Origin of the sequence: Mesorhizobium sp. L103C119B0 (genome assembly GCF_000502235.1) — a bacterium.
Taxonomy (GTDB): Bacteria; Pseudomonadota; Alphaproteobacteria; order Rhizobiales; family Rhizobiaceae; genus Mesorhizobium.
The window spans coordinates 1-54,632 of the sequence record NZ_AYXE01000013.1 but is presented as its reverse complement, the minus strand read 5'-3'; the positions used below and the strand labels follow the sequence as shown (position 1 = coordinate 54,632).

57 protein-coding genes and 3 pseudogenes (1 of these 60 running past the window's edge) are annotated in these 54,632 nt (G+C 63.7%); 27 read left to right on the top strand and 33 right to left on the bottom strand.

All coding sequences use genetic code 11. The annotated features are described in order from the left end of the window. From X728_RS145975 to X728_RS145985, 3 genes are all read right to left on the bottom strand, one after another. Positions 1-458, bottom strand: partial view of a hypothetical protein gene (locus X728_RS145975; protein WP_023832240.1) — the start only. It extends 1,348 nt beyond the left edge of the window; the window shows 458 of its 1,806 coding nt (coding positions 1-458); its start codon is at positions 456-458; its stop codon lies off the left edge, out of view. A gap of 160 nt (positions 459-618) precedes the next feature. After that, the gene (locus X728_RS145980) at positions 619-1,008 is read right to left on the bottom strand and encodes a GtrA family protein (RefSeq protein WP_023832239.1); all 390 of its coding nucleotides are present in this window, start codon (positions 1,006-1,008) and stop codon (positions 619-621) included. Between the two features lie 3 nt (positions 1,009-1,011). Beyond that, positions 1,012-2,247 carry a glycosyltransferase family 2 protein gene (locus X728_RS145985; protein ID WP_023832238.1) on the bottom strand — a complete coding sequence of 412 codons (1,236 nt, stop codon included), beginning with the start codon at positions 2,245-2,247 and terminating at the stop codon, positions 1,012-1,014. A gap of 234 nt (positions 2,248-2,481) precedes the next feature. On the opposite strand from X728_RS145985, the gene gshB reads away from it, so the two are divergent. Together gshB and X728_RS145995 are read left to right on the top strand one after the other, a co-directional pair. Next, positions 2,482-3,435 carry a glutathione synthase gene (gshB, locus tag X728_RS145990; protein WP_023832237.1) on the top strand — a complete coding sequence of 318 codons (954 nt, stop codon included), beginning with the start codon at positions 2,482-2,484 and terminating at the stop codon, positions 3,433-3,435. A 133-nt stretch (positions 3,436-3,568) separates the two neighbouring features. Continuing rightward, positions 3,569-5,101 carry a YifB family Mg chelatase-like AAA ATPase gene (locus tag X728_RS145995; RefSeq protein ID WP_023832236.1) on the top strand — a complete coding sequence of 511 codons (1,533 nt, stop codon included), beginning with the start codon at positions 3,569-3,571 and terminating at the stop codon, positions 5,099-5,101. A 208-nt stretch (positions 5,102-5,309) separates the two neighbouring features. Here X728_RS145995 and X728_RS146000 read toward each other — a convergent pair whose 3' ends face one another. Together X728_RS146000 and X728_RS146005 are read right to left on the bottom strand one after the other, a co-directional pair. Then, on the bottom strand, positions 5,310-7,481 hold the full coding sequence (locus tag X728_RS146000; protein ID WP_023832235.1) for a malate synthase G: 2,172 nt from the start codon (positions 7,479-7,481) through the stop codon (positions 5,310-5,312). Between the two features lie 123 nt (positions 7,482-7,604). Continuing rightward, the gene (locus X728_RS146005) at positions 7,605-9,626 is read right to left on the bottom strand and encodes a hydantoinase/oxoprolinase family protein (protein ID WP_023832234.1); all 2,022 of its coding nucleotides are present in this window, start codon (positions 9,624-9,626) and stop codon (positions 7,605-7,607) included. Positions 9,627-9,821: 195 nt separating this feature from the next. Between X728_RS146005 and X728_RS146010 the strand changes: the two genes are divergently transcribed. The 3 genes from X728_RS146010 to X728_RS146020 are packed head-to-tail and all read left to right on the top strand — an operon-like array spanning position 9,822 to position 11,805. After that, positions 9,822-10,799, top strand: coding sequence for a threonine/serine dehydratase (locus X728_RS146010; protein ID WP_023832233.1), 978 nt, complete (start codon positions 9,822-9,824; stop codon positions 10,797-10,799). 8 nt (positions 10,800-10,807) lie between these two features. After that, positions 10,808-11,188, top strand: a complete 381-nt coding sequence (locus tag X728_RS146015; RefSeq protein ID WP_023741341.1) for a nuclear transport factor 2 family protein — start codon at positions 10,808-10,810, stop codon at positions 11,186-11,188. A 17-nt stretch (positions 11,189-11,205) separates the two neighbouring features. Continuing rightward, the gene (locus X728_RS146020; protein WP_023832232.1) at positions 11,206-11,805 is read left to right on the top strand and encodes a DNA-3-methyladenine glycosylase; all 600 of its coding nucleotides are present in this window, start codon (positions 11,206-11,208) and stop codon (positions 11,803-11,805) included. Positions 11,806-11,809: 4 nt separating this feature from the next. On the opposite strand, the gene X728_RS146025 is transcribed toward X728_RS146020, so the two are convergent. Genes X728_RS146025 through X728_RS146040 form a run of 4 tightly spaced genes read right to left on the bottom strand, consistent with a single transcriptional unit; the run spans position 11,810 to position 15,514 of the window. After that, positions 11,810-12,946 carry an ABC transporter permease gene (locus X728_RS146025; RefSeq protein WP_023832231.1) on the bottom strand — a complete coding sequence of 379 codons (1,137 nt, stop codon included), beginning with the start codon at positions 12,944-12,946 and terminating at the stop codon, positions 11,810-11,812. Beyond that, positions 12,943-13,863 (bottom strand): ABC transporter ATP-binding protein, encoded by a 921-nt coding sequence (locus X728_RS146030; RefSeq protein ID WP_023832230.1) that lies wholly within the window; start codon positions 13,861-13,863, stop codon positions 12,943-12,945. The genes X728_RS146025 and X728_RS146030 overlap by 4 nt, the downstream gene beginning before the upstream one ends. Continuing rightward, positions 13,860-14,813, bottom strand: a complete 954-nt coding sequence (locus X728_RS146035) for an HlyD family efflux transporter periplasmic adaptor subunit (protein ID WP_023726776.1) — start codon at positions 14,811-14,813, stop codon at positions 13,860-13,862. Before X728_RS146035 ends, X728_RS146030 begins: the two co-directional genes overlap by 4 nt. Next, positions 14,810-15,514 (bottom strand): CerR family C-terminal domain-containing protein, encoded by a 705-nt coding sequence (locus X728_RS146040; RefSeq protein WP_023726775.1) that lies wholly within the window; start codon positions 15,512-15,514, stop codon positions 14,810-14,812. The genes X728_RS146035 and X728_RS146040 overlap by 4 nt, the downstream gene beginning before the upstream one ends. Before the next feature lie 92 nt (positions 15,515-15,606). Between X728_RS146040 and X728_RS146045 the strand changes: the two genes are divergently transcribed. From X728_RS146045 to X728_RS146055, 3 genes are all read left to right on the top strand, one after another. Next, a complete protein-coding gene (locus X728_RS146045) occupies positions 15,607-16,104 on the top strand; it encodes a CYTH domain-containing protein (RefSeq protein WP_023726774.1) in 498 nt (165 codons plus the stop codon). 86 nt (positions 16,105-16,190) lie between these two features. Next, positions 16,191-17,129 (top strand): CHAD domain-containing protein, encoded by a 939-nt coding sequence (locus X728_RS146050; RefSeq protein ID WP_023726773.1) that lies wholly within the window; start codon positions 16,191-16,193, stop codon positions 17,127-17,129. 41 nt (positions 17,130-17,170) lie between these two features. After that, positions 17,171-17,998, top strand: coding sequence for a hypothetical protein (locus X728_RS146055; protein WP_023687509.1), 828 nt, complete (start codon positions 17,171-17,173; stop codon positions 17,996-17,998). 50 nt (positions 17,999-18,048) lie between these two features. Here X728_RS146055 and X728_RS146060 read toward each other — a convergent pair whose 3' ends face one another. Then, positions 18,049-19,425 (bottom strand): adenylate/guanylate cyclase domain-containing protein, encoded by a 1,377-nt coding sequence (locus X728_RS146060; RefSeq protein ID WP_023739822.1) that lies wholly within the window; start codon positions 19,423-19,425, stop codon positions 18,049-18,051. Between the two features lie 116 nt (positions 19,426-19,541). Then, positions 19,542-20,342 (bottom strand): helix-turn-helix transcriptional regulator, encoded by an 801-nt coding sequence (locus X728_RS146065; RefSeq protein WP_023832229.1) that lies wholly within the window; start codon positions 20,340-20,342, stop codon positions 19,542-19,544. 116 nt (positions 20,343-20,458) lie between these two features. Here X728_RS146065 and X728_RS146070 point away from each other — a divergent pair, with 116 nt between their 5' ends. Continuing rightward, positions 20,459-21,316, top strand: a complete 858-nt coding sequence (locus X728_RS146070) for an SMP-30/gluconolactonase/LRE family protein (protein WP_023832228.1) — start codon at positions 20,459-20,461, stop codon at positions 21,314-21,316. An 18-nt stretch (positions 21,317-21,334) separates the two neighbouring features. On the opposite strand, the gene X728_RS146075 is transcribed toward X728_RS146070, so the two are convergent. Beyond that, positions 21,335-23,056, bottom strand: coding sequence for a SulP family inorganic anion transporter (locus X728_RS146075; RefSeq protein WP_023832227.1), 1,722 nt, complete (start codon positions 23,054-23,056; stop codon positions 21,335-21,337). A 79-nt stretch (positions 23,057-23,135) separates the two neighbouring features. Further along, complete coding sequence (locus X728_RS146080) at positions 23,136-23,405, bottom strand: helix-turn-helix transcriptional regulator (RefSeq protein ID WP_023673276.1); 270 nt, start codon at positions 23,403-23,405, stop codon at positions 23,136-23,138. Between the two features lie 79 nt (positions 23,406-23,484). Here X728_RS146080 and X728_RS1000000170425 point away from each other — a divergent pair, with 79 nt between their 5' ends. Beyond that, positions 23,485-23,676 (top strand): hypothetical protein, encoded by a 192-nt coding sequence (locus tag X728_RS1000000170425; protein WP_155924000.1) that lies wholly within the window; start codon positions 23,485-23,487, stop codon positions 23,674-23,676. Between the two features lie 16 nt (positions 23,677-23,692). Here the strand turns inward: X728_RS1000000170425 and X728_RS146085 are convergent, their stop codons facing one another. Further along, positions 23,693-24,403 carry a phosphatase PAP2 family protein gene (locus tag X728_RS146085; RefSeq protein WP_023687516.1) on the bottom strand — a complete coding sequence of 237 codons (711 nt, stop codon included), beginning with the start codon at positions 24,401-24,403 and terminating at the stop codon, positions 23,693-23,695. A gap of 4 nt (positions 24,404-24,407) precedes the next feature. Beyond that, positions 24,408-24,749: a hypothetical protein gene (locus X728_RS146090; protein WP_023681268.1), complete on the bottom strand. Its 342-nt coding sequence runs from the start codon at positions 24,747-24,749 to the stop codon at positions 24,408-24,410. 240 nt (positions 24,750-24,989) lie between these two features. On the opposite strand from X728_RS146090, the gene X728_RS146095 reads away from it, so the two are divergent. Next, on the top strand, positions 24,990-25,214 hold the full coding sequence (locus X728_RS146095; protein WP_023687518.1) for a hypothetical protein: 225 nt from the start codon (positions 24,990-24,992) through the stop codon (positions 25,212-25,214). Positions 25,215-25,293: 79 nt separating this feature from the next. On the opposite strand, the gene X728_RS146100 is transcribed toward X728_RS146095, so the two are convergent. The 3 genes from X728_RS146100 to X728_RS146115 form a co-directional block, all read right to left on the bottom strand. Continuing rightward, a complete protein-coding gene (locus tag X728_RS146100) occupies positions 25,294-25,902 on the bottom strand; it encodes a GNAT family N-acetyltransferase (RefSeq protein ID WP_023832226.1) in 609 nt (202 codons plus the stop codon). Continuing rightward, a complete protein-coding gene (locus tag X728_RS146105) occupies positions 25,899-26,384 on the bottom strand; it encodes a MarR family transcriptional regulator (protein ID WP_023687520.1) in 486 nt (161 codons plus the stop codon). Before X728_RS146105 ends, X728_RS146100 begins: the two co-directional genes overlap by 4 nt. Before the next feature lie 395 nt (positions 26,385-26,779). Further along, positions 26,780-27,982 (bottom strand): NAD(P)/FAD-dependent oxidoreductase, encoded by a 1,203-nt coding sequence (locus tag X728_RS146115; protein ID WP_155923999.1) that lies wholly within the window; start codon positions 27,980-27,982, stop codon positions 26,780-26,782. 133 nt (positions 27,983-28,115) lie between these two features. Here X728_RS146115 and X728_RS146120 point away from each other — a divergent pair, with 133 nt between their 5' ends. After that, a complete protein-coding gene (locus tag X728_RS146120) occupies positions 28,116-29,147 on the top strand; it encodes a phosphatidylglycerol lysyltransferase domain-containing protein (RefSeq protein ID WP_023673268.1) in 1,032 nt (343 codons plus the stop codon). A 94-nt stretch (positions 29,148-29,241) separates the two neighbouring features. Here X728_RS146120 and X728_RS0135585 read toward each other — a convergent pair. Then, positions 29,242-30,065, bottom strand: a pseudogene (locus X728_RS0135585) (ABC transporter permease). Continuing rightward, the gene (locus X728_RS146125; protein WP_023687524.1) at positions 30,062-30,988 is read right to left on the bottom strand and encodes an ABC transporter ATP-binding protein; all 927 of its coding nucleotides are present in this window, start codon (positions 30,986-30,988) and stop codon (positions 30,062-30,064) included. The pseudogene X728_RS0135585 and the gene X728_RS146125 overlap by 4 nt, the downstream one beginning before the upstream one ends. Positions 30,989-31,258: 270 nt before the next feature. On the opposite strand from X728_RS146125, the gene X728_RS146130 reads away from it, so the two are divergent. Then, positions 31,259-32,620 carry a cytochrome ubiquinol oxidase subunit I gene (locus X728_RS146130; protein ID WP_023687525.1) on the top strand — a complete coding sequence of 454 codons (1,362 nt, stop codon included), beginning with the start codon at positions 31,259-31,261 and terminating at the stop codon, positions 32,618-32,620. A gap of 108 nt (positions 32,621-32,728) precedes the next feature. Next, on the top strand, positions 32,729-33,733 hold the full coding sequence (locus tag X728_RS146135) for a cytochrome d ubiquinol oxidase subunit II (RefSeq protein ID WP_023687526.1): 1,005 nt from the start codon (positions 32,729-32,731) through the stop codon (positions 33,731-33,733). Positions 33,734-33,899: 166 nt separating this feature from the next. Here the strand turns inward: X728_RS146135 and msrA are convergent, their stop codons facing one another. From msrA to X728_RS146150, 3 genes are all read right to left on the bottom strand, one after another. After that, positions 33,900-34,625: a peptide-methionine (S)-S-oxide reductase MsrA gene (gene msrA / locus X728_RS146140; RefSeq protein ID WP_023703867.1), complete on the bottom strand. Its 726-nt coding sequence runs from the start codon at positions 34,623-34,625 to the stop codon at positions 33,900-33,902. Positions 34,626-34,736: 111 nt separating this feature from the next. After that, positions 34,737-35,021, bottom strand: coding sequence for a hypothetical protein (locus X728_RS146145; RefSeq protein WP_023832223.1), 285 nt, complete (start codon positions 35,019-35,021; stop codon positions 34,737-34,739). Positions 35,022-35,100: 79 nt separating this feature from the next. Next, complete coding sequence (locus tag X728_RS146150; RefSeq protein ID WP_155924011.1) at positions 35,101-35,772, bottom strand: DUF1223 domain-containing protein; 672 nt, start codon at positions 35,770-35,772, stop codon at positions 35,101-35,103. A 224-nt stretch (positions 35,773-35,996) separates the two neighbouring features. Here X728_RS146150 and X728_RS146155 point away from each other — a divergent pair, with 224 nt between their 5' ends. Both X728_RS146155 and lepA read left to right on the top strand, forming a co-directional pair. Further along, positions 35,997-36,368, top strand: coding sequence for an endonuclease domain-containing protein (locus tag X728_RS146155; protein ID WP_023681256.1), 372 nt, complete (start codon positions 35,997-35,999; stop codon positions 36,366-36,368). A 139-nt stretch (positions 36,369-36,507) separates the two neighbouring features. Next, entirely contained in the window at positions 36,508-38,313 is a 1,806-nt protein-coding gene (gene lepA, locus X728_RS146160) for a translation elongation factor 4 (RefSeq protein WP_023687530.1), read from the top strand. A gap of 189 nt (positions 38,314-38,502) precedes the next feature. Here the strand turns inward: lepA and X728_RS146165 are convergent, their stop codons facing one another. Then, entirely contained in the window at positions 38,503-39,612 is a 1,110-nt protein-coding gene (locus X728_RS146165; RefSeq protein ID WP_155923998.1) for a hypothetical protein, read from the bottom strand. Further along, positions 39,582-40,460, bottom strand: a complete 879-nt coding sequence (locus X728_RS146170; RefSeq protein ID WP_023832220.1) for an ATP-binding protein — start codon at positions 40,458-40,460, stop codon at positions 39,582-39,584. Before X728_RS146170 ends, X728_RS146165 begins: the two co-directional genes overlap by 31 nt. Positions 40,461-40,642: 182 nt before the next feature. Between X728_RS146170 and X728_RS1000000171075 the strand changes: the two genes are divergently transcribed. The 5 genes and pseudogenes from X728_RS1000000171075 to X728_RS146185 all read left to right on the top strand — a co-directional run bounded on the left by X728_RS1000000171075 (position 40,643) and on the right by X728_RS146185 (position 43,008). Further along, positions 40,643-41,020: a hypothetical protein gene (locus tag X728_RS1000000171075; RefSeq protein WP_245266175.1), complete on the top strand. Its 378-nt coding sequence runs from the start codon at positions 40,643-40,645 to the stop codon at positions 41,018-41,020. A 419-nt stretch (positions 41,021-41,439) separates the two neighbouring features. Further along, positions 41,440-41,787: a hypothetical protein gene (locus X728_RS146175; RefSeq protein ID WP_023832219.1), complete on the top strand. Its 348-nt coding sequence runs from the start codon at positions 41,440-41,442 to the stop codon at positions 41,785-41,787. A gap of 398 nt (positions 41,788-42,185) precedes the next feature. After that, a complete protein-coding gene (locus tag X728_RS146180) occupies positions 42,186-42,557 on the top strand; it encodes a hypothetical protein (protein WP_023832218.1) in 372 nt (123 codons plus the stop codon). Positions 42,558-42,628: 71 nt separating this feature from the next. Continuing rightward, positions 42,629-42,745: pseudogene (locus X728_RS1000000171700) on the top strand (DUF559 domain-containing protein); the annotation flags it as partial. A 77-nt stretch (positions 42,746-42,822) separates the two neighbouring features. Further along, positions 42,823-43,008, top strand: coding sequence for a hypothetical protein (locus tag X728_RS146185; protein WP_023687558.1), 186 nt, complete (start codon positions 42,823-42,825; stop codon positions 43,006-43,008). Between the two features lie 79 nt (positions 43,009-43,087). Here the strand turns inward: X728_RS146185 and X728_RS1000000171695 are convergent. The 6 genes and pseudogenes from X728_RS1000000171695 to rph form a co-directional block, all read right to left on the bottom strand. After that, a pseudogene (locus tag X728_RS1000000171695) lies at positions 43,088-43,222 on the bottom strand (transporter); the annotation flags it as partial. Positions 43,223-43,410: 188 nt separating this feature from the next. Further along, a complete protein-coding gene (locus X728_RS146195) occupies positions 43,411-43,734 on the bottom strand; it encodes a low molecular weight protein tyrosine phosphatase family protein (RefSeq protein ID WP_023702417.1) in 324 nt (107 codons plus the stop codon). A 6-nt stretch (positions 43,735-43,740) separates the two neighbouring features. Further along, positions 43,741-44,898 (bottom strand): radical SAM family heme chaperone HemW, encoded by a 1,158-nt coding sequence (gene hemW, locus X728_RS146200; RefSeq protein WP_023702416.1) that lies wholly within the window; start codon positions 44,896-44,898, stop codon positions 43,741-43,743. Next, positions 44,898-45,545, bottom strand: coding sequence for an RdgB/HAM1 family non-canonical purine NTP pyrophosphatase (gene rdgB, locus X728_RS146205; protein WP_023726744.1), 648 nt, complete (start codon positions 45,543-45,545; stop codon positions 44,898-44,900). Before rdgB ends, hemW begins: the two co-directional genes overlap by 1 nt. Beyond that, a complete protein-coding gene (locus tag X728_RS146210) occupies positions 45,545-45,955 on the bottom strand; it encodes a VOC family protein (protein WP_023824065.1) in 411 nt (136 codons plus the stop codon). The genes rdgB and X728_RS146210 overlap by 1 nt, the downstream gene beginning before the upstream one ends. A gap of 190 nt (positions 45,956-46,145) precedes the next feature. Beyond that, positions 46,146-46,862, bottom strand: a complete 717-nt coding sequence (rph, locus tag X728_RS146215) for a ribonuclease PH (RefSeq protein ID WP_023702412.1) — start codon at positions 46,860-46,862, stop codon at positions 46,146-46,148. Between the two features lie 156 nt (positions 46,863-47,018). Here rph and hrcA point away from each other — a divergent pair, with 156 nt between their 5' ends. The 3 genes from hrcA (at position 47,019) to X728_RS146230 (ending at position 49,796) form a co-directional block, all read left to right on the top strand. After that, positions 47,019-48,104 (top strand): heat-inducible transcriptional repressor HrcA, encoded by a 1,086-nt coding sequence (hrcA, locus tag X728_RS146220; protein ID WP_023681233.1) that lies wholly within the window; start codon positions 47,019-47,021, stop codon positions 48,102-48,104. A 35-nt stretch (positions 48,105-48,139) separates the two neighbouring features. Further along, the gene (locus X728_RS146225) at positions 48,140-48,340 is read left to right on the top strand and encodes a hypothetical protein (RefSeq protein WP_023672050.1); all 201 of its coding nucleotides are present in this window, start codon (positions 48,140-48,142) and stop codon (positions 48,338-48,340) included. Positions 48,341-48,446: 106 nt separating this feature from the next. Continuing rightward, positions 48,447-49,796 carry a sorbosone dehydrogenase family protein gene (locus X728_RS146230; protein ID WP_023822356.1) on the top strand — a complete coding sequence of 450 codons (1,350 nt, stop codon included), beginning with the start codon at positions 48,447-48,449 and terminating at the stop codon, positions 49,794-49,796. A 24-nt stretch (positions 49,797-49,820) separates the two neighbouring features. Here X728_RS146230 and X728_RS146235 read toward each other — a convergent pair whose 3' ends face one another. Beyond that, positions 49,821-50,726 (bottom strand): hypothetical protein, encoded by a 906-nt coding sequence (locus tag X728_RS146235; RefSeq protein ID WP_023832217.1) that lies wholly within the window; start codon positions 50,724-50,726, stop codon positions 49,821-49,823. A 178-nt stretch (positions 50,727-50,904) separates the two neighbouring features. Here X728_RS146235 and X728_RS146240 point away from each other — a divergent pair, with 178 nt between their 5' ends. The 3 genes from X728_RS146240 to X728_RS146250 all read left to right on the top strand — a co-directional run bounded on the left by X728_RS146240 (position 50,905) and on the right by X728_RS146250 (position 53,503). After that, on the top strand, positions 50,905-51,522 hold the full coding sequence (locus tag X728_RS146240) for a LysE family translocator (protein ID WP_023822358.1): 618 nt from the start codon (positions 50,905-50,907) through the stop codon (positions 51,520-51,522). Positions 51,523-51,701: 179 nt separating this feature from the next. Further along, positions 51,702-52,676: a cysteine synthase A gene (gene cysK / locus X728_RS146245; RefSeq protein ID WP_023672045.1), complete on the top strand. Its 975-nt coding sequence runs from the start codon at positions 51,702-51,704 to the stop codon at positions 52,674-52,676. Between the two features lie 200 nt (positions 52,677-52,876). After that, positions 52,877-53,503, top strand: a complete 627-nt coding sequence (locus X728_RS146250) for a glutathione S-transferase family protein (RefSeq protein WP_023822359.1) — start codon at positions 52,877-52,879, stop codon at positions 53,501-53,503. A 9-nt stretch (positions 53,504-53,512) separates the two neighbouring features. Here X728_RS146250 and X728_RS146255 read toward each other — a convergent pair. After that, a partial coding sequence (locus X728_RS146255; RefSeq protein ID WP_023832216.1) for a DUF6596 domain-containing protein occupies positions 53,513-54,632 on the bottom strand: 1,120 nt, incomplete at its 5' end.

Below are 54,632 nucleotides of genomic sequence, written 5' to 3'. Positions count from 1 at the left end.
AGCGCCGCCGCGCCGATGACGATAGCGGGCAGCACGGCGCCGACGCCGGCGAAGCTGCGTGCCGCACGGGCTGTAAAAAACACCGCCAGGCAAAACAGCAGCGACGGCCACAGCACCTGTGCGATCACTTCGGCCATGGCCATGCTGCCGGTCAGCGCCGAGGCGGCGAGGATGATGGCGGCGAGCGGTGCGTCGACCAGCCGCGACCAGTGCATGACGAAACCGCCTTCCGGCCCCATCCTGTACTGATGCAGGTCGAACCAGCCCTGGCCGGCCAGCATGTCGCGAACCTCGACCAGCCGCAGCAGGCTGTCATTGTCGCCGCCGGCATTGCTCAATTCGCGAAAACCGGAGAAGGCGTTGATCGCAAGGGCAAGCAGCGTCGCCACCAGTGCCAGCAACAGGTCCGCTCGCCAGGAGGTGCGCGCCTCGGCAGGCATGGTATCGGCAGCGATCATGGACGGGGCTTTCGGCCTGTGGTTCGACGGCGCAGCATAGCGCCGTCACTTCAACAAAGCGTAAAGCCGAAGGCAAATACGCTGGCTCCCGGTTGAACCGGCATCATGCGATGTTGCATGGTGTTCACTCAATATCGGGACCACTTTTGAGCGACATGCATTAGTCCCGCGCGGGAAACACCCACAGCGACGACACGATGTAACTCACCGTGCTGGTCGCAATCGTCATCACCACCGACATGGCGAAGGGCGAAAGGCCGAACTGCGCCACCGCCACATGCGACACCAGGCCCGAAAACGCCGCGCATCCGGCTTGCAGCGCGAGATAGCGCGGCATGGCGTGCGCATGATCGTGCTGGCCGCCAAACGTCCAGCCGCGCTGCGCCGAATAGGCGACGCTGACGGCACCCGCATAGGCGATGACGCTGCCGGTGAAGGGCGAGAGGCCCGACGACACCAGCAGCCACGACAGCACCAGCAAAAGCAAAGCGGCGCCGACGCCGACCGTCAGGAAGCGGAACAGGCGCGTCTGGACGAACGCAGGCGCCATCACTCAGGCCTGGTTGCGCGCAACCGGCGCGTCGGAGCGGCCGGATTTCATCCGCTTGACCGGTATTTCGAGCACGCCGAGCAGGAACGCCGAAAAGAAGGCCTGGAAGGAAATGACGATCAGGCTGAGCCCAAGCACGACGATGCGCGGTATTTCGGAATCGTCGAGCGGACCGAAGCCAAGATGCGCCCAGCGCGCCACGGCATAGAAGAAGAACAGCGCGCCGCCGGCAAAGCAGATGCCGGCATTGGCGGCGAGACGATCGGTGCTGATCGTTCTGGCCAGCCAGCCGGAACGGCGGCTTGGCGGCAGGATGCCGGTTATCTCGGCATAGTAACGCGAAATGGCACCGAAGGTCAGGAGCTGGACACCGGTGACGATCATGAAACAGGCGGCTACGAAGGTGTTGAGGTCGAGCGACAGATTGTTGATCACGCGCAACGGCCCGAACACCAGCAGCGCCGCAAACAGCGCGCCGATACCGCACAGCACCGTGCCGGGGATGAAGAACATCCAGCGCGGATTGTAGACGAGCAGGAACTTCAGATGCCGCCAACCGTCGCGCCAAGTCCTGAGATGCGGCGGGCGGCTGCGGCCGTCGGGCTTGAGCGTGGTCGGCACTTCCTCAATGCGCAGGCCGGCTAGCGCGCCGCGCACCACCATCTCCGAGGCGAACTCCATGCCGGTCGTCTGCAGGTCGAGCTGGCGGATGCTTTCGGCATTGAAGCCGCGCAGGCCGCAGTGGAAATCGCCTGTCTTGATGCGGAAGAACAGCCGGCCGACGAAGCTCAGCACCGGATTCCCGAGATAGCGGTGCAGCGGCGGCATGGCGCCGGGTTCTATGCCGCCCTGGAAGCGGTTGCCCATGACCAAGTCGGCGCCGTCGCGCAGCCGCGCGACAAAGGCTTCCAGCGCGCTGAAATCGTAACTGTCGTCGGCATCGCCCATGATGATGAAGTGGCCCTTGGCGGCCGCGATGCCGCCAAGCAGCGCCGCGCCATACCCTTTCTGCGGCACCGGCACGACACGGGCTCCGATCGCGGTGACAATGTCCTGCGACCCGTCGGTGCTGCCATTGTCGGCGATCAGCACCTCGCCGGAGATGCCAGCCTTGTCTAGAAAGGCCCTCGCCTTGCCGATGCAGACGGCCAGCGTCTCGGCCTCGTTGAGGCATGGCATCAGGATGGTGAGTTCGAGCTCTTTGACCGAAGCGGCGCGGATGGCTGTGACGGCGTTCATGGTCGTTGTTCCATCGAGGACGTTTTTGGCGGCGTCCAATCCGGGTTGAATTCGGCGACTACCCTTGCACGGCAAGGCTTAAGAAAACGATGACGCGCAGCCTCGCCTTGTCTCCAACAGGGTCGGCGCTGTCACGGCTTTGCTTCTGCCGATCCCGGAATCTCGCGATTGGCAGAAGCGCGGCGAGGCTGTACAGGCAATGGCTGTTGCCGATCGACCCGCGGAGACCAGAAGATGCCCCTGAAGATCGCCGTCCAGATGGACCATGTCTCCACCGTCTCGATTGCCGGCGACACGTCCTTTGCGCTGTCGCTGGAGGCGCAGCGGCGCGGCCATCAATTGTTCCACTACACGCCCGACCGGCTGTCGATGCTGGGCGGCAAGGTGTTTGCCCGCATCGAAGAGATGAAGCTCCGCGACGAGAAGGGCAATCATTATACGCTGGGCGACAAGGTGCGCACCGACCTGTCGGAGATGGATGTGATCCTGCTGCGCCAGGATCCGCCCTTCGACATGAATTACATCACCACCACGCACATTCTGGAGCGCATTCACCCGAAGACACTGGTCGTCAACGACCCGGCCTGGGTGCGCAACAGCCCGGAAAAGATCTTCGTCACCGAATTCCCCGACCTGATGCCCGAAACGCTGATCACCAAGGATCCCCAGGAGGTCGCGGCCTTCCGCAAGGAATTCGGCGACATCATCGTCAAGCCGCTCTACGGCAATGGCGGCGCCGGCATTTTCCATCTCAAGGAGGGCGACCGCAACCTCGCCTCGCTGCTCGAAATGTTCGCCCAGCTGTCACGCGAGCCCTATATCGTCCAGCGCTATCTCAAGGATGTGCGCAAGGGCGACAAGCGCATCATCCTGATCGACGGCGAGGCGGTCGGCGCCATCAACCGGGTACCGGCCGACCACGATTCGCGCTCCAACATGCATGTCGGCGGCCGCGCCGAAAAAACCGAACTGACGGAACGCGAACGCGAAATCTGCGCCCGCATCGGCCCATCGCTGAAAGAGCGCGGCTTCATCCTGGTCGGCATCGACGTGATCGGCGACTACATGACCGAGATCAACGTTACCTCGCCGACCGGCGTGCGCGAAGTGCAACGCTTCGGCGGCGCCGATATTGCAAGCCTGTTCTGGGACGCGGTAGAGGAAAAGCGGGGGGTAGGCTCGGCATAGGGAGCATCGCGATTGTGTGTGTGTTCCTGTAATGTTCTTGCCTTGGCCTAAAATCTATGGTTGTCTTGTCCTGACGTCGCTCGCGGTCTGAACCACGAGGCCGAGGCGAGCCGATATCCGGGGGCAGAGCAAGATGGTGGCGCGCGTTCGCACGGTTGCTTTCCAGGGCATCGAGGCCGTACCGGTCGATGTCCAGGTGATGATCGCGCCGGGCAAGGTCGGCATGCAGATCGTCGGGCTGGCCGACAAGGCGGTGGCCGAAAGCCGCGAGCGCGTGCAGGCGGCGCTGCACGCTTCGGGCCTGTCGATCCCGTCGAAGAAGGTGACGGTCAACCTGGCGCCTGCCGACCTGCCCAAGGAAGGGAGCCATTACGATCTGCCAATCGCGCTCGGCCTGATGGCAGCACTCGGCGCCATTCCGGGCGATATGCTGGCGTCCTATGTCGTGCTGGGCGAATTGTCGCTCGACGGCACCATTGCCACGGTCGCCGGTGCGCTGCCGGCGGCGATCGGCGCCAATGCCGAGGGAAAAGGCCTGATCTGCCCGTTCGGCTGCGGGCCGGAAGCGGCCTGGGCGGGCAAGGATTTCGACATATTGGCGCCGCGCAGCCTGATTGCCATCGCCAATCATTTTCGCGGCACGCAGGTGCTGTCGCGGCCCGAGCCCGGCATCCATGTCTCGGCCCGCGACCTGCCCGACCTTTCCGACATCAAGGGCCAGGAAAGCGCCAAGCGGGCGCTGGAAGTGGCGGCGGCCGGTGGCCACAATCTGTTGATGGTCGGGCCTCCCGGCTCGGGAAAATCGATGCTGGCGCAGAGGCTGCCTTCAATTCTGCCACCACTGGCGCCCAAGGAACTTCTTGAAGTCTCGATGATCGCCTCGGTGGCCGGCGAGCTCGGCGAAGGCAAGCTCACCGACCGGCGGCCGTTCCGCGCCCCGCACCATTCGGCTTCGATGGCGGCAATGGTCGGCGGCGGCATCAGGGCGCGGCCGGGCGAAGTATCGCTTGCCCACACCGGCGTGCTGTTCCTCGACGAGTTTCCCGAATTCACGCCGCAGACCTTGGATGCGCTGCGCCAGCCGCTGGAGACCGGCGACTGCATGATAGCGCGCGCCAACCACCGCGTCACCTATCCAGCGCGCATCCAGCTGGTAGCGGCGATGAACCCGTGCCGTTGCGGCATGGCCGGCGAGCCCGGCTATCGCTGCCTGCGCGGTGAACGCTGCCGCACCGACTACCAGGCGCGCATCTCAGGCCCGCTGCTCGACCGCATCGACCTCAGGATCGAGGTACCGGCTGTCTCGGCCGCCGACCTGATCCGGCCCGACCGGGCGGAGAAGAGCGCGGCGGTCGCCCAGCGCGTGGCGCGCGCCCGCACCATCCAGCGCGAGCGGTTCGAGCGGCTGGGCGTCACCAGCGCCACCACCAACGCCCATTGCTCGCCTTCTGTTATCGAGGACATCGCCGCGCCGGACGCAGCCGGCCTGTCGCTGCTTAAAGATGCCAGCGAGAAACTCGGCTTTTCTGCGCGCGCCTATCACCGCGTGCTTAAAGTGGCGCGCACACTGGCCGACCTCGACGCCAGCGAAACCGTCGGCCGCATTCACCTGGCCGAGGCGATTTCCTACCGCATGATGTCGGAGCGGGTGGCGCAGGCGGCTTAACCCTCCCCCCTTGAGGGGAAGGTGACCGCGAAGCGGCCGGGTGGGGTCGCCGAAGAATGCTCGATCTTTTTTTTGAAGCCGAGCCGAGAAAGGGCCTCTGCGATGACATTGCTTGTAGTGTCGTCCGAAGGGAGTCGCCGCACTTCACGCAGGACCCCACCCGGCCCTTCGGGCCACCCTCCCCTCAAGGGGGAGGGAAACGCAGGCGCTAATTCGCCCGCGCTTTCGCCTTCAGCTCCAGCCGCCGCCTGTGCAGCACCGGCTCCGTGTAGCCGTTCGGCTGCTCGCGGCCCTTGAACACCAGATCGCAGGCGGCCTGGAAGGCGATTGAAGCGTCGAAGTCGGCGGCCATCGGGCGGTAGAGCGGGTCGCCGACATTTTGGAGGTCGACGATCGCTGCCATGCGCCGCAGCGAATCCATCACCTGAATTTCGGAGCAGACCTTGTGGTGCAGCCAGTTGGCGATGTGCTGCGAGGAGATGCGCAGCGTGGCGCGGTCTTCCATCAGGCCGACATCGTTGATGTCGGGCACTTTCGAGCAGCCGACGCCCTGGTCGATCCAGCGCACGACATAGCCGAGAATGCCTTGCGCATTGTTGTCGAGCTCGCGCTGGATCTCGTCGGGGGTCCAGTTCGGCCGCACCGCCACCGGCACCGACAATATATCATCGAGCTTCGCCTTCGGCCGGCTCTTGAGCGCCGCCTGGACGGCATGGACATCGACCTTGTGATAGTGCGTGGCGTGCAACGTCGCCGCCGTCGGCGACGGCACCCAGGCGGTGTTGGCGCCGGCCTTGGGATGCTCGATCTTCTGTTCCAGCATCGCCGCCATCAAATCGGGCATCGCCCACATGCCCTTGCCGATCTGGGCATGGCCGGCCAGCCCGCATTCGAGCCCGGCGTCGACATTCCACGCCTCGTAGGCGGAAATCCAGGCGGCCTGCTTCATGTCGCCCTTGCGGATCATCGGGCCGGCTTCCATCGAGGTGTGGATCTCGTCCCCGGTGCGGTCGAGGAAGCCGGTGTTGATGAACACGACGCGTTCCTTGGCGGCGCGGATCGCCTCCTTGAGGTTGACGGTGGTGCGCCGCTCCTCGTCCATGATGCCCATCTTGATGGTGTTTGCCGCCATACCGAGCAGCGCTTCGACGCGGTCGAAAATCTCGACTGCGAAGGCGACTTCCTCCGGCCCATGCATCTTCGGCTTCACCACATACATCGAGCCCGCGCGGGAATTCATCCGACGCCCGTTGGCGCCGACATCGTGCAGCGCGATCAGCGCCGTCATCGCCGCATCCAAGATGCCTTCCGGCACCTCGTTGCCATCGCGGTCGAGGATGGCCGGATTGGTCATGAGGTGACCGACGTTTCGCACCAGCATCAGCGAGCGGCCAGGCAAGCTCAGCGCGCCACCACTGGGCGCGGTCCAGGCGCGGTCCGGATTGAGCTTGCGCGTGAAGGTTTTGCCGCCCTTGCTGATTTCCTCCGCCAGATCGCCCTTCATCAGGCCGAGCCAGTTGCGGTAGACGATGACCTTGTCCTCGGCATCCACCGCCGCGACCGAATCCTCGCAGTCCTGGATGGTGGTCAGCGCCGATTCCAGGATCACGTCGGCAATGCCGGCCGGGTCGGTGCGGCCGATCTGGTTGGTGCGGTCGATGAGGATCTCGATGTGCAGGCCGTTCTGGACCAGCAGGATGGCTTCCGGGTTGGCGCCGTCGCCGCGGTAGCCGGCAAATTGTTTCGGGTTGGCCAGTGTGGTGCCGCCGGCGCCGGCGCCGAGCCGCAAGGTGCCACCCGAAACCGTCAGCCCGTTCACGCCGGCCCATTTGCCCGAGGTGAGCGGCACGGACTCGTCCAGAAAACTCTTCGCCCAGGCAACCACCTTGGCGCCGCGCACGGGGTTGAAGCTTTTACCCTTCTCGGCGCCACCGGTCTCGGCAATGGCGTCGGTGCCGTAGAGCGCATCGTAGAGCGAGCCCCAGCGGGCATTGGCGGCGTTGATCGCATAACGCGCATTCATCACCGGCACCACCAGCTGCGGCCCGGCAACGGTGGCGATCTCGGGGTCGACATTGTCGGTCGACACGGAAAAGGCCGGCCCTTCGGGCACGAGATAGCCGATCTCACGCAAGAAGCTTTTGTAGGTCTCCATATCGATGGGCGCGCCATTGGCGCGGTACCAGGCGTCGATCTCTTCCTGCATAGCGTCGCGTTTGGCCAACAGCGCCCGGTTCTTCGGCGCGAGATCATGGACGATGGACGAAAAGCCGTTCCAGAAGGCGTCGGCGGCAATACCGGTACCCGGCAGCGCTTCGCCGACAAAGTCATGCAGTTCGCGGGCAATCCGCAATCCGGCGATCTCGACGCGATCGGTCATCAGGGCTTCTCCAGATGAAAGGCTTTGCGGCCTTTGGCATGTCAGGGGTGAAGGGTCAATTCAGCTTAGGGTGAAGCCGGGGATTTTGAAGCTGCTGATCTCCCCCCTCGTGGGGAGATTACCCTAAACCGCGATCCTCGGCCGACCCGATGCAACCGCCACCACATGCGCTTCGATAAACATCCGTTGGGCCTCAACCGTAGACACCTTGAACTCGGTCGAAACGTCGATCTCGGCATTATCCGTGCCGGCATCCTTCGCGCGCGCGGCTACGATCGCCCGCACATCAGCCTCCGCTGCCGCGATCGCCTTGGCCTCGTCGGTGAAGTCGCGCACCGTTTGCCCCGACGCGACCCGGAACAAACCTTCCTTGGGCTGGCTGACGCGGGCTTCGGCCGAGACGCGGACCTGGCCGACGACGGCGCCGAGCGCGTTGGCGACGTCGGTATCCTCCGGCACCACGCACTCATTACCGACCAGCTCGGCCAAGCCGGCATAGTGCAGCGGCGCCGAGGCGCCGAGGCCAATGACCGGACGATCGAGCGCGACGCTGAGCCTTGCGATGCCGGGATGGGAATCGACGGCGCGCTGCACCAGCGCGTGCGCGACGGTGGCGGCGCCATCCAGCCCATCCTCGGCAAAGGCTGTCTCCAGAATGTATTCGGCCGACCAGCGCGTGAGCGTCAGCAGCACCCGTTCGGAAATCACCTCTGGAGACGGCGCGATGTTCTGGCCTCGCCCATCACGCTTGCGGGCAAACAGTTCGGCGCCGAGCCGGGCCGCAAGCGGGTCCCAGTTGGCCTGCTTGCCGAGCACATGGGCGGCGTCCGAGGGGGTGAAGCCCGAGATATGCACAAGACCGCGCGAGACCAGCCGGTTCAGCGTGGCGTTCTGGGCGTTCGAGGTGAGCAGCCTGTCGATGGCGAGCGGCACGGCACCAATCAGTTCATACAGTTTCGCCTCGGGCGCGGTCAGGCCGGCGGCGAGCCTGTCCGGCACGCCGGTGCGCAACGCAAAGCGGCTGTCCATGCGGCCGGGGTTGGGCGCCCTGAGCTGGCGCTCGAGCTCCGATGTCACTGAAGCACCATGCATCATGCCGGCCAGCGCCAGCGGCACCAGGCGGCGCGGCCCGAGCAGGATTTTCGGGTTGAGCGCGCCATCTTCCAGCGCCACTTCGGAATCGCCGCCGAGGCCGAAGGTGCGCATGGCGACCGCCTCGACCATGGTGCGGAAGCCGCCGACAGTGGCGCCTTCGGGATCGAGCCGAGGACGGCCGCCGTCGAGCACGGCGACATCGGTGGTGGTGCCGCCAATGTCGGACACCATGGCGTTGTCCAGGCCCGTCATGTGGCGGGCGCCGACCAGGCTGGCGGCCGGGCCGGAGAGGATGGTCTCGATCGGCCGCTGGCGGGCAAACGCCGCCGAAACCAGCGCGCCATCGCCGCGCACCACCATCAGGGGCGCTGCGATGTTGCGGGCTTCCAAAAATCCTTCGGTTGCCGCCACCAGCCGGTCGATCATCGAGATCAGCCTGGCGTTGAGCAAGGTGGTGAGCGCGCGACGCGGACCGCCGAGCTTGGCCGACAATTCATGGCTGGCGGTCACCGGCAGGCCGGTCTTTTCGCGGATGAGGTCGCGCGCGGCGAGTTCATGCGCCGGGTTGCGGGTGGCGAAATAGGCGCACACGGCAAAGCCCGACACCGAGGCGCCGAGTTCAGGGAGTGCTGCTTCCAGCCCCGACAGATCGAGCTTGGCCGCATTGCCGTGCACGTCATGGCCGCCCGGACAAAACACCACCGGATCGGTGCCGAGCGCCGTCTTCAGCCCGTCGCGCGCAAGGTCGGCCCCGGTAAAGCCGATCATGATGAGCGCCACACGCCCACCCTGGCCCTCGACCAGCGCATTGGTGGCGAGCGTCGTCGACATCGACACGAGTTTGATCGCGGCCGGATCGGTGGCCGATTTTCCCAGCACCGCATCGACCGCGCCGGAAATGCCGACGGCAAGATCGTGCCGCGTGGTCAGCGCCTTGGCCTTGGCCAGCACCTTGCCTTTTGGCCCGCCTTGTTCCGACCACAGCACGGCATCGGTATAGGTGCCACCGGTGTCGATACCGAGAAACAGGGGTTTTGGCTTGGCGGTCATGTCTGGCGGTCCGGGATTCTGCTCCCCCGCCCTTAGCCGATACGGCCCGGCTGATAAAGGCGGGAGAGGTGGGCCAGTTTGACCCTCGTCGCCGCTCATGCCCGCCAAACTTTGTAACGGTCACATTTTTTCATTGGTGCGTGGCCTGCCTTTGCGTGCACCATGCGCCGATCTCATCCCTTTCAGGACTTCGCCATGACCACGCTTCCCGGCATCGCCGACATCCATGCCGCCGCCGCGCGGCTCTCCGGCCTGATCGCCGAAACGACCTTGATCGAATCGCTGGAACTCAACAAACGCTTCGGCGGCCGCATCCTGTTCAAGCCGGAGACGCTGCAGCGCACCGGCTCGTTCAAGTTCCGCGGCGCCTACAACAAACTGTCTTCGCTGAGCGAAGAAGAGCGCAGCCGCGGCGTCGTCGCCTTCTCCTCCGGCAACCATGCTCAGGGCGTCGCCGCGGCGGCTGCCATGTTCGGCGTCAAGGCGGTCATTGCCATGCCGGCCGACGCGCCGGCGATGAAGATCGCCAATGTCCGCAAGATGGGCGCCGAAGTGGTGCCGTTCGACCGCTTTCGCGACGACCGCATGACGGTGGTGCGACCCTACATGGACAAGGGCATGGTGCTGGTGCCTCCTTTCGACGATCCGACCATCATCGCCGGCCAGGGCACGATCGGTCTCGAACTGATGCGCCAGGCAAAAGCGCTCGGCGTCAGCCTCGATGCGGTCGTCATTCCCTGTGGAGGCGGCGGCCTGACGAGCGGCATTTCGATCGCCGTCAAGGATGCCTCGCCGGCCACAGCAGTCTGGGCCGTTGAGCCCGAGCATTTCGACGACACCCGCCGCTCGCTGATCGAGGGAAAAAGGGTCTCCAACGAGCCTGGCCACAGCTCGATCTGCGATGCCATCCTCACCGCAGAGCCCGGTGCCATCACCTTCGAGATCAACCGCAAGAACCTCGCCGGCGCCATCGCCGTCTCCGACAAGGCGGCCGCACAGGCGGTGCGCGACGCCATGGCCCATCTCAAGCTGGTGGTCGAACCCGGCGGCTGCGTGGCGCTGGCGGCGCTCTCGTCAGGCGAGATCGAACTGTCGGGCAAATGCGTCGCCGTCGTGCTGTCAGGCGGCAATGTCGATTTCACCACCTATGCCGAGATCATGGCTGCGGCCTGAGAACCGATATGGCAGACGCTGAGATAAGGGCGGCTCTCGATCGCCATTGGGCTGCCTCCGATGCCAATGATTTCGAGACGGAGCATCAGATTTATCGCGACGACGCGGTGCTTGACTATCCGCAGTCAGGCGAGCGCATCAGCGGACGGCACAACATCCAGCCGTCGCGCGCCGCCCAGCCCAACCGGAAGCGCTTTGCCGTGCGGCGGATCACCGGGTCAGGCGACCTCTGGATCACCGAGTATGTCCTGACCTATGACGGGATTCCGTCCTATACGGTGAGCATCATGGAGTTCGTCGATGGCAAGGTGGTTCGCGAGACCCAGTATTTCGGCGATCCGTTCGAGCCGGGGCAGTCGCGCGCGCAATGGGTCGAACGGATACCTTGAAACACGGCGGCGGTAGCATGACCAGCCACCATCCGCTCGATCGTGCCGAACTGCCTGATGATACGGCCGATCTCGCCCGCTATCTCATCGGCAAGCTCGTGGTGCGGGAATTGCCGGAAGGCATCGTCGGCGGCCGTATCGTCGAGACCGAGGCCTATGTCACCGGCGACGCCGCCGGTCACGGCTATCGCGGGATGACGCCGCGCAACCGTTCGATGTTTCTTGACGCCGGGCACGCCTATGTCTATCTCGCCTATGGCGTCTCCTGGATGCTCAATGTTTCGAGCGAGGGGCCAGGGACCGGCACCGGTGTGCTGATCCGGGCGCTCGAACCGCTCGAAGGCATCGCCATCATGCGGCAGAACCGGGGCGTGGAGCGCCTGCGCGACGTGGCGCGCGGGCCGGGACGGCTCGCACAGGCATTGCGGATCGACCGTTCGCTGGACGGCCTCGATCTGTGCCGCCAAGGCTCGCTATGGCTGGCAGCCGACGGGCATCAGGCCGGCGACATCGGCCAAGGCATCCGCATCGGCATCACGAAGGATGCGGACCGCCCGCTGCGGTTCTATGTCAGGGGCAGTCCGTTCGTCAGCGGTCCGCGGTCGCTCAATTCCTGAACGCTCAGTCGAGCGTGCGCCTGAACCGCACCAATGCGACGCCGGCAAACAAGGCCACGAACCCGACCAGCCAGGCGATCTCGCTCGCAACCGCCGGCAGTTCAGCGCCCTTCAGCATCACCGCGCGGGTAATGCGCAAAAAATGCGTCAGCGGGAAAATCTCGCCGAAGGTCTGCGCCCAGCCCGGCATGCCGCGATAGGGGAACATGAAGCCGGACAGCAGGATCGACGGCAGGAAGAAGAAGAAGGTCAGCTGCAGCGCCTGCATCTGCGTGCGGGCGATGGTCGAGATGGTGTAGCCAAGCAGCACCAGCGCCAGCACGAACACCAGCACGGCGGTAAGCAGCAGCGACATCGAGCCGGTGAAAGGGATGGCGAACAGAAGCTTGGACGCCGCCAGCACCACCACCACCTGGACGCCACCGACCACCAGATAGGGCAGCACCTTGCCCAGCATGATCTCGAACGGGCTGGAGGGCATGGCGAGCAGGTTTTCCATCGTGCCGCGCTCGGTCTCGCGGGTCAGCGCGATCGAGGTCATCATCACCAGGGTCATCTGCAGGATGACGCCGAGCAGGCCGGGCACGATGTTGTATTGCGAGATGCCTTCCGGATTGTAGCGCTGGTGCACCACCACATCGAGCTGGCCCCTGGCGGCCTCACTCGCCGCCTCCTGCATGCCTTGCGCCCGAAGCAGCGCCTGGCTGGCCACTTTGCTTAGCGTCGAGATGGCGCCGCTGGCGGCGGCCGGGTCGGTGGCGTCGGCCTCGATGAGTATCTGCGGATTGTCGCCGCGCTCGACCCGGCGGCCGAAATCGGCCGGGATGGTGACGACGAAGGCGACATCGCCGCGCGCCATCAGGAATTCGGCAGCCTCGGCACTTTGCGCAACATGGTCGAAGCGGTAGTAGCCGGTCGTCTGCAGGGCCGCGACAATGGCGCGGGTGTAGGGGTCGTTGCTGGTCGCCACCAGTGCGGCAGGCAGGCTTTTGGGATCGTTGTTGATGGCGTAGCCGAACAGCACCAGCTGCAAAAGCGGCACGCCCAGCATCATGGCGAAGGTGATGCGGTCGCGCCGCATCTGGATGAATTCCTTGATCAGCAGCGCACCTAGCCTGGCGAAGGAGAAGACGCTGTTCATGCCATATTGTCCTTCGAGCCGGACATGAACTGGATGAAGACGTCCTCAAGGCTGGTCTCGCCGGGTTTTACGCTGACACCCTTGTGCTCCTTCTCGACATCGGCGAGCGCCTTTTCGAGCTTTGCCTTGTCGGAGCCGACGACATGCAGCGTCGCGCCGAACGGCGCCACCTGGTCGACGCCGGGCCGGTCCCTGAGTGCATCGGCGACCTGGTCGAGGCGCGGTCCCTGCAGCACGAAGGTGGTCAGACCGGCATTCGTCACCACCTCGTCCACCGTGCCGGTGGCCAGCATCTTGCCGTAGGAGATGTAGCTGATGCGGTGGCAGCGCTCGGCCTCGTCCATGTAATGGGTGGAGACCAGCACGGTCAGACCGCCGCTCGCCAGCCGGTGGATCTCGTCCCAGAATTCGCGCCGCGCCTTCGGATCGACGCCGGCGGTCGGCTCGTCGAGCAGCAGCAGCTTCGGCTTGTGCATGATGCAGGCGGCCAGTGCCAGCCGCTGCTTCCAGCCGCCCGACAGCGTGCCGGCGAGCTGGTTGCGGCGGCTCGTGAGGCCAAGCTCTTCCAGCGTTTTCGACACATGCTCCTCGACCGGCTTCAGTCGGTAGAGCCGCGCCACGAATTCGAGATTCTCGCCGATCGTCAAATCCTCGTAGAACGAGAATTTCTGCGTCATGTAGCCGACTTCGCGCTTGATGAGGAGCGACTCGGTGCGGATGTTGAAACCCAGCACCGTACCTTCGCCCTCGTCGGGCGTCAGCAGGCCGCACATGATGCGGATGGTCGTCGTCTTGCCGGACCCGTTGGGCCCGAGAAAGCCGACGATCTCGCCCTCGGCCACCGTCATCGTCACATGGTCGACGACAGTCTTGTCGCCGAAACGCTTGACCAGGCCATGAACGTCGATGGCGTTCATTTTGCGGAGGCCGCCAGCTCGACATCGACGATCTGTCCCGGCTGCAGCGCTTGCGCCTTGCCCTGAGGCCGCGCCTCGACGAGGTAGACCAGCTTCTGCCGGTTCTCGAGCGAGTAGATCACCGGCGGGGTGAATTCCGGGTCGGGCGAGACATAGCTGACGCGCGCCTTCACCTCCGGCCCGCAGCCGTCGCAATGGACGACAAGCAGCGTGCCGACCTTGATCGACGAGAACGCACTTTCCGGGACATAGACGCTGAGCTTTACCGCACCGTCCGGCAACATCGAAATGACAGGCGCGGTCGGACCGGCGGTGTCGCCGGGATTGCGGATGACGTCATTGATGCGGCCGGGCGAGGGTGCCGCCAGCACGCGCTTCGATAGCCGCCACTCAGCCTGTTCCAACGCCGACTGCGCCTGTTTGACCTGATTGTCTGCCGCCTTGATCGTTTCGGGACGCGCAGGCAGACCGCCGACGGCGAGGTTGGCCTGCGCCTGGCCGACCTGCGCATTGGCGGTCTCCAGCGTCGCGGCGGCGGTGTCGTAGTCGGCCTGCGTGCCGGCACCGCGCTTGAACAGGTCGGCGGCGCGGTCGTATTTGCGCTTGGCATCCGTGGCCTGGGCCTTGGCCATGTCGACCTCGGCCTTCAGCACCGCGATCTCCTCCGGCCGCTTGCCGATCTGCAGGTCGGCCAGCTGCGCCTGCGCCTGGGCGAGCGCGGCCTCTGCCTGGGCGACGGCGATTTTTGCGTCGGCGCTTTCGAGAGTCACCACCGGCGTGCCTGATACAACACGGTCGCCGCGCTTGACCGCGACGGTCTCGACCTGCGCCACTTCGATTGGCGCCAGCAAGACATAGTCGCCCTCGACATAGCCGACGGCAAGCGGCGCTGCCGGCGCGCAGGCGCCGAACAGCTGGGCTGCGAGCGGCAGGGAACAGAGAAAACTCATCGCTTGCCCTCCTTGCGGGCGACCGGATTTCGGGCCGCCAGTATGGCGCCAAGATTGCTTGTGACCGCCGCCGCCACCTTGGCGGCTTCGGTGTTACCGATCTCGCGCCAGCCCATACGACGCATCACTGCTTCGCGGCCGATGCGGAAATAGATGACCTGGCCGATCAGCGTGAAGACCACGAGCTTGGTGGCCTCGCTTTCGGCCGGCTCGCCCGTCGCCTGTTCCCAGATCTGGCAGAGGCGGCGATGCGTCGGTTCGAACACCCCGTCATAGATGCGGTCGAGGGCGGCCGTCGGATGCGACAACTCTCTAAGTACGAATTGTACGATCTCGCCCGCCTCCGGCCTGGCGACGACAAATCCTACCATCCGCTCCAATGCGGTCGAGAGTTGCGCCCGCGCCGTCTCTGAACTGGCTTGACCTTGCAGCTGCATGCCGCCGAGCGCCTGGCCGGCAACCGCCTGGATGGTCTCAACGATGTGGTCGGCGGCGGCCCCGCGCAGCCCTTCCTTGCCGCCGAAATGATAGGCGATGGAGCCGATGTTGGCCTTCGCCTCCGCCGCGATCTCGCGCGTCGAGGTGCCGTCGAAGCCCTGCCGCCCGAACAGTTTGAGCGCGGCCAGCACCAGTGCGGCGCGCGTCTGCTCGGCGGGCGATGTCTCCTGGCGGGGCATTTTGTCGGGCGCGGATTTGATCATGTCGGCGTGTTTAATCAATCGATTGATTAAAGTCAAATTGATTATCTACGGCCGCTTGCCATGTCGGGCCGCAGACGCTTTAGTGCGCGGCCATGGGCAAGGAAGTCGAACGCAAGTTCCTGGTCTCCACCGCCGAATGGCTAGAAATGGCCGAGGCAAATATACGCATTCGCCAGTTCTACCTTGCCGCAGCACCTGGCCGCACCGTGCGCGTGCGCATCAGCGACGGCAGTTCGGCGAAGCTGACGCTCAAATTCGGCAGCAAGATCCGCGAGCGTGACGAATACGAATATGAAATTCCACTGGCGGACGCAGAGGAGATGCTGGCCTTCGCCGTCGGACATGTCATCGAGAAGACACGCCACCATGTTAGGCATCGCGGCTATCTCTACGAAGTCGATGTTTTCGGCGGGATTCTAGCCGGCCTTGTGGTGGCCGAACTGGAGACGCCGGAGGATGTACCTGACGAAATGCTGCCTGATTGGCTCGGCCGCGAAGTGACCGGCGAGCAGAGATTTTACAACGCGTCGCTCGCCCTAGAGCCGGATGATTTTAGGTCGGGTCGACCTAAAATCGGAATCCGGCTCTAAATCAAAAGAGATGGACCATGATGTCGTCCGAAAACCGCTTCACACTTTTCGGCATCATGCTCTAAGGGGATTCCGGAGATCGCCGCATGAGCTTTCGCATCGATCCGCGCCTGCCGCTGACCGGCGAGGTCAGGCGTATCCTTGGCGAGGACATCGGCAAGGCGCTTGCCCATCTGGCCGTCGCGCGCGACCAGCCGGAGCAGGCATTGCACAAATGCCGCAAGCGGCTGAAGAGCGCGCGCGCCTTGCTGCGGCTGGTCCGTTCCGGAAATGAAACATTCTGTCGGACTGAGAACCAATGCTACCGTCAGGTGGCGGCGCTGCTTGCCGGGCCGCGCGAGGCGACCGCGCTGGTCGAGACCGTCGACCGGCTGGCAGCCGCCTTTCCCGAGCAGGTTGCCGGCGGCGGCCTCGACAGCGTGCGCGACCGGCTGATTGCCCGCCAGCATGAAACGCATGCCGGCGCCGGCCTCGACGCCGCCATAGGCGCGGCCACCGCCGCCTGCGAGGAAGGCCTCATCAGGATAGAGCGGCTGCTGCTCCCCGATCTGCCTGAGCATGCAGCCGATGTGCTTGCGGAAGGCGCTCGCAAGACCTTGCGCCGTGCCAGGAAGGCGCTGGACCGGGCGGGATCGCGCGGCGAAGCAGAGGATTTCCACGATCTGCGCAAGGCTGCCAAGACCCACTCGATGCATTTGTCGCTGCTCGGCCGGCTGTGGCCGACGCCGATCAAGGTGCGGCGCAAGGCGGTCGACGAACTGGGCGAAAGGCTCGGCGAACTGCACGACGTCTTCGTCATGCGCGTGTTGCTCGAGGCCGACGGTGAGCCGCTCGGCGATGCGCAGGATACAAGGCTTCTTGGCAAGCTTTTGAAGCGCTCGGAAAAAAGCCTGAAGAAGAGCTGCCTCGCCGGAGCGGCCGAGCTGTTCGGCGACAGCCCCAAGCGCTCGACAAAGAAACTCGCGCGCAATGCGCGCGACGACCTCGCCGGCCCGGTATTGTCGAAAGAGGTCCCGGTCGGTTGATCATGGCCGAGGACGTCACCTCGTGCTAGTCACACTTTACCATGACCGCGCCGCGCGACACGCTTCTCGACCGACTTGGCCGCTGGCTTGCCGGCCGGCTGCAGGACGAATCCTCGGGCTATGAGCCCTACACGCCGTCCGACGCCGAGACGTTGCGGCGCACGCTCGAACCCGGCGACATCCTGCTCATCGAAGGCAACCAGAAGATCTCCGCGGCCATCAAATACCTGACACAGTCGACTTGGTCGCATGCCGCCTTCTATATCGGCGATGCGTTGTCCGAACCGGAGGACGGATCGGAACGGCGTCGGCTGATCGAAGTCACGCTCGGCGAAGGCTGTGTCGCCGTGCCGCTGTCGCGCTACCGCACCTACAACACCCGTATCTGCCGGGCGAGCGGGCTGGCGCCGGAAGACCGCGACCATGTCGTCGCCTTCATGATCGGCAAGCTCGGCCTGAAATACGATCTCAAGAACATTTTCGACATGCTGCGCTTTTTCCTGCCGACGCCGCCGGTGCCGGTGCGCTGGCGCCGCCGCATGCTGGCTTTCGGCTCCGGCGACCCGACGCGCGCCATCTGCTCGACCCTGATCGCCGAAGCCTATGGCGAGATCCGCTATCCGATCCTGCCCGAGATCACCCGCGCGCCCGGCCGCGCCTCGGCGCAGTCGAACTATTCGCGCCGCGAAATCCTGCACATCCGCCACCACTCGCTCTACACGCCGCGCGACTTCGACCTGTCGCCCTTCTTCCGCATCGTGAAACCGACGCTGGAATTTGGGTTCGACTACCGGGCGGTGACCTGGGAGGACAAGGCAGGCACCGACGCCGCAGCCGCGAAGGCTGGCGCAATCGCCTCAGACACGTGATGGCTTCGGCCTGAGTCATGAGGTTCAGGCGTCTCACATGGCGGCCTGCATCACGCCGAAACCGCAATAGCGCCCTGGTTTTCGGCCCTGTGTTCGACCCAGACATGGACCGGTTCGTCCCGGCCGCGGATGCTAACCGGTCCATGATCGCGCGCATTCAACCGTGTCGTTGGCGATTCCGCCTTCGCGGCCTCAATCAGTCGTGACCCAAAGCAAATATTCGCCTGAAGTTCCCGGCAGAGCGCCTGCAAACGGCTGGCGACGTTGACGGTGTCGCCCACCACCGCGAAGGACAGGTTGCGCTCGCTGCCGACCGCGCCGAGGACGACGGCGCCATATTGTGCACCGATCCGAACGTCCAGCGGCGGATATCCCCTGGACACACGCTGGACATTCCAGTCTTCGATAGCGGCGATCATCGCTTCAGCGCACCGGATGGCCCGGGTTGCGTCGTCATGGCTGGCTTGCGGAACCCCGAAGGTCGCCATGATGCAATCGCCGATATAGTTGTCGACGGTGCCATGGTGGTCGAAAACGACCTGCTCCATGCGACGGTGGAACTGACGCAGTAGTTCGAACACTGCTTCGGCCGGATGATCCTCGGAATAGTGTGTGAAGCCGACGATGTCGGCGAACAGCACCGCGATATCCTGCCGGCGGACCGGACCGAAGGGCTCGTCATCCGAGGCGAGCTGGTCGACGACATTGGGCGAAAAATGCCGGGCGAGATTGGCGCGGGCGCGCTCCGCCTTGACATAGTCTTCCGACAGATGCCGGGAACGGGAGACGACCAGCGCCATGATCGCGCCGATAATCAGGACAACCAACACATTGGTCGCCTGCGCGAACGTATCGACGAAATTGGGGTTGAGATAGAGATTCAGTCGCTCTGTCATCGGCAGCGAATAGAGGTTCGTTGCCGGAATGACGGTTCCCGCATGAAAAACCACCCATCCCACCCCGATCGTCCACGTCAAGGCCGCGAGCGCGCCGAGATAGAGCGCCAATCGCGTCGAAAGGGTCAGCGCGCCAAGGCATACGAAAATCAGCAGGAATTTGAAGCTGCCCTCGCGCAGTTGCATCGCAGCCGGCGCGACCTCGCGGGAAAACGGGTTGGGCGTTACCAGCAGAACGGTCAACAGAATGATGTCCAGCGTACCGACGAGGTAACCGATCCACCATGGCGCGTTGCGACGGCGCGCAAAGCGAAACTGGATCAGGCCGACCAGCTGGAACAGCGCTAGGCCCGCCAGCACGAAGAGCAGCGAGGCATCCCAGCGGCTGATCAAGGAAAAGAAGCAGGAGATCACGGCGAGCGATGCCGTGCGCGCCCAGAACTGCAATGCAGCACCCTGGCGTTCTGCGCGCTCCCGCAAATTTTTCAGGCGCGAATAGCGGCGAAGTTCAAGTGTTGGCGCGGTCGGCATAGGATCACTTCGATTTTGCGGGGACGGTCACGCATTCGGCAAACCCGCCCCGTACAGTCAGGCAAATCAGCGCGCGAACTCTATCATGGTTTCGTTTTTGAAACGCGGCTGGCGCGTCAAGCCGGCAACGGACGGCGTCCCTTTGCCGGAGCGGTGGGCCGGTCGGACGCACCGGCATCCCTGGGGTGCGGGCCGATCGGCATGATCGCCGGAAACGGGGTTGCGCCAAAAGCAAACGTCCATTTGTAGCCGGTCAGCCCGTCTTCCGGCGTCGTGTGCTGGTCGTGATGGGCGAGCAGTTTGGCGCGCTCGGCCAGTTCCTCCGCCTCGCGCTTCACCATCTCCGCCGTCTCCGGCCGCATCCGCCTGGAGAAAGAGACGAAGGTCGCTTCCCGCTCCAGATGGGTGATCGCCCAGCCGATGAAATTCTTGTTTGTCATCTCGAACAGCGGCCTGAGCGGCCCTTCGAAATTCCACTGGATCGGTGTGTCGACCAGCAGCCGTGCCGACAGCCCGCTGCCCAGCGCAATGAGGCCGAGCCCTTCGAGATCGCGCAGATAGAGGAACATCGAGGCTTCGCTCAAGCCCTGCGAGCGCATGACGCCCTCGGGCGTGAATTTCTCCGATAGCATGACGAAGATGAACAGCAACGCCGGCCGTCCGGCAAGCTTGCGCTCGACCTCTGGCGCGATGCGGTTGACCGGTCCCGGCCCCCGGTTCATCGACCCCAGCACGTTTTCCAGCTCGACGCCGGCGGCAGCGCAGATCCCGACGAGACGGTCGAGCTTGCAGTTGCGCTCGTGGAAGATGCGCTTCACCGTCGGCTCGGAAACGCCCATCCGCCCGGCAAGCTCACGATAGGTGACGCCTTTGGCCTTCAGCGTCCGCTTCAGCGCCTCGAAGATCAGGCCGTTCATGGAATGCACCTCTTTTCTCGCGATTTGGTATCGCGTTTCGATACTAGCGGCAATCGCCCTTCCGGAAAAGTATCGACATCTCTAGCTCTCCGCCATCCACCACAGGAGACCTAGCCGTGAAAACCCTCATCACCTCGATTTGCGTCGCCGCCTTCGGTATCGCGCTCGCACCTGCGGCCGAGGCCGCCGAACTCTGGCGCGCCTCGGGCTTCGAGCAACCCGAATCGGCGCTGTTCGATGCCGCCAACAATCGCATCATCGTCTCCAACATCGTCGGCAATCCCGGGGAGGCCGACGGCAACGGCTATCTCTCGGTGCTGTCGCTGGACGGCAAGGTCGTTAGCCGGCACTGGACCGCCGGCATGGATGCACCGAAGGGCTCGGCGATCTCTGGCGGCAAGCTCTACGTCGCCGACATCACCAAGGTGCGCATCGTCGATCTCGCCAGCGGCAAGCTCATCTCGACGATCGATGTGCCCGGCGCCGTTTTCCTCAATGACGTGACATCGGACAGTTCGGGCAAGGTTTATGTCACCGACATGCTGGCCGATGCGATCTACCGCATTGACGGCGACAAGCCGGAACTGTTCGTGAAGGATGCGAAGCTCGCCGCACCCAACGGCATCTTTGCCGATCGCGATCGGCTGATCGTGGCGTCCTGGGGCAAGGGCATCAAGCCGGACTTCAGCACTGCCGCGCCCGGGGGCCTGCTGTCGGTCGATCTCGCGACGAAAGCCGTGACGCCGCTGCCTGGCGCACAAAACTTTGCCGACCTCGACGGCGTCGTCGCCATCGGCGACAGCATCTACGCCACCGCCTTCATGACCGGCACGCTCTATCGGTACAAAGTCGGCGAGGCGCCGGAGGCCGTAGAGCAGTTCAAGCCGGGCAGCGCCGATATCGGCACAGACGGCACGCGGATTTTCGTGCCGCTGATGAACGAGGGCGAGATCGCGGTGCTGAGCCTGGACTGACGGCGCACACTTGCCGGCTCAGCCAGCGGGCGCGGCTTTGAGTTGCGCCCGCGAATCCTTGATCGAGGCGGCAAAGGTCACCAGCGGCCGCTTGACGCCGTGGTTGATCAGCATGCGCCGTGTCTGCGGCGAGGCACCGGCGATGATGAAACGCACCCCTGCGCGCTTCGCCTTGTGCGCCGCGCCCTCGATGACATTGGCCGCGGTGGAATCGAAGAACGGCACCGCCGAGCAATCGAGGATGAAGTTCTTGCGCTGGTCGGCGATGCGGTCGAGCACCGTGCCGACAGTCGAGGCGGCGCCGAAGAAGAAGGCGCCGGAGATGCGATAGACGACGGTGTCGGCGTCGCTTGCCTCGCTTGCATCGTAGGCGCGGCCGCTGCTGTCGGCGACATCGTCCTGCACCAGCGGCAAATCCGCCTCCACGGCGATCGACTTGGCCATGCGGTCGATGAACAGGATCGAGCCTAGCGCGAAGCCGACGACGATGCCTTCGGTGAGATCGCGGAAGACGACGATCAGGAAGGTTGCCATCAGCACCAGGGCGTCGCCGCGCGAAGCGCGCAGCAACGTGGCGAAGGCCTGCTTCTCGAACATGTTCCAGCAGACAACCGCCAGCACCCCGGCAAGGGCGGCAAGCGGGATGTAGCTCGCCATTGGTGCGGCCACCAGCATGAAGACCAGCAGAAAAAGCGAATGCAGCATGCCGGAAACCGGCCCATGCGCGCCGGCCCGCACATTGGTGGCGGTGCGGGCGATGGTGCCGGTGGTGCAGATGCCACCGAACAGGGCAGACGCGATGTTGGCAAAGCCTTGCGCGACAAGCTCGCAATTGGAACGGTGCCGCCGCCCGGTCATGCCGTCGGCGACCACGGCCGACAGCAGCGATTCGATGGCGCCGAGCAGCGCGAAGGCCACCGCATCCGGCAGCACCGCAAGCGCCTTGTCGAGGCTGAGCGCCGGCAGCGCCGGAAATTGCAGGCTGCGCGGAATGCCGCCATAGCGGGTGCCGATCGTTTCCGCCGGCAGCGAAAGCAGCGCCACGACAAGGGAGGCCAGTCCGACGGCGATCAGCATGCCCGGCCAGCCGGGCCGCCAGCGCTTCACCCCGACGATGGTGGCGATGGTCAGCGCCGCCACCAGCGTTGCCGAGATATTGAGCGTGCCGGCCGCGTGGCCGATCGCCATCAGCTTCGGCAGCAGCGGCCCGGGCTCCGGCCCGGCAAGCCTCAGCCCGAACAGTTCCACGATCTGGCCGGAGAAGATGATGATCGAGATGCCGGCGGTGAAGCCGACCGTCACCGGGTAAGGGATGAATTTGATATAGGTTCCGAGCCGGAGATAGCCGATGGCGAGCAGGAAGATGCCGGCCATCATCGTCGCCAGCAGCAGTCCGTCGACGCCTTCGCGCTGCACCGTCGCCGCCACCAGCACGATGAAGGCGCCGGCCGGGCCGCCGATCTGGAAGCGGCTGCCGCCGAGCGCCGAGACGATGAAGCCGCCGACAATGGCGGTGAACAGGCCGCGCTCCGGCGTCACGCCCGAAGCAATCGCAATCGCCATCGACAGCGGCAACGCGACAATAGCGACGGTCAGCCCGGCCATGAGGTCGGCCTTGAACTGCGGCAGGCGGTAACCTTCGCGCCAGACCGTCACCAGCTTGGGCGTGAACAGCTCTGAAAATGTCGGCTTTGCCGACTTCTGGGCCGGTTGATGCACTGCCCGCCGGATCTGATCCATGGACTGCCTTCCGCTTGCGTGAAGGCGGCGGGATCGTCGGCAGGACTGTCGGCGGTCGCCGTCGCGACTATATGCCGGCTCAGCCTTGCGGGTTCGGCGGCGCGACCGGCTTGAGGCGCACGCCCCGGCCGCCGCGCTCGCTGGTCTGGTTCTCGCCGATGAGCTCCACCCCGGCCTCGTCGAGAGCCTGGATAACCTTCATCAGCGTATCGACCACGCCCCTGACCACGCCGTCACTCGCTTCCATGCGCTGGATTGTCGGAAGCGAAACGCCGGCACGCTCGGCGAGCGTCTTCTGATCGATGCCGGCCAGCGCCCTCGCGGCGCGCATCTGCGCGGCAGTGATCATCGGTCGGAACCCCCGTCTGAGTCTGCAGAGACGACGTGTAATACAATCATAGTGATGTTTCAACCATCATAAAGCATACATGAAGCATGATCTCTCCACAAAGCCGGATGGCGGGATACGGGATGAGCATGCTACGTTACCGCCTTGGCTCTTACTGGCGGGGAAATATCCGTTGAAGATTTTCAGGACCTTGACGACGTCGGCAGCCTTGCTGTCGGCGGTTTTTCTGCTGGCAGGCTGCGGACACGGGCTGATCAACCGGCTGATTTGAATGTCGCTCCGGATCGTCAGTCTTCGGGCTCGTTGCCATCGGCCACCGCCTTGTTCCGCTGCAGCATTCGCGCCGCCAGCCAGCACAGCGTCGCCCAGGTGAAGCCGGCGCACCATCCCGCCAGCACGTCGGAAGGCCAGTGGACGCCGAGATAGACGCGGCTGACGCCGACCAGCAGCGTTACCAGCACCGCCAGGCTGAGGACATAGATTTTCGTCGTTCGTCCCGGCAGGAAGCGCGCTGCCAGCGAGCCCAGCGTGAGATAGGTCACCGCCGACAGCATGGCGTGGCCGCTGGGAAACGACAGCGACGTCTCGTTGGCCAGGTGCGAGACAAGATCGGGGCGCGGCCGGTCGATGCCGGCCTTGAGCAAGGTCGACAGCAGCTGCCCGCCGGCCACCGCGACAAAGATCAGCAGCGCCGTCCTCGGCCTGCGGATCAGCAGGAGGTAGACGATCACCGCCGTTACGATCAGCACCAGCACGCTGGAGCTGCCGAGGCTGGTGATGTCGCGCATCGCGCCTTCCAGCCATGCCGGGCCGACGGGAACATCCGGCTGACCCACTTTTCGGAAAGCGAGCAGGATCTCAGTATCGAAAGCGTGCGGCGTGGTGGCCCGCGCCACCTCCATCAGTTCCTCGAAGCCCCACAGCCCGGCGGCTATCACCAGCCCGGCCAGCAGCACCGGAAATTCAAGCCAGTTGGTGAACGCACGCGGGGTCTTCATCGGATTACAGTCGCCCCTGCAGGTAAGGCCCGAGCGAGATCAGCACCACCGCCGCGATGGCCAGCACGATGCCGGTCGCCTGCAAGGCATTGACGCGTTCGCCGAAGAACACCAGCGCCACCACATTGACCGCCACCAGTTGGATCACCGCCGACAGGCTGAACGAGACCGACATGCCGAACTCACGAACCAGCCGCAGCATCATCAGATTGCCCGCCGTATAGAGCGCCAGTGTCAGCACGATCTTGCCAAGGCTTGGCGCCAGCCCCCATTGCTTGGCCGCGATGGCCGCCAGCAGGAAGATCACCGTCGAAATGACGAGCTGCGCCAGTCCCCAGAAACTCACTTTTGTGCCTCGCTGTCCTTTGTGGCAGCTCTTGTTTCGCAAGCGTGGCGGCACGTCAAGCAGACTGCGGCGGAACAGGCCCGACGATGACGAGAGGTGGCTGAATGAATGGCAGCACGATCGCGGTCTGATTGCAACGCTCGGGCCGGATTAACGCAAACCCAGGCAGCTGCCCACCCAAGCCCCGGAAAAGAATGGACATTTAAACATGGCGCCCTACCTCTTCTGGAGGAGAGTGCCATGCCAAAGTCCGTCTATGACCGTGGCCTGCTGAAACCCGACGACATCGCCAGGCTGCAACGCGTGTTCGACGAAGCCTGCCGCAGGCGCGACGTGCATCCCGATTCCGCGGATGCGCGGGAGATCGCGCTGAACCTGCTTGCGCTGCACAATGCCGGCATGGTCGAGGAAGATATGCTTATGGAAACCGTGGGTTTTCGCCGGTTGGAGCCGAAATCAGCCTGAGGCCTGCAAGGCGGCCTGGAGCAATTCCAGAAAAGTGTGAAGCGGTTTCCGTCCGAAATTGCGTAAAAAACAAAGGCCTCTAGCCGGCGCGCTGCACGACGGCCACATTCATCTCTGCCCGCAGCCTGAAGCCGATGGCTTCGTACAACCCAACCGCGTTGGCATTGCTGGCATAGGAATGCAGGTAGGGAACTTCGCCGCGCGCAAAAATTCGGTTGGCCACGAACACCGACAGCAGCCGGCCGAGGCCGCTGCCGCGAAATTCGGGATGCGAGCAGACGCCGCTGAGTTCGCTGTAGCCGGGCTGCTTCATGCGCTCGCCGGCCATTGCCGCCAGCCGGCCGTCGATCTTCACGCCCCAGAACTCGCCGAGGCTCAGCGCCTTGAGCGTGAACGGGCCGGGCTTGGTCAGTGACGCCAAAGCAAGCATCTCGGCCGCGTCGTCCTGCGTCAGCTGCTGTACACGCTCTCCGACACGGAAGGCAATGGCGCCTCGGCAACCATCTGAACGCCGAAGGCGGTCACGGTCGCTTGCGAGCGCCTGCAGGCTCTCAGCGTCGTCTGCCCCGGAAGCCGCGAAGGGGACGATCGAGGAGGGATAGCGCCTGGCGAGCCTGTCGCCATACGCAAAGATCCGATGCCGCGTGTCGAGCGCGCTCCAGACCGGACGATCGAGGACATGGCTCATGGCGCGACATCCTGTTTCACACGACGGTCGAGCGGGGCCGCCGCCAGGCCGTCCTCCATTGCCGAGAGTTGTTCGAGAAGCGGCCCTGCAAGGCCTTTGCACAAGTCGGCAACGGCGTTCTCGATGCGCGGCCAAACGTCTCGCTTCGCCTTATCGACCAGGCGCTGGCCGTTCGCGGTCAGCGAGATCATCCTGCGGCGCTGGTCGTCGTTCGATGGCGCGGCCTCGACCAGCCCCAACTCGGCCAGCAGCGCCACGCTGCGCGTCACCCCCGGCTGGGTGATCCCCAGTGACTGCGCCAGCTCGCCGACAGGCAGCGGCCCGAGCCGGTCGAGCGCGGCCAGCAGAGGATACTGGCTGGACTGCACCGGCACCTCCAGCCCATCGAGCATGCGCTGCGTATCGGCCTGCAACTGCTCGCCGATACGCTTCAGCCTGCTGCCGAGGGTGAGGTAGCCAAGGGATCGAATGATGTCTTCCATGGGTGATCCGCATGCTGGATAAGTATAACATGTTATATAATGATGCAATGAACGAGTTCAAGCGCCTGCTTTGGAAGTTGGTCGCAAGCATCTCAACTTCGTCGTCCTTTGGGCGAAGCAGGAGCGAAGCTCCGTCGCGGAGACCCAGGGATCATGCCTTGGCCGTGGAAGCAGCGGAGCAGAACCTGCAACGCAGCGTAGCTCAGAAGTCACGGCATGGATCCTCGGGTCTGCGCCGCGTCGCTACGCTCCTTGCTTCGCCCGTGGATGACGACGGGATGGCGTTTCGCCCAATCGCCAGGATATTCGATCCCGTCTTGCAGATGCGTTGAACCACCAGTCCGCGCCACAGCAGCAGCCCGAAGTGCGGTGGTTCTCCGTCCAGAGGCGCTCGTCTACAACCCCTTGGAGATCTGACCGGCAATCGCTTCGGCCTGCAGGCCGGCGCTGTGAAAATAGCTGGTCAGGCTTGGCCGCATGCCGATGAACCACAGGCCGGGCTGGCCGCTCGGGGTGCCGCCATTGGCCTTCGGCACGCCCTTGGCGTCGAGCACGCCGAGATCGCCCAGCATGGCCTCCAGGCCGGTGCGATAGCCGGTTGCCGCGATCACCACATCCGGCTCGAGCACCGTGCCGTCGTTCAGCCGCACGCCGGCGCCTGCGAAAGCCGCCACCGGCGCCACCACCGAAATCCGTCCGGCCTTCAGCGCGGCGACGGCGCCGTTGTCGACGGCAATAGCGATCTGCTCGACGCCGAGCCGGCTGGCGCCGCCCTTCGGCGCCGGCGGCAGGCCGAAGCGGGCGAGGTCGCCGAACACCAGCCGCTGCGTCGCGGCAATCGCGGCATCGGCAATCCACGTCGGCAGCATCGCCATGAAACCGCCGAAGCGCGCCACGGCGACCTTGCCGATCCGTTTCGGCATCAGCGACGGACCCTGCCTGGCTGACAAGCAGATGGCCTTGGTGTCGGCGCGGACGAGGTGGTTGAGCACGTCGAAGCCGGAATTTCCGGCTCCGACCACCAGCACGCTTTTGCCCACATAGTCCTGTGCTGTGCCGAAATCGGCGGCGTGGACAAGTTTGCCGGTGAAAGTCGCCTTGCCTTGCCAGTCCGGCGTCCATGGCAAGCGGTCGCGGCCGGTGGCGACGATGACATTGCGGGCGCTCAGCGTTTCCCGGCCCGTATGGACGAGCCAGCCATCGCCTCTGCGTTCGATCCGCTCGACGGCGGTGCCGAATTCGACCCTTATGCCGCGCGCGCGGGCAAAATCCTCGAGATAACCGACGATGGCATCCTTGTTCGGAAAGGCGGCGGTGCGGGGCGGATAGGCAAGGCCGGGCAGGGTCGACAGCGCGCGATGCGTGTTTAAGGTCAGCTTCTCGTGCCGCCGTCGCCACGGTTCGGCGATCCGCGGCTCCTTTTCAAGCACGACGACCCGCACGCCGCGCCGGCCAAGCGCGTCGGCGGCCGCCAGCCCCGCCGCTCCGGCGCCGATGACGATAACCGTATAGTCGGGTCCTTTCGGCCCCAGGACGATAGGCATCGTTTCGCTTGTCGTAGCCGCCATTCGGTCGAGATTTCCTTTCAGGTGCGCCATGGGGACCCGTCCTATATGGCACGTCCCATATGGCACAGGGGCGATATGATCGATAATGAGGTCGCGTCAATGCGACTGATTCGAGGCTTTGGGGGCAAGCCTCTGTTTATCATCGGCACGCGGAAGCTCGACCATGCCCTCCTTGCGCATCTTTCTCGACAGACTGCTGGAGGGCGCCGCAGCCAAGGTGCCGCGCCAGGATTTTTCGCATGTCGAGCGGCTGGCGCTTGTCCGCCGGCACGGCGACTTCTCGCTGGCCTATTCGACCGCCGTGCAGCAAAAACTGTCCTATTTCGGCGACGCCGACGGCTACATCGCCTTCGGCACCAAGATGAAGCACCATTTCGCGCTCGGTGACCCGGTCGCCCATCCGGCCGATCGGCCCGACTATATCAGGCGCTTTGTCGAAGCCGCCGACAGCCCGTGGTTCGTGCAGATCGGCGAACCGACGGCGCGCGTTCTGGCAGGGCTCGGCTACCAGGTCAACCGCCTCGGCGTCGACACGCGGCTGGAGCTGCCGGCTCACGATTTTTCCGGCAAGCGCAACGAAACCGTGCGCTATTCCGAACGCTGGCTCTTGAAGAAGGGGTTTTCCTTTGGCGAAGGAGCGGTCTATCTCGACGAGGTCCAGCGCCTGTCACAGAACTGGCGGGCCGACCGCATCGTCAAGCGCTGGGAGATGGCGTTCCTCAACCGCCCCTTTGCCGATCATCTCGGCATCGATATGCGCCGTTTCGTGCTCTACAGCCCGGAAGGCGAGCTCGTCGCTCTGCTCGATTTCGATCCGATGTTCCGGGATGGCAAGGTGATCGGCTATACCACCTCGTTCAAGCGCAAGCACATCGATGCCTCGCCGCATGCCGAAATCGGGCTGACCAAATTCGCCGTCGACCGGTTTCGCAATGAGGGCATTTCGGTCGTCACGCTCGGCCTGTCGCCGATGCTCGATGTCGGAGCCAACAGCTTTGCCGAATCGAGCTTCTGGCGCAACGCCTTCGAGCGGGCCTATGAGTCGCCCTGGGTCAACCGCAGCAAGTTCAACCTCAAGGGCCAGGCGGCGTTCAAGCGCCGCTTCCATGGCGTCGAAGAACCGACCTACATCGCCTTCCGCGAGGGCAGGCTGATCGAGATGCTGGGGTTGCTGCGCCTCATCAAGGCGATCTAGCAAGAAGCGTGGCGGCCAACGTGGCCAATTTGCCCCCAGGAAAACTGTTGATTTGACCGGCGCATGGGCGATCGCCTGATTTAGAGTGGCAGGGTCAGTTGCGCAGCCGGTAGCCGGTGCGGAAGATCCAGGCGACGATGGTGATGCAGATGGCGAGGAACACGACCGTCATGCCGAGGCTGACGGCGACCGAGACATCGGACTTGCCGTAAAAGCTCCAGCGGAAACCGCTGATCAGGTAGACGACCGGGTTGAACAGCGTCACCGTGCGCCAGGTCTCGGGCAGCATGTTGATCGAATAGAAGCTGCCGCCGAGGAAGGTCAGCGGCGTGATGATCAACAGCGGCACCAGCTGCAATTGCTCGAAGCTTTTCGCCCATATGCCGATGATGAAGCCGAACAGGCTGAAGGTCACCGCCGTCAAGACAAGGAAGGCCAGCATCCAGAACGGATGCTGGATGGTGAGCGGCACGAACAGCGAGGCCGTCGCCAGGATGATCAAGCCGAGGATGATCGACTTGGTCGCGGCGCCGCCGACATAGGCGATGACGATCTCCAGATACGACACCGGCGCCGACAAGAGCTCGTAGATGGAGCCGACGAATTTCGGGAAATAGATGGCAAAGGAAGCGTTGGAGATCGACTGCGTCAACAGCGACAGCATGATCAGGCCGGGCACGATGAAGGCGCCGTAGCTGATGCCGTCGATCTCGGTGATGCGCGAGCCGATGGCCGAGCCGAAGACGACGAAATAAAGCGATGTCGAGATCACCGGCGAGACGANGAGCCGATGGCCGAGCCGAAGACGACGAAATAAAGCGATGTCGAGATCACCGGCGAGACGATGCTCTGCAGCACGGTGCGGAACGCACGCGCCATCTCGACCCGGTAGATCGCCCATACTGCTCGCCAATTCATGGCTCTTGCCTCAACAGATTGACGAAGATCTCCTCGAGCGAGCTGTTTTGCGTATCCATGTCGCGGAACTGGATGCCGGCCGTCTCGAGTTCGCGCAGCAGCGATGCGACGCCGGGGCGTTCGCTCTGATTGTCATAGGTGTAGGTCAGCTGTGTGCCATCGCCCGACAGCTCCAACGCGTAGTGCGAGAATGCATCGGGAATGGCGGGGAGCGGGTTGCGCAATTCCACGATCAGGCGCTTGCGGCCGAGCTTGCGCATCAGTTCGGCCTTGCCCTCGACCAGGATGATCTCGCCGCGGTTGATGACGCCGACACGGTCGGCCATCGCCTCGGCCTCTTCGATATAGTGCGTGGTGAGGATGATGGTGACGCCATCGTCGCGCAACCGTCGCACCATCGCCCACATGTCCTGGCGCAGTTCGACGTCGACGCCGGCCGTCGGTTCGTCGAGGAACAGGATGCGCGGCTCATGCGACAGCGCCTTTGCAATCATCAGCCGCCGCTTCATGCCGCCCGACAGCGTGATCGCCTTGGCGTCCTTCTTGTCCCACAACGACAGGTCGCGCAGCACCTTTTCGACGAAGCCCGGATTGGGCGCCTTGCCAAACAGGCCGCGGCTGTAGGTGACGGTTGCCCAGACGCTCTCGAACGCATCGATGGTCAGCTCCTGCGGCACCAGCCCGATCAGGCTGCGCGCCGCGCGGTAGTCTCGGTTGATATCATGGCCGTCGACGGTCACCGTTCCCGACGAACGGTTGACGATGCCGCAGACGATCGAGATGAGCGTCGTCTTGCCGGCGCCGTTCGGCCCCAGCAGCGCGAAAATCTCGCCGCGTTCGATGTCGAGGTTGATTTCCTTCAGCGCCTTGAAGCCGGTGGCGTAGGTCTTGGTGACCCCGGAAATCGAAATGATGGAAGGCAAATTAGTGGAAGACATGAGGCCGAAAACGACTGTTTGAAAGAGGCGGGGATTATTATTGCGCTGAATGTCGGTGCGCACGGCGGGAAGTCAATGCCGCTGCTGACAATTGTGGACAAACGTTCCCCTCTTGCCGTTTCGTCATGGGGGTATCGGGGCACTGACGGATTGATCCCATCTGCTGCGACAACGCGCCCCGCGTGACGCCAAGCCGCTTTGACCGGACCGCATCCGCCGCCTATTCTGCGCCAACAAACAGCAGCCGGAGCCCGCATGGACCCGCTCATCCTGTCGCGAATGCAGTTCGGGGCGAATATCTCGTTCCACATCCTGTTTCCGACCATCACGATTGCGCTTGGCTGGGTGCTGCTGTTCTTCAAGCTCCGCTACAACACCACCAATGATTCCGCCTGGATGCGCGCCTATTTCACCTGGGTGAAAGTGTTCGCACTGTCCTTCGCCATGGGCGTGGTCTCCGGCGTCACCATGAGCTTCCAGTTCGGCACCAACTGGCCGGGCTATATGGAAAAGGTCGGCAACATCGCCGGGCCGCTGCTTGCCTACGAGATCCTCACCGCCTTCTTCCTCGAAGCGGCCTTCCTGGGCATCATGCTGTTCGGGTTCCGCCGCGTCTCCAACCGCGTCCACACGCTGGCGACGGTATTGGTCGCCGGCGGCACCACGCTGTCGGCCTTCTGGATCATTGCGCTGAACTCCTGGATGCAGACGCCGGCCGGCTTCGAGATGATCGATGGCAAGGCGCATCCCGTCGACTGGTGGGCGATCGTCTTCAACCCGTCCATGCCCTACCGTCTGACGCATATGCTGCTTGCCTCCGGCCTGACGGTGTCGTTCCTGATCGCCGGCCTGTCGGCGCTGCGCTACCTCACCGGCGACCGGTCGGAATCGATGTGGAAGGCGCTGCGCACCGGCGTCTTCACCGCCGCCATCCTGATCCCGATCCAGATCTTCGCCGGCGACCAGCACGGGCTGAATACGCTGGAGCACCAGCCGCAGAAGATCGCGGCCATGGAGGCCAACTGGAACACCGGCCCCAACGTGCCGCTGGTGCTGTTTGCGCTGCCCGACGAGGCGGCGAAGGAAAACAAATTCGAGATCGCCATTCCCGACGGCGCCAGCCTGGTGCTGCGTCACTCCACCAGCGGCATCGTGCCGGGGCTCAACGACTATCCCGGCCTGCATCCGCCGGTCTTCCCGGTGTTCTGGGGCTTCCGCATCATGGTCGGCACCGGCATTTTGATGCTCATCGTCTCGTGGTCGGCGACCTTCTTCCTCAAGCGCCGCCACAGCCTGCCGAGGCCGCTGGCCATGCTGATGGTGCCGATGGCGCTGTCGGGCTGGCTGGCGACGCTGGCCGGCTGGTACACCACCGAAATCGGCCGCCAGCCCTGGCTGGTCACCGGCGTGCTGAAAACCGCCGACGCTATCGGCCCGGTCGCCGGCAGCCATGTCGCGCTGACGCTCGCCATCTATCTCATCCTCTATGTGCTGCTGCTGATCGCCTATCTTGGCGTGCTGGTGCACCTGGCGCTGAAGGCCGCCAAGGACGGCGATACCTCGCCGCTGCCGGGCGTCATGAAGACGGCGATGTCGCAACCGGCCGCAGCGGAGTGAGGAATGGTCCGCGTAGAGGACGAAAAGCCAACGATTTGGCTTTCCGAATGACGAACGCCCGGAGCCATAGCGAAGGGCAGAACCGTTGATGAGAGGGATGACAGACCGATGAGCTTCGACTGGCCAACCGCGCTGCCCCTGATCTTCGCCGGCCTGATGGGCCTCGCCATCCTGATCTACGTCATTCTCGACGGTTTCGATCTCGGCATCGGCATCCTGTTCTCGGTCGCCGAAGATGCCGAGCAGGACACCATGATCGCGGCAATAGGCCCGTTCTGGGATGCCAACGAGACCTGGCTGGTGCTGGCCGTCGGCCTGCTCCTGGTCGCCTTCCCGCTGGCGCATGGCGTCATCCTCACCGCGCTCTACATTCCGGTCTTCGTGCTTTTGGTCGGCCTCATCCTGCGCGGCGTCGCCTTCGATTTCCGCGCCAAGGTGCCCGCCGGCAAGAAGCATCGCTGGAACCGCATTTTCTTCCTCGGTTCCGTCATCGCCTCGCTGGCGCAAGGCTATATGCTCGGCGTCTATGTGCTTGGCCTCGATGTCGGCTTTGGCGGCATCGCTTTCGGGGCGCTGGTGGCGCTCTGCCTGTCGGCGGCCTATGCAGCGATGGGCGCTGCCTGGGTCATCTACAAGACCGAGGGCGAATTGCAGAGGAAGGCGGTGGCCTGGCTGCGGACAGCCCTGGTGCTGACCGCGCTCGGCATGGCGGCGGTGTCGCTGGCGACCCCATTCGCCAGCCCGCGCATCTTCGCCAAATGGTTCGTCTGGCCCGAAATGCTCTTTCTGTCGCCGCTGCCGATCCTGTCGGCGCTGCTGTTCCTGTGGCTGTGGCGGCAGACCTTCCACCTGCCCAAGCCCGACGACCGCCATGCGCTGCGGCCGTTCCTGACGCTCGCCGCCATCTTCGCGCTCGGCTTTGCCGGGCTTGCCTGGTCGTTCTACCCCTTCGTGGTGCCCGAGAGGCTGACCATCTGGCAGGCGGCGTCGGCGACGGAAAGCCTGGCCATCATCCTCGCCGGCACGGTGGTCGTGCTGCCGGTGATCATCTTCTATTCGTTCTATGCGTATCGGGTGTTTGGGGGCAAGGCGACGGATCTGACGTATGATTGAAGGGGAGCTGATCTCCCCCCTTGAGGGGGAGATGGCCGGCAGGCCAGAGGGGGTCGCCGCGCGTGGAGCGCTAACCTTCTTCTGCCGCAGGAGGTCGCGTCCGGTCGGACCGACCCCCTCTGTCGCCTCCGGCGACATCTCCCCCTCGAGGGGGGAGATTAGGTGCTCAGCTCTTCCCCGCCAGCACGAGCACCGGCTTCTCGCTATACAACCCCGGGAACAGCGCCTTCAAATTCGCCACCTTGGGCAGGTCGTTGTAGACGATGTAGGGGTAGGTCGGGTTCAGCGTCAGAAAGTCCTGGTGATATTCCTCGGCCGGATAGAAGGTTTTGCCCGTCTCCAGCGTGGTGACGATGGGTTTTGAAAACACCTTGGCCTGGTCGAGCTGGGCGATGTAGCTCTGGGCGATCTTCTGCTGCTCGCCATTCTCGGCAAAGATGGTCGAGCGGTACTGGGTGCCCGAGTCCGGCCCTTGATAGTTCAGCTGCGTCGGGTTGTGGGCGACCGAGAAATAGACCTGCAGCAGCTGGCCGTAGGTCACCTTGGACGGATCGTAGGTGATCTCGACCGATTCGGCGTGGCCGGTGCGGCCGCTGCCGACCGTTTCGTAGACGGCGTCATCCTTGGCGCCGCCGGTGTAGCCGGAGACGGCCTTGGTCACGCCCTTGACGTGCTGGAACACGCCCTGCACGCCCCAGAAGCAGCCGCCGGCGAAGATAGCCTTCTCGCTGCCGCTGGCGGCCTTCTCGTCCACTGCCGGCGGCGGGATCACCACCGCGTCCTCGGCCGAACGCGCCGGGCTCTGCCAGAAGGCAGCCGCCGCGGCGGCGACGATGAGCGCGGCAAGCGCGCTCTTGAAGATCGGCGTTCTCGTCCTTGCAATGCCGGTCATGTCTGATCTCCTCGATGGTGGCGAAGACTATACGACAGAACGTCCCGCCTGGTTTCTCAAATTGCCGTGCGCCGGCCCGGCCACTGTGCGGCCGGGCCATGGGACCCAGCCTTATTGCGCGCGCGCCATGGCGTCCGCCGGCTTCATCGCATCCGTTGCGGGTTTCATGGCATCGGCCGGCTTCATGGCGTCGGCGGCGGGTTTCATCGCATTCGTCGCCATTGGGTCGGCTGGCTTGATGGCATCGGTCGCCGGCGCCATGGCATCGGTCGCGGGCTTCATCGCATCAGTTGCCATCGCCGGCTTCATGGCGTTAGTCGCTTCGTCCCCGCGGGCGCCGGAGGCGAAGGCGGTCATCGAAAGCGCAAAAGCGAGCGCGGTCAGGGTCTTGGTCATGATGGTATTTCCTCCTTGAAGAGGGCGCGCGGATGCGAGCCCGGTTATGCCGCGCTAGCGGCGTTGCGTAGAAAAAGAATCAGTCGGCGGCTGCAGCCAGCATCGGCCCACCACCCGGCGACTGCACCAGCACCGCGGTGCTCAGCCCGCCGCTTGCCGCCGGCAGCGGCAGTGTGGTGGCGTCGCCGCTCCAGCTGCCGAGTTTCTCCAGCGAGTGCACGACATTGGCATGCGGCAGCGTGCGCCCGGTATTCTCGCCGCGCGCCACCGGCACCTCGATGACGCCCTTGTTGTAGCGGACCAGCCAGACATCGGCGCGGCCGGCCGGCGCGGAACCGGCGCCGATGCTGATCTTGCCGCCGTCGAGCGACAGCGTCGGCCCGTTCGTGCGGCCGCTCGCGGAAATCAGCTGCTCGATCTCGCCCGATGCCGCGCCCACCGCATCGGCACCGCCATTGACCACGACCTGCGGCGTGAACGGGCCGGAGCGGCCGAGCGACGGCTCATAGCGCACCTGGCGCTGGGTAAATTCCTCGCGGCCGAAAATGTCTTTCCAGCCGAGATAGTCCCAGTAGGTGACGTTGAACGACAGCGCCAGAACGCCCGGCTGGTCCTTGACCTTGATCAGGTTGGCATTGGCCGGCGGGCAAGACGAACAGCCCTGGCTGGTGAACAATTCGACCACGGTGAGCGGCTGGGCGAAGGCGGCGCCGCCAAGCATCATCAGCGCGGCGCCTACGGCAGCCAGCATGCCGGCGCGTTTTGGGTTAAGTCCAGTCATCGGGGGTCTCCGTTGCGGCGGGTTCATCCCACACTTCGTCGCTGCCCGAGGCTTCGTTACATGGTTCACCGCTTCGTGATTGGGGGCGGACGCGTCGTTGCCTTCTCCCCATGTGGGAGAAGGTGGATCGGCGCGAAGCGCCGAGACGGATGAGGGGTGTTCCAGCGGAGTGAGACGTTGGTTAATCTAACGTCATGCCACATCAGCCCGTCGCTCCTGCCAAACGAAACTTTGCCCGTTCGCTCCGACGTGAAATGACGGAGGCGGAAGACAAACTGTGGCACGAACTACGTGACCGCAGGCTCGATCGGATCAAATTTCGGCGCCAAGTTCCTGTTGGAAAATACGTCGCCGATTTCGCTTGTCTTGAATCACTCCTCATCATCGAGATCGATGGGAGTCAGCATGCGGACTCAGAGTCAGACCAGGCCCGTAGAACGGAACTGGAGGCGAGAGGCTTTCGTGTGTTGCGCTTTTGGAACGACGATGTCCTGAAAGACATGGACAGCGTCTGCACCACGATAATCGCTTATGTAAGGGATGTCAGTTTGCAGCCATGGCGGTGAAAGAACGCCGGCGTCAAGCTGGAACACCCCTCATCCGTCTCGGCGCTGCGCGCCGATCCACCTTCTCCCACAAGGGGAGAAGGCAAGGGCACCGCCACCCCGCTTGCCCCTGCAACCCGCCCCTGCTAAAGCGCGCGCCATGAGCACGCCTCTCGACCACATCCGCAATTTCTCCATCGTCGCCCATATCGACCATGGCAAATCCACGCTTGCCGACCGGCTGATCCAGTCCACCGGCGGGCTGGAGCTGCGCGACATGAAGGAGCAGGTGCTGGACTCGATGGACATCGAGCGCGAGCGCGGCATCACCATCAAGGCGCAGACGGTGCGGCTGAAATACCGCGCCAACAATGGCGAGGACTATATCCTCAACCTGATCGACACGCCCGGCCATGTCGACTTCGCCTATGAAGTGTCGCGCTCGCTCGCCGCCTGCGAAGGCTCGCTGCTGGTCGTCGATGCTTCCCAGGGCGTCGAGGCGCAGACGCTGGCCAATGTCTACCAGGCGATCGACAACAATCACGAGATCGTCGTGGTGCTGAACAAGGTCGACCTGCCGGCCGCCGAGCCCGAACGCATCCGCGAGCAGGTCGAGGAAGTCATCGGCATCGACGCCTCCAACGCCGTGCTGATCTCGGCCAAGACCGGCCTGGGCATTCCGGATGTGCTGGAGGCCATCGTCCACCAATTGCCGCCGCCGCGCGAGGGCGATGCCTCGGCACCGCTGAAAGCCATGCTGGTCGACAGCTGGTACGACGCCTATCTCGGCGTCATCGTGCTGGTGCGCATCATCGACGGCGTGCTGAAAAAGGGTGCGACCATCCGCATGATGGGCACCGGCGCAAAGCATCTGGTCGAGCGCACCGGCGTGTTCACGCCGGCCCGCATCAATGTCGACGAGCTCGGCCCCGGCGAGTTCGGCTTCTTCACCGGCTCGATCAAGGAAGTGGCCGACACCCGCGTCGGCGACACCATCACCGAAGACAAGCGCCAGACAGCGCATGCGCTGCCCGGCTTCAAGCCGGCGCAGCCGGTGGTGTTCTGCGGCCTGTTCCCGGTCGACGCCGCCGATTTCGAGGATCTGCGCGCCGCCGTCGGCAAATTGCGCCTCAACGACGCGTCCTTCTCCTATGAAATGGAAACCAGTGCGGCGCTCGGCTTCGGCTACCGCTGCGGCTTCCTTGGCCTGCTGCACCTGGAAATCATCCAGGAGCGGCTGGAGCGCGAGTTCAACCTCGACCTGATCGCCACGGCACCATCAGTCGTCTACCGGCTGCTGCTTACCGACGGCTCAATGAAGGAGCTGCACAACCCGGCCGACATGCCCGACGTGGTGAAAATCTCGGCCATCGAGGAGCCGTGGATCCGCGCCACCATCCTGACCCCCGACGACTATCTCGGCGGCATTCTAAAACTCTGCCAGGACCGGCGCGGCATCCAGGCCGACCTGTCCTATGTCGGCAAGCGCGCCATGCTGATCTACGATCTGCCGCTCAACGAAGTCGTCTTCGACTTTTACGATCGCCTGAAGTCGATCTCCAAGGGCTACGCCTCCTTCGACTATCACCTGACCGACTACAAGGAGGGCGACCTGGTGAAGATGTCGATCCTGGTCAATGAGGAACCGGTCGACGCGCTGTCGATGCTGGTCCACCGCACGGCGGCGGAAAAGCGCGGCCGCCAGATGTGCGAGAAGCTGAAGGAGCTGATCCCGAACCACCTCTTCAAGATCCCGATCCAGGCCGCGATCGGCGGCAAGGTCATCGCCCGCGAGACCATCTCGGCGCTGCGCAAGGATGTGACCGCGAAATGCTACGGCGGCGACGTAAGCCGCAAGCGCAAGCTGCTCGATAAGCAGAAAGAGGGCAAGAAGCGGATGCGCCAGTTCGGCAAGGTGGATATCCCGCAGGAGGCGTTTATCCAGGCGCTGAAGATGGGGGACTAAGCGGTCCGGCCTTTTGGCCGGACGCATCTACCCGGTGGGTCGATGCGAGCGCAAGTCCGGGTGGGAGCTGCCGCAGGCAGCGGGTCCCACCCCGGGGGTTGCGGCAGTGCGGTGACTAGCTCCTAAATCACGCCTCTGGTTCCACTGAAGCTCAAGTTCTTCGTGCCACGATCAACCAGCGTCGGCTTCTCATTCTGCGGCCTGGGGAACGAAATTTGGATATATCTCATCCAGATAATGAACTGCCTCATCGTCTGTAATTGCAATATTTAGCTTGTCTCGGACAAACTGGTGCCGGCTTATGCAATCGTGCAACAACTGGCCCCACGTCTTAACCCACACCTTGCCATTCCCCTCTTTAAAAATGTGCGCGCACCCTGGTGCTCGGTCATTCGAGTTGACGAGCGGGTCTAGGTCGTCGGCAACATCGGTACCCACCAGCCAAAATGACCATTCGACATTGGTCTTGTGATACCGCGTGTCTTTCATTATCGCGCTTGCATACTTCAGCAATTGGCCAAAGTCCGCGTAGCTCAGCGATTTGCTCGCCCGCTTCAATTCGACAATAAGATGATGGTCATCGTCGCGACCACTTCGTTTATTTGACTGGCAAAGCAATAAATCGATACGCGCGTTCTTTCCGCCTGAAACCAGAACCGGCTCCAGAACTCGCGTATCTATTTTAAGTTGCCTTAGATGTTCTCGAAGTGCATTCGTTAACGATGACTCCGTTTGCCCAAGCGTAAATTGCTCTCCAAACAACCAGGAGTTTCGTTCAATGATCTGATGAATATGCTGGCGCTCTTTCATCGTTGCCCTGGTCTCATCGGAGCAAACCAGAGACCTTAGTCCAATGGCTGTGCTGATCCGATGCTCCACGAAAGAGACAGCATCCAGAATATCCGACAACTTCGTTCTATCAAGAAGCATCGAGAATTGCTTTTGCTTTCCTTTAGAAAGATTGAGTACCTCTGAAAGGAGTCGGGATATTTCCTGGGGACGTTCCTCTATTGCCTCTCGAAGCAGCCGAAAAGACAGGGCTTTCGTCATACGGCTCTGCTCATCGAATCCTTTGGCATGATCGTTGATTGTCACCGCGCACATATTGAATATGCGCTTCGCCTGCTTAGTCACTGGCGAAACCTCGTTGTCTCCAAACGGGTAGACCTCCTCGTTCTTCCACTTCTCGATTAAGGACGACGCCTTTTCTCTTTCTCTCTTTCTGAAATGAGTCGAGAGGTGTTCGCGGGCCTCTTTAACAAGTTTTACTAGGCCCTCTTCCATATCCATGTCGGCCAATGAGCCGTTCTGGAGCTCGCCGAAGTGAGAGCTCTTAAGATATGCTCCGAAATCGAATCCTGGCGCTCGGACTTCAGGCGCGCGCTCCGATAGTGTAAAGCCCGTCTCGTCACACAGATACAATGCTCTCCGAGGGCCATATTCCATTCAATAATTTCGAGATCGGCCTGAACTTTCTTACCACTTGAGAGCGTATAAGGCCCCAGCCGGGCCTCGCTCGACGCGCTAACAATCTTCGTGACGTCGATCTGCTGGTCATCGTATACGACTGATACGGCACGATATTTATTGAGATACGGGGCAAATACTCTCGCCAACTCGTTTGAGCGCTCTTTGGTAAAAAACCATTCTGCGCGCTGGAAAATATTGTCGATGGACACGATTGTTCCGGTCGACTTCTGCCTTGATATTGCGACGTCACTGACCTGAAACAGTCCTAGGGTCTCATGGCTGGCGGTGATGTTATACGATTTGTATTCATCTCCATCTTTGTATGTGGTCTGCCATGTTACTATTTCACCCAGAGATAGTGCCCGGAACCGGCCTTCCCCATTCCTACCCTGTAACAGTCGTTGCTTCTGATGGGAACGAGTAGCCTTAAGCTTCCAAGAATTTCCGAGTTGAGAAAACAGATGTTCGTTGTTAGCGTAGGGTATTCCAGATCCGTCATCCGTGAACAGCAAACGACTGATTGCACCGAGCGCGTTTCGTTTGACGACAATGGTTATTAAATTTGAGTCCGCATCAAACGCATTTGAGACGATTTCTGCCACAGCTCTGACCGGTGTACCTGAAACCAAGCGTTTCCAGAAATCTTGCTGTGCTTTGACCTCGATTGTTTCGGACATGGCCTTTTCCCAAATCAGTACGGGCGTGCAGCAACTGTAATTAGTATGGCGTGAAGTACCATTCATTTCTGCAGAATTGCGGCCGCCTCAACAACTCTCGGCTTCGCGAGCTCCGCATAGCCGATCACTCTTTAGAAAGTTCCACCCTACAGTATGCTCGGGGCAACTTGGAAAGACACCACATGCGCTCCACCTCAGACACCATCGCTGCGATCGGTCTCGCCATCGGCGGCGCCTTCGGCCTGCCCGGCACTTTCGTCTCCAGCGCGCCGCTGCGCGAAACGCTTTGGGCGATCGAAGGCGCAGCGCTTGTGGTGGCCACCGCGCTGCTGACCATGAAATACCAGCGGCTGGGCAATGACTGCGTTGCGGCCGGGTTTCTCACCTTTCTCGCAGGCAAGAGCCTGCTTTTGGCCGGCAATGCGGCGGGGCTGGAGGCCAGCGTTCCTTCCTGTGTCGGCGGCATCTCGCTGTGGGCGGCGGCGCTCGTCCTGATCGGCGCGTCGAGCACTTTTGCGCTGTGGATGCGGCTCACTGGCGCGCCATCCTGTTTGTCGTGACGGTGGCCATGGTGCTGTGGGGGCGCCCTTGCTGCCGACCTCGGCGCCGCTGCCCGCCGCCGGCTATCCGTTCCTGGTGCTGGCGTTTGCCGGCTGGATCTGGACGTTGCTGAAGTCGCCGGGTGATTGACGCGATCCGGCCGCTGGCGCCGCATGTGAAGTGGGGCAGTAGGGGGCGTAGGGTATCACGAGGCCGCCCCCTCATCCGGCCGCTTCGCGGCACCTTCTCCCCGCTGGGGAGAAGAGGCGAGCACCAGCGCCGAGCGAGCTCCTCTCCCCTCGGGGAGAGGTCGGATTGCCCCGAATTGCCTTTCGCAATTCGGCTGGCAATCCGGGTGAGGGGGACTTGCCTAGCCGTGGCTCTAGGCCCGGCCCTCGCGGCGTGCGACCCTCGCATCTCCGATTCGGGACCGCCCGTCATGCTCCGCCTCGCCCTTGCCGCCCTCTTCATCGCCACCCCGGCGCATGCCGCCGATATGGCGTTCTTCGTCAAGAACCTGCGCAAGCAGGCGGTCGCGGTGGAGCTGTTCAGCCGTGACCGCAAGATGTCGTGGCCGGGCGGCGACCAGGTGTTCCTGATCGAGCCTAGCTCGCAGAAATCGGTGCCGATCTCGTGCATGTCAGGCGAAAACATCTGCTACGGCGCCTGGGTGAACGGCAATGATGCGGTCTCCGCCGGGGTCGGGCCGGATAATGACCAGCCTTGCGACAATTGCTGCTTCATCTGCGTGGAGAAGACGACCGAGACGATCGATCTGGTTGAGTGAGGGGCGGGGCGCCGAAGCTGCTGATCTCCCCCCTCGTGGGGGAGATGTCCGGCAGGACAGAGGGGGGNTCCAACGTCGAAGGAAGGGCGTAGCGCCTGAACCGCCAATCTCCCCCCTCGTGGGGGAGATGTCCGGCAGGACAGAGGGGGGCGCGAAGGATCGCCAGCGTATGGATCAGCAAGCCTAAAATTGAAATGACGCGGCTGCAGGAATGAGAGGTCGGCGGGACAGCGCCCCCCTCTGCCTTGCCGGGCATCTCCCCCACGAGGGGGGAGATCAGCAGTTCCGCCCTTCGCCAATCCCCCCAAAATCAGTCACGCCCCGCCCTTCAATGTCAGCCGCCATCATGCGATGCTGATTCCCTCGGCCGGGGGGCCGATTTGCCTCGGGGGAACACCATGTCTTTCACTTGTCTGCGCCGCATCGTCGTCGCGCTCTCGCTGGCCGGGCTGTTTGCGCCGGCCGCGCACGCCGCCGACATCACCTTCGCCGTCAAGAACAGCCATCCCAACGCCATGCGCCTCGAGCTCTACAGCCAGGACCGCGACTATGTCTGGCCGGGCAACGACAAGGATTTTTATCTCGACGATGGCGAGACCAAACAGATCCCGGTCTCGTGCGACGAAGGCGAGTCCATCTGCTACGGCGCCTGGGTCGACGGCGACGAGGGAACCTATTGGGGCGTCGGCCCCAACAACAAGGAAAGATGCGAGGATTGCTGCTACACCTGCAATGGCGGCGAGACGGAGGAAATTGAACTGACGCCGTAGGAAGTACAACCAATCTCCCCCCAAGTGGGGGAGATGTCCGGCAGGACAGAGGGGGGCGCNCGAGCATCGTAATGCCGCACACGCCTCTACCGCCTCGACATCGCGCAAACGCCAGATCGATGCGCAAAGTCCTGACGCCAGCCGAGCTCAAGCTCTGGAACGAACTTCGGGCGCACCGGCTGATGGGGCCATGTCTTTGCCACAGTGGGGAACGAAAGCGTGGCTGGCGGATTGAATACCTGAGTCTCTTGAGGAGGAGGACAGGATGGACAGCCTGGAATTGCAGGACGTTTTCGAGCCCTATTATGCCGAGCGCAAGCGCTTCACTGCGCGAAAGGGCAAGCGTGCGCTCGCCGAAAGCGACACCGGCCTGGCCAGTCGGGCGGCCACCGCCTTGCCGACGAATGTCAGGCTTTCGGACAACAAACCGGACAGCACGACGGAGCACTGACCGTACGATGCCCAATCGTTTCGATATCTTCATCACCCGTCTTGAAACGAAGAGCGCCCGCGAAGGCGCGCCGCCGCATCCGATGAACGACCAGAACAGCGTCCGCCGGGACAAGAGCGACGCCAAGCCGGCCCGGACCGGAGAGGCGCATGCCGAGAAACACCGCGGCAAGCGCCGCTTCAAGCACGACGCTTAGTTTGTCGATCGGTGCAACATCGTCATCCTAGGGCGAAGCAAGGAGCGAAGTGACGCGGCGCAGACCCTATGATCCATTCCGTGACCTCTGCCGAAGGATGCAGCGGCGCAGAATTCTGAACCGCTGCAGCGCCTTAACCTCGCGGCAAATCCCGGGTGAAGCCCGAGGATGGCGAACGCGGGCGTGGAACGCCCCAACCACATCAGTCAGCCCAGGTATCGCGTCACCCTCACCTCCAGCAATCGCACCAACTCCGGATCCATGAATCCGTAATCATCCGGGATGTCGAGGCAGATGACGCGGGCCTTCTTCAGGCTCTCCTTGAATTTCTTCTGCAGCTTGGTGCGGTGCGCCTTTTCCATCACGAAGACGATGTCGGCCCAGGCGACCAGCTCATGCGTCAGCGGCGTGTGGGCGTCGTGGTTGGTGCCGGCCGACGCGACCTCGATATCCCTACGTTTGGAGAACACCTGCTCGGCGGTCGGGCTGCGCAAGCGGTTCTGGCTGCAGACGAACAGCACGTTCTTCATCGCGATCTACCGCGCCAAATCCGCCACCACGGCATCGAGCACGATCATGCCGGCTGGCGTGGCGCGTAGCCTGGCATTGCCGATCGGCGCCACCAGCCCCTCATCCTGCAGCACGGTCAGCCGGGCGCTCGACAGGCCGCGCCCGGAAAACGCCTCGTAGCGGGAAAGGTCGATGCCTTCGGCCAACCTCAGCCCCATCAGCAGGAACTCGTCGGCCTCTTCGGAGCGCGTCAGGATCTCGCCGCCGGTGACGCCATGGCCCCTGGCCTCCACCAGATTGGCCCAGGTCTCCGGCATCCGCTCGGCGATCGTCACAACACGGTGGCCGTTCTCGATAAAGCGGCCATGCGCGCCCGGTCCGACGCCGACATATTCGCCATACCGCCAATAGGTCAGATTGTGCCGGCTCTCGGCGCCCGGCCTGGCGTGGTTGGAAATCTCATAGGCCGGCAGGCCATGCGCCGCGGTGACCTCCTGAGTCAGCGCATAGAGATCGGCGGCCCGGTCATTGTCGGGAACGGTAAACTTGTGCGCCGCATGCAGCGCATGGAACGGCGTGCCTTCCTCGATGGTCAGCTGGTAGAGCGACAGATGGTCGGCGGCATGGCCGATCGCCTGTTCGAGCTCCACCTGCCAGTCGTCCAGCGTCTGGCCGGGGCGGGCGTAGATCAGGTCGAAGGAAAGTCTTGGGAATATGTCCCGTGCCAGGCCAATTGCATGCAGCGCCTCGTCGACATTGTGCAGTCGGCCGAGAAAGCGCAGATCCTTGTCGTTCAACGCCTGCACGCCGAGCGAGACGCGGTTGACGCCGGCGGCGCGGTAGCCGCGAAAGCGCTCGGCCTCGACCGAGGATGGATTGGCCTCCAGCGTCACCTCGATGCCGTCGGGCACCGTCCAGTTCTTCGCCACGGCGTCCAGCACCGCCGCCACCGTCTGCGGCTGCATTAGCGACGGTGTGCCGCCGCCGAGAAAGATGCTGGTCACCTCGCGCGCCCCGGTCCGCTCGCGCATCGTCTTCAGCTCGGTCTCGAAGGCGCGGGCAAAGCGCTCCTGGTCGACCGGCTGGTGACGGACATGGCTGTTGAAGTCGCAATACGGGCATTTGGCCGCGCAGAACGGCCAATGGATGTAGACGCCGAAGCCCGGGCTGCGGTCCAGCGACATTAAGCTGAGCCTAACCTGGCGCGGGCGAATTTCTGGAAGGCGCGGGCGCGGTGCGACAGCGCCGTCGGCTGACCGGGCTTCCAGCCGTGTTTTTCCTCAGCGCTCATCTCGCCGAACGTCTTGTCGAAACCGTCGGGCAAAAACACCGGGTCGTAGCCGAAGCCGAGTTCGCCGCGCGGCGGCCACACCAGCGTTCCCTCAGCTTCGCCGCGATAATATTCAGCCTCGCCATTGGGGAAGGCCAGGCAGATGACGGCGACGAACCGCCCCTTGCGCTGCGCTGGCTCGGCGGCGCCGACCTCCTGCAAGGCCACTTCGGTGCGCTGCATGGCCATCCCGAAGTCGCGGCTGCCATCGGGAGCTTCGGCCCAATTGGCGGTGTAGACGCCGGGGGCGCCGTCGAGCGCGTCGACGCACAGGCCCGAATCGTCCGACAGCGCCGGCAGGCCGGTCGCCTTAGCCGCGGCGAAGGCCTTGATGTAGGCGTTTTCCTCGAAGGTGGTGCCGGTCTCCTCCGGTTCCGGCAGGCCGTAGTCCTTGGCCGACTTCGCCTCGAAGCCGAACGGACCCATCAAATCGGCGAATTCGCGCAGCTTGCCTTCATTGTGGCTGGCAACGACGATCTTCTTTCCATCGAGAGAATGCATCAAAGGCCCCAGATCCTTGGCTCGGCGAATTCGATCGAATTGCCCGAGGGGTCGCGTATGTAGATCGAGCGCCCGCCCTGCGGCCATTCGAATTCGCTTTCGATGGCGATGTTTTTCGCCTCAAGTTGCGCCTTCCACTGTGCGAGTTCATCCTCACTTGCGGCAAAGCAGAGATGGCCCTCGCCGACCGTGCCATGTGGCGGCACTTTCAGCCGCGCATCGGGCGCCGGCGGGATTTTGGTGGCTTCGGCGTTGAAGATGAGCAGCACGCCCGGGCCGCAGCGGAAGAAGAGATGGCGGCCGTCGACCTTGCCGAGGAGAGGGAGGCCGAGGACATCGGAGTAGAAGGTCTCGGCAGCGGCGAGATCCGTGACGTAAAGCGCTGACTCAAGAATAGCGGAGGGTTGCATCAGGCACCCCCCTCTGCCCTGCCGGGCATCTCCCCCGCAAGGGGGGAGATTGGCAGTTCCGCTGGCGGCGTCTCAACGTTGATGGTTGGCGAAAACGGTAGCGACCTCTGATCTCCCCCCTTGCGGGGGAGATGGCCGGCAGGCCAGAGGGGGGTGTGAAGGATCGCCGACGTCATCACGTTAAATTCAATCAGGCCACAGCCATCTGCTGCAAGCTCACCAGCCGCTGAATGCCCTTCTTGGCCAGGCCCATCAGCTCCGCGAACTGCCCTTCCGAGAACGGCTCGCCCTCGGCGGTGCCCTGGATCTCGACGATGCCGCCCTTGCCGGTCATGACGAAATTGGCGTCGGTGCCGGCAGATGAATCCTCAATGTAGTCGAGGTCGATGACCGGCTGGCCGTCATGGATGCCGCAGGAAATTGCCGCGACATGGTCCTTCAGCACCTTGGCAACACTGGCCATCTGCCGCGCTTCCATCCAGCGCAGGCAATCGTAGAGCGCCACCCAGCCGCCGGTGATCGAGGCCGTGCGGGTGCCGCCATCGGCCTGGATGACGTCGCAGTCGACGGTGACCTGCTGTTCGCCCAGTGCCTGCAGGTCGACAACGGCGCGCAAGGAGCGGCCGATCAGCCGCTGGATTTCCAGCGTGCGGCCGCCTTGCTTGCCGGCCGAGGCTTCACGGCGCATGCGCTCGCCGGTCGAACGCGGCAGCATGCCGTATTCCGCCGTCACCCAGCCCTTGCCGGAATTGCGCATCCAGCCTGGCACCTTTTCCTCCAGGCTTGCCGTGCACAACACATGCGTGTCGCCGAATTTCACCAGGCACGAGCCTTCGGCGTGTTTGGAGACGCCGCGCTCGAACGAGATGGCGCGCATTTCGTCGGCTTGGCGTTTGGAAGGGCGCATCGAGGCCTCTTTCTGTTCTTTTTACGGTTGCGTCGGCGGCTTGTAGACGCATGCAGCCCATGGCGCAAAGGAAAAGGCCGGGCGATCTGGCACAGACGCCGGGTTGCGCGAGGGTGATGGAAGTCTATATCCTTGGGCCGGAGGTTTTTGGCTCGAATGACCAAGGCAGTCACCGAACCCAGTCTGCTGGCGCCCGCGCTGCAATCGCTCGACATGCGTTCGCGCGACATTTTTAGGCGCATCGTCGAATCCTATTTGAAGGACGGTGAGCCTGTGGGATCGCGCAGCCTGTCGCGCATCCTGCCGTCGTCGCTGTCGCCGGCCACCATCCGCAACGTGATGAGCGACCTCGAACATCTCGGCCTGATCTATGCCCCGCACATCTCGGCCGGGCGCCTGCCGACCCAGACCGGCCTGCGCTTCTTCGTCGATGCCTTCATGGAGCTTGGCGATCTCTCCGACGAGGAACGCCGGGTCATCGAGGCGCAGGTGCGCGCCTCCGGCTCGGGCGCGACGCTGGAACACATGCTGACCGAGGCCAGCCAGATGCTGTCGGGCATGTCGCGCGGCGCCGGCCTGGTGCTCGCCACCAAGAACGAGGTGGCGCTGAAGCACATCGAGTTCATCCAGCTCGAGCCGACCAAGGCGCTGGCGGTGATGGTGTCGCAGAATGGCGATGTCGAGAACCGCGTCGTCGACCTGCCGGCCGGCATCACCGTCTCGCAGCTGCACGAGGCCTCCAACTTCCTCAACGCCCATATCAGGGGCCGCACGCTCGCCGAGGCGCGCATCGAGATCGCCCGTATCAAGGACGAGACCCGGGCAGCGCTGGACACGTTGTCGCAGGACCTGGTCGAGAAAGGCCTGGCGGTGTGGGCCGGCGCCGACAGCGGCCTGCCGGCGCGCCTTATCGTGCGCGGCCGCGCCAATTTACTCGAAAACGTCACCGCCCAGGCCGATATCGAATTGCTGCGCCACCTGTTCGAGGATCTGGAGACGCAGGACGGGCTGATCCAGCTGCTCGACCTCGCCGAGGACGGCCCCGGCGTGCGGATCTTCATCGGCTCGGAAAACAAGCTGTTCTCGCTCTCCGGCTCGTCGCTGGTCGTGGCGCCTTACCGCGACAAGGACGCCCGCGTCGTCGGCGCGCTCGGCGTCATCGGCCCGACCAGGCTGAATTATGCCCGCATCGTGCCGATGGTCGACTACACGGCCCAATTGATTACCCGGATGTTAAGATAATTCCGAAGCCGGGATCACCGTAAGGAGGGCGCAGAATGGCGCTTGAATCGTTCAAGGCCCAGATCAGCATGCTGCTCGAAGAAATGGTCAACCAGCCGGAGGACGAGCACGAAATCCAGGAGCAGCTGCGCGAAAAACTGCGCGAAATGCGCGCCATGGGATTGCCGCTGCCGGAAGATCTTGTCGCATTGGAAAAGCGTCTCGACGACGATCTGGACGTCGAAGAGGAAAGTTGAGCGGTTCTCTCGTCGAATCTGCGCGCGCACGCTTCTCTTTTGCGGCGGCCGCACAATATCTCCCTTGTCGTGACGCGCCGACCGGCGCGAGTTCGAGGAGAACAGCATGATCCGGATTGCCGGCTTCGCAGGCCTTGCCCTGCTTCTGGCCACCAGCGCCTTCGCCCAGCAGGCTGATCAACTGCTGCTGACCGGCAAGGACGCTTTCGGCGACTGGACGGCCGACAAGCCAGGTGTGCGCCGGCTGATTAGGCCGGATGATCTGAAAAGACCCAACATCACCGGATCCGCCTCCAACAGCGCCGGCCTCGGCGATCGGCCCGAGGGCGCGAAGCCCGTCCTGCCGCCTGGGTTTTCGGCCGAACTGGTTGCTTCCGGCATTTCCAATCCGCGGGTCGTGCGCGTGGCGCCGAACGGCGACCTGTTCGTCGCCGACAGTGACGCCAACCAGATCCGCGTCTATCGGCTGGCCAAGGGTAGCGCGAAGCCGGCCGAAGAGGGCATTTTTGCCGACAATCTCAACCAGCCCTATGGCATCGCCTTCTACCCGCCTGGCGACAAGCCGCAATGGGTCTACGTCGCCAACAACGACAGCGTGGTCCGCTACGCCTATCGCGACGGCGACCTTAAAGCCTCCGGCGAACCGGAGACGATTGTCTCCGACATCCCTACCGGCGGCCACTGGACCCGCGATATCGCCTTCTCGCCGGACGGGAAGACGCTGTATCTCTCGGTCGGCTCCGGATCGAACGTCGCGGAGGGCATGCAGAAGGCACCGAAGGGCGGCCTTGACGCCTGGGCAAAATCACAGCCACTCGGCGCCACCTGGGGTTCCGAGGATGGCCGTGCCGACGTGCTGGCCTTCGGCCCCGACGGCAAGAATGGCCGCATCCTCGCTACCGGCCTGCGCAATTGCTCGGGCATGACCGTGCAGCCGGCCACCGGCGCGCTGTGGTGTGTCGTCAACGAGCGCGACGGTCTCGGCGACGATGTGCCGTTCGAATATGCCACCTCAGTCAAGGACGGCGCCTTCTATGGCTGGCCCTGGTATTATATCGGCGCCAACGAGGACCCGCGTCACGAGGGCGCGCGCCCAGACCTCGCCGGCTCGGTCACCGTGCCCGACGTGCTGATGCAGGCGCATTCGGCGCCGCTCAACATCGCCTTCTATGACGGCGACAATTTTCCGGCCGAGTACAAGGGCGATGCTTTCGTCGCCCTGCACGGCTCCTGGAACCGGGGTGTGCGCACCGGCTACAAGGTGGTGAGGCTGAGATTCAGCCACGGCAAGCCGACCGGCGAGTACCAGGATTTCATAACCGGCTTCGTGCTTTCCGACGATGCCGTCTGGGGCCGGCCGGTCGGCGTCGCGGTGGCCAAGGACGGCGCGCTTATCGTCACCGAGGATGGCAACGGCACCATCTGGCGCATCACCCATGTCGATGGCCCATCCTGAGCCCGCGAACAGCGCAATCCGGCCCTAATGCACGTCCCGATGGATCACCTTGGGATAGGTATGGATCACCTCGGCCGATGAGACGCGGTCATCGAAACCGGTATCCCTGAGATTGAAGAGGCCGACCGAGCCGAAGGACTTCTTCGCCCCTTGCGCGAAGCGGCCGTCGCTGAAATCGTGTTCGTAAAGCGTCACCGTGACGTGGCCGGCATTGAGCTTCGGCACGTAAACACTGCTGATGGTGTCGTTGGCGACGCCAAGCTGGTTGACGTTGAAGCGATAGAGGTCCTGCACCATGCGCCGGGCCGCATTGCCATTGATCATCCAGTATTCGCGGCGCGATGCGCGGTTCGGGTCGATGAGTTTGAGCGGCGCCTTGCGGCCAAGCCCGAGCCAGTGCTCGAACACCATCACATTGGCGCCCCACGGATAGGGATAGTTGGACTTGTCGATGATGCGTGGCGGGCCATCCTCGGCAATCTCGACGGTATCGACATAGTCCAGCCATTGCAGCTGGAACGACGCTTCCACGTTGAGGTCGGTACTGCGCGGATCGGCAGCGATGATGCGCCAGTCGGAGACCGGCGGATATTTGGTGTCGAGGTCGATGTAGAATTCGCCTTTGGCGGTGTCGTCGGGGTCTATCTTTTGCGGTCCGTCACGCTCCATCGCCACCAGCCGCACCTTGAACCGGTTGTTGACGACCAGCGGATAGATCATCGGACGAATGGGGTGAGCGCCAAGGTTCCGGCTGTCGGTAAAATATCCAGTCTGCGGAACGACATCGCTATCGCCCTTGTCGAACAGGCCGAAAGCCTGACGCCCCTCGAACCACAGATACCATTCCAGCTCGTGGACGTGACCGCGTGCTTCGGAATAGTTGTTGGGCATCCACTTCATGAGCTGGATGTGAAGTCTTTTGGCTAACATGGGTGCTCCTGCCGTTCGGAGCCATGCGAGATAGCCGACCGCCTTCGGGGCGTAAGTGAACCATCTCTCGCTCTCAGACGAGGATGACCGGCTTTCATGTCCTGCTTGGCGCAATCGAATCCGTTTTGCCGTTGCAGGCTTTCATGGCACCAGAGTCGTTTCACGAGGTGCGACCGTCATGACCCTCACCGGCTTCCTTGCCTATAGTGCTGCGCTGGGCATCGCCGCCGCCATTCCCGGGCCCGGCGTCACCGCGCTTGTGGCGCGGGCGCTCGGATCCGGCTTCCGCTCATCGCTGGCGATGTCGTTCGGCCTGATGCTCGGCGACCTCATTTATCTCACCGCGGTGGTGCTCGGCCTTGCCTTTGTCGCGCAAAGCTTCGGCATGGTGTTTCTCGCCATCAAATGGCTGGGCGTCTCCTATCTCGCCTTCCTCGGCTGGCGTTTCTGGACGGCCGGGATCACGCCCGAGACTGTCGAGGCCAGGAAAGGCAAGGGCGGCCTGGTATCGAACTTCCTTGCCGGCCTCACCGTCACGCTGGGCAACCCGAAAACGATGATCTTCTACCTCGCCATCACGCCGACCATCGTCGACCTGAAGACCATCACGCTCGCCGACTACGGCATCCTGGTCGCGCTCACCGTCATTGTGCTCTTCGTGGTGCTGGTGCCATATCTTGCGCTGGCCGCCAAGGCGCGCTGGTTCCTGAAATCGCCACGCGCGCTGAAGGCGCTGAACCGCACCGCCGCCGGCTTCATGGTGGGCGCGGCCGCTGCCATTGCCGCACGTCAGTAGATCGGTTCAGGCCCATCCATTCCGCCGATCGGTCCATCCGGAAAATGCGGCTTGAGGAGACAAGCGTTTTCAGCAAGCGGCCCACTCGATATTTTCGGCCGGCAGCCTATCTTGCGCGGGCGAAAGCCCTATTCTGTCCGCCGACGCCAATTGCCTGATCTGATTTGGGAGCGAAACCAATGAACAAGCCTTCCGCGCGCGTGCCCGGCCGCGGCCGTGTCTACAACTCGATCACCGAGACGATCGGCGACACGCCGCTGGTGCGGCTCGACAAGTTCGCCAAGGAGAAGGGCGTCGTTGCCAACCTTCTTGCCAAGCTCGAATTCTTCAATCCGATCGCCTCGGTCAAGGACCGCATCGGCGTTTCCATGATCGAGGCGCTGGAAGCGTCGGGTCGGATCAAACCTGGCAAGACGACGCTGATCGAGCCGACCTCGGGGAATACCGGCATCGCGCTCGCCTTCGCCGCCGCCGCCAAGGGCTACAAGCTGATCCTGACCATGCCCGAAACCATGTCGGTGGAGCGCCGCAAGATGCTGGCGCTGCTCGGCGCCGAACTGGTGCTGACGGAAGGGCCGAAAGGCATGAAGGGCGCCATCGCCAAGGCCGACGAATTGGCCGCCACCCTGCCTGACGCCGTCATCCCGCAGCAGTTCGAAAACCCGGCCAACCCGGAGATCCACCGCCGCACCACCGCCGAGGAGATCTGGAACGACACCGATGGCGGGGTCGACATCTTCGTCGCCGGCATCGGTACCGGCGGCACGATCACCGGCGTCGGCCAGGTGCTGAAGCAACGCAAGCCCTCGGTGCATGTCGTCGCCGTCGAGCCGGAGGCCTCGCCGGTGCTGTCGGGCGGCCAGCCCGGCCCGCACAAGATCCAGGGCATCGGCGCCGGCTTTGCGCCCAAGATCCTCGACACCTCGATCTATGACGAGATCGTCAAGGTCTCCAACGAGGATTCGGTCGCCAACGCCCGCCTCGTCGCCCGCCTTGAAGGCGTGCCGGTCGGCATCTCGTCGGGCGCTGCCCTGCAGGCCGCCATCGCCGTCGGGTCGCGGCCGGAGAACAAGGGCAAGAACCTGGTGGTGATCATCCCGTCCTTCGCCGAGCGCTATCTGTCGACGATCCTGTTCGACGGGCTGGGGGCTTAACGTCTTAACTGGATAGGCGGCGATCCTTCGCACCCCCCTCTGCCCTGCCGGGCATCGGGGGGTGCTGTCCCTCCGACATCGGAAGTCTCATGGCTGGACCGCAGAAAACCCGGCCGTGGCGTCCGCCACCGGCTTGAGCGGGAGGCGGCTTCAGGGTCAAATCGCCCCGGCCTGCTTCGCGCGGGCAGGGGGAGAATCACATGTACAAGCTTTACACGCGCCCAGGCAGCGGCGGTTTTGTCGTCGAGGCCGCATTGGCGCTGGCAAACGCGCAATTCGACCAGATCGATGTGCCCAAGAAGGATCCGCCGGACCAGGCCTTCCTCGACATCAGCCCGTTGAACCAGGTTCCGGTGCTGACCTTGCCCAACGGTCAATCGATAACCGAATCGGCGGCGATCTGCATCCTGCTTGCCGAGCGCCATCCGGAGGCGGGTCTGGCACCGGCCGCCGGATCGCCGGATCGCGCCGGTTTCCTGCGCTGGATGGCGTTCATGTCATCGGTGCTCTACCCCGCCATCCTGCGCCTCTACTATGCCCATCGCTACACCACCGATGCCGACGGCAAGAAAGCCGTCAAGCAGGCAGCCATTGCCGAGATGGACCGCGGCTTCGCCATTGTCGATGCAGCCCTCGAGGGGCGCGGCTGGCTGGTCGGCGACGCGATGTCGCTGGCCGACATCTACCTCGTCATGCTGGTGGCCTGGCACCCCGATATGGACAAGGCGCGAGCCGACTGGCCGAACATCGAACGCTTATGGTCGGCGCTGCGCGCGCATCCGCTGATAAAACGGCTCAACACCACGCATGAGATGTGGCCGGCCTGAACGGACGCTTCAATTTCGCAGGATCGCCCGTTTCGCCTGCAGGAAGCGGCGCACGGCGGGGTCGCGTTCAAGGCCGATCGCCCGGTCATAGGCTTCGACCGCTTGCGCCGCATTGCCGAGCCTGGCCAGCAGGCCGGCGCGAGCGGCCCAATAGGGCTGATAGTCGTTGAGCCGCTTGTCGTCGCCCAGCACGTAGAGCGCCGCCAGTCCTGCCGCCGCCCCTTCGGCCTCGGCAATCGCCACGGCGCGGTTGATCGAAATCACCGGCGAGCCTGATATCGCCGACAGCGCATCGTAGAAGTTACGGATCGCCGCCCAATCGGTTTGGCCGGTCCGTCGCCGCGTCGCATGCACCGATTGTACCGCCGCTTCGAGCTGGTAGCGGCCGATGACGCCCATGGTGGCGGCGTGGCCCAGCAGCGCCTCGGCTTCGTCGATCAGCGCGTGATCCCAAAGACGGCAATCCTGTTCGGCGAGCGGCACATAATCTCCAGCCGCATCGCGCCGCGCCGGGCGGCGCGCCTCGGCAAACAGCATCAGCGCCAGCAGGCCGAGCGCTTCCGGTTCGTCCGGCATCAGCGATGCCACCAGCCGCCCGAGCCAGATGCCTTCGGTCGCCAGATTGCGCGCTCTCGTCTCGGTCCCTGCCGGGTCGGTCCAGCCTTCGGCGAAAGCCGCGTAGATCGCTTCCAGCACCGTTCCCAGCCGCTCGCCGAGTTCGGCGCGATCCGGCACGCGGAACGGAATGCCGATCTCGCGGATGCGGCTCTTGGCACGCACCAGACGCTGGCCCATCGTCGCCGGCGAAACCAGGAAGGCCGAGGCGATCGTCGCCGCGTCGAAACCCAGAATGGTCTGCAGGATCAGCGGCGCCCGCACGCTGGCTTCGATCGCCGGATGCGCACAGGCAAACATCAGCCTGAGACGTTCGTCGGGAAGGTCTTCGTCTTCCATGCTCGCCTCCATCTCCTCGGCCATCAGCTTGAGATGGTCGCGGCTCGCCTCGCTGGTCAGCCGACGGCGCACCGCGTCGACGCGCCGCCGGCGCGCCACGGCCAGCAGCCATGCTTCCGGCTTGTCGGGCACGCCGGTCTGTGGCCAGCGCTCCAGCGCCGCGGCGAAGGCCTCG

Excerpts from the sequence above, each read along its gene's own strand:
- X728_RS146005 (WP_023832234.1), bottom strand. The coding sequence starts at position 9,626 with ATGACCGCCAAGCCAAAACCCCTGTTTCTCGGTATCGACACCGGTGGC.
- rdgB (WP_023726744.1), bottom strand. The coding sequence starts at position 45,545 with ATGCATTCTCTCGATGGAAAGAAGATCGTCGTTGCCAGCCACAATGAA.
- X728_RS146025 (WP_023832231.1), bottom strand. The coding sequence starts at position 12,946 with ATGAACAGCGTCTTCTCCTTCGCCAGGCTAGGTGCGCTGCTGATCAAG.
- X728_RS146225 (WP_023672050.1), top strand. The coding sequence starts at position 48,140 with ATGGCGCTTGAATCGTTCAAGGCCCAGATCAGCATGCTGCTCGAAGAA.
- X728_RS146170 (WP_023832220.1), bottom strand. The coding sequence starts at position 40,460 with ATGTCCGAAACAATCGAGGTCAAAGCACAGCAAGATTTCTGGAAACGC.
- X728_RS146195 (WP_023702417.1), bottom strand. The coding sequence starts at position 43,734 with ATGAAGAACGTGCTGTTCGTCTGCAGCCAGAACCGCTTGCGCAGCCCG.
- X728_RS146100 (WP_023832226.1), bottom strand. The coding sequence starts at position 25,902 with ATGAGCCATGTCCTCGATCGTCCGGTCTGGAGCGCGCTCGACACGCGG.
- gshB (WP_023832237.1), top strand. The coding sequence starts at position 2,482 with ATGCCCCTGAAGATCGCCGTCCAGATGGACCATGTCTCCACCGTCTCG.
- X728_RS146045 (WP_023726774.1), top strand. The coding sequence starts at position 15,607 with ATGGGCAAGGAAGTCGAACGCAAGTTCCTGGTCTCCACCGCCGAATGG.
- X728_RS146085 (WP_023687516.1), bottom strand. The coding sequence starts at position 24,403 with ATGAAGACCCCGCGTGCGTTCACCAACTGGCTTGAATTTCCGGTGCTG.
- X728_RS146180 (WP_023832218.1), top strand. The coding sequence starts at position 42,186 with ATGTCTTTCACTTGTCTGCGCCGCATCGTCGTCGCGCTCTCGCTGGCC.
- msrA (WP_023703867.1), bottom strand. The coding sequence starts at position 34,625 with ATGACCGGCATTGCAAGGACGAGAACGCCGATCTTCAAGAGCGCGCTT.
- X728_RS146035 (WP_023726776.1), bottom strand. The coding sequence starts at position 14,813 with ATGAGTTTTCTCTGTTCCCTGCCGCTCGCAGCCCAGCTGTTCGGCGCC.
- X728_RS146055 (WP_023687509.1), top strand. The coding sequence starts at position 17,171 with ATGACCGCGCCGCGCGACACGCTTCTCGACCGACTTGGCCGCTGGCTT.
- X728_RS145985 (WP_023832238.1), bottom strand. The coding sequence starts at position 2,247 with ATGAACGCCGTCACAGCCATCCGCGCCGCTTCGGTCAAAGAGCTCGAA.
- X728_RS146075 (WP_023832227.1), bottom strand. The coding sequence starts at position 23,056 with ATGGATCAGATCCGGCGGGCAGTGCATCAACCGGCCCAGAAGTCGGCA.
- X728_RS146240 (WP_023822358.1), top strand. The coding sequence starts at position 50,905 with ATGACCCTCACCGGCTTCCTTGCCTATAGTGCTGCGCTGGGCATCGCC.
- X728_RS146135 (WP_023687526.1), top strand. The coding sequence starts at position 32,729 with ATGAGCTTCGACTGGCCAACCGCGCTGCCCCTGATCTTCGCCGGCCTG.
- hemW (WP_023702416.1), bottom strand. The coding sequence starts at position 44,898 with ATGTCGCTGGACCGCAGCCCGGGCTTCGGCGTCTACATCCATTGGCCG.
- X728_RS146175 (WP_023832219.1), top strand. The coding sequence starts at position 41,440 with ATGCTCCGCCTCGCCCTTGCCGCCCTCTTCATCGCCACCCCGGCGCAT.
- X728_RS146150 (WP_155924011.1), bottom strand. The coding sequence starts at position 35,772 with ATGCTGGCTGCCGTAGGCGCCGCGCTGATGATGCTTGGCGGCGCCGCC.
- X728_RS146145 (WP_023832223.1), bottom strand. The coding sequence starts at position 35,021 with ATGACCAAGACCCTGACCGCGCTCGCTTTTGCGCTTTCGATGACCGCC.
- X728_RS146230 (WP_023822356.1), top strand. The coding sequence starts at position 48,447 with ATGATCCGGATTGCCGGCTTCGCAGGCCTTGCCCTGCTTCTGGCCACC.
- cysK (WP_023672045.1), top strand. The coding sequence starts at position 51,702 with ATGAACAAGCCTTCCGCGCGCGTGCCCGGCCGCGGCCGTGTCTACAAC.
- X728_RS146015 (WP_023741341.1), top strand. The coding sequence starts at position 10,808 with ATGGCAGACGCTGAGATAAGGGCGGCTCTCGATCGCCATTGGGCTGCC.
- X728_RS146030 (WP_023832230.1), bottom strand. The coding sequence starts at position 13,863 with ATGAACGCCATCGACGTTCATGGCCTGGTCAAGCGTTTCGGCGACAAG.
- X728_RS146120 (WP_023673268.1), top strand. The coding sequence starts at position 28,116 with ATGCCCTCCTTGCGCATCTTTCTCGACAGACTGCTGGAGGGCGCCGCA.
- X728_RS1000000170425 (WP_155924000.1), top strand. The coding sequence starts at position 23,485 with ATGAAGCATGATCTCTCCACAAAGCCGGATGGCGGGATACGGGATGAG.
- X728_RS146250 (WP_023822359.1), top strand. The coding sequence starts at position 52,877 with ATGTACAAGCTTTACACGCGCCCAGGCAGCGGCGGTTTTGTCGTCGAG.
- X728_RS146010 (WP_023832233.1), top strand. The coding sequence starts at position 9,822 with ATGACCACGCTTCCCGGCATCGCCGACATCCATGCCGCCGCCGCGCGG.
- X728_RS146050 (WP_023726773.1), top strand. The coding sequence starts at position 16,191 with ATGAGCTTTCGCATCGATCCGCGCCTGCCGCTGACCGGCGAGGTCAGG.
- lepA (WP_023687530.1), top strand. The coding sequence starts at position 36,508 with ATGAGCACGCCTCTCGACCACATCCGCAATTTCTCCATCGTCGCCCAT.
- X728_RS1000000171075 (WP_245266175.1), top strand. The coding sequence starts at position 40,643 with ATGCGCTCCACCTCAGACACCATCGCTGCGATCGGTCTCGCCATCGGC.
- X728_RS146185 (WP_023687558.1), top strand. The coding sequence starts at position 42,823 with ATGGACAGCCTGGAATTGCAGGACGTTTTCGAGCCCTATTATGCCGAG.
- X728_RS145980 (WP_023832239.1), bottom strand. The coding sequence starts at position 1,008 with ATGGCGCCTGCGTTCGTCCAGACGCGCCTGTTCCGCTTCCTGACGGTC.
- X728_RS146155 (WP_023681256.1), top strand. The coding sequence starts at position 35,997 with ATGCCACATCAGCCCGTCGCTCCTGCCAAACGAAACTTTGCCCGTTCG.
- X728_RS146065 (WP_023832229.1), bottom strand. The coding sequence starts at position 20,342 with ATGAACGGCCTGATCTTCGAGGCGCTGAAGCGGACGCTGAAGGCCAAA.
- X728_RS146060 (WP_023739822.1), bottom strand. The coding sequence starts at position 19,425 with ATGCCGACCGCGCCAACACTTGAACTTCGCCGCTATTCGCGCCTGAAA.
- X728_RS146235 (WP_023832217.1), bottom strand. The coding sequence starts at position 50,726 with ATGTTAGCCAAAAGACTTCACATCCAGCTCATGAAGTGGATGCCCAAC.
- X728_RS146020 (WP_023832232.1), top strand. The coding sequence starts at position 11,206 with ATGACCAGCCACCATCCGCTCGATCGTGCCGAACTGCCTGATGATACG.
- X728_RS146095 (WP_023687518.1), top strand. The coding sequence starts at position 24,990 with ATGCCAAAGTCCGTCTATGACCGTGGCCTGCTGAAACCCGACGACATC.
- X728_RS146115 (WP_155923999.1), bottom strand. The coding sequence starts at position 27,982 with ATGGCGCACCTGAAAGGAAATCTCGACCGAATGGCGGCTACGACAAGC.
- X728_RS146040 (WP_023726775.1), bottom strand. The coding sequence starts at position 15,514 with ATGATCAAATCCGCGCCCGACAAAATGCCCCGCCAGGAGACATCGCCC.
- X728_RS146210 (WP_023824065.1), bottom strand. The coding sequence starts at position 45,955 with ATGCAACCCTCCGCTATTCTTGAGTCAGCGCTTTACGTCACGGATCTC.
- X728_RS146105 (WP_023687520.1), bottom strand. The coding sequence starts at position 26,384 with ATGGAAGACATCATTCGATCCCTTGGCTACCTCACCCTCGGCAGCAGG.
- X728_RS145995 (WP_023832236.1), top strand. The coding sequence starts at position 3,569 with ATGGTGGCGCGCGTTCGCACGGTTGCTTTCCAGGGCATCGAGGCCGTA.
- hrcA (WP_023681233.1), top strand. The coding sequence starts at position 47,019 with ATGACCAAGGCAGTCACCGAACCCAGTCTGCTGGCGCCCGCGCTGCAA.
- X728_RS146000 (WP_023832235.1), bottom strand. The coding sequence starts at position 7,481 with ATGACCGATCGCGTCGAGATCGCCGGATTGCGGATTGCCCGCGAACTG.
- X728_RS146080 (WP_023673276.1), bottom strand. The coding sequence starts at position 23,405 with ATGATCACTGCCGCGCAGATGCGCGCCGCGAGGGCGCTGGCCGGCATC.
- rph (WP_023702412.1), bottom strand. The coding sequence starts at position 46,862 with ATGCGCCCTTCCAAACGCCAAGCCGACGAAATGCGCGCCATCTCGTTC.
- X728_RS146130 (WP_023687525.1), top strand. The coding sequence starts at position 31,259 with ATGGACCCGCTCATCCTGTCGCGAATGCAGTTCGGGGCGAATATCTCG.